Genomic DNA, 46,766 nt, shown 5'->3' on the forward strand with positions numbered 1-46,766 from the left:
ATCCGCGTTCTGCTTCACGGTCGAGGTGATCTGCTCCAGGGAGGCCGCCGTCTCCTCCAGGGAGGAGGCCTGCTCCTGGGCGCCACTACTGAGCTGTTGCGACCCCTCGGCGAGTTGCTGGGAGGCGGTGGTAACGCTGCTCGCCACACTGCCGACCTGTGCGATGATATCGTGGAGCTTGTCCATGAAGGTGTTGAACCACCGGGCCATCTCACCGATCTCGTCGTGACTCGTGACCACCAACCGCTTGGTCAGATCCCCGTCGCCCTCGGCGATGTCCTCGAGGACCGCAACCGTTTGGCTCAACGGTCTGGTAATCGAACTGATCGTTAGCCACGTCAGACCAAGGCCTACCACAATCGAGATCGTCAGCAAGATCAGGGAGAGCCTCGCGGATCTCGCTACACCGGCAAGCACCACTTCCCCGGCCTGCTTCGCTTGGACCTGCTGCTCAGAGATGATCGCCTGAATTGAACTGGAGGCTTCATCCGCGCTCTGTCGGCTCTTCGCCACCATTGCGTTTCCCAGCACCCGATTGTCATCAAGATAGGCCTTTACGGCCTCTTGCATCGCCGTCCAAATGTCGTCTGAATGCTTCTGGATCTCCGCGGCCCGCTTAGGGTCGATCGTCTGGAGAGTCTTCAGGTGCTGATCCAACGCCTGGCGAGCCTGTTTGGCCTTGTCCTCAGAGTCATTGAGCTGACTGACGGCCAAATCTGTGAGCCAATATCGGAACTCGCTAAAGGTCTTGGCCACGGCATTCCCGGTCTCCAGCCGATCCAAGACGGTCCCCTGGAAGCGCACAGCCTCACCGCCACGCACGAGGCTCACCCGCAGATACCAGAGCGAGCCACCAAGGAGCACCAGCAGCAACACGTTCGTGAAAATCAACTTGGCTCGAATCGTCTGGGAACGTCGCCATAAACTCGCCACCATGGCATGTCTCCTTTGACTTCAACTCGGACCGACGCAAGCCCCAGCGCTCTGTTGGCAGGGCAACTGGGCGCCTATGCCGGTCGCGAGATTACTTGGTATAGATCACCACGCTGATCGCCCCGCCTACTTCATCCAGCTTGCCGCCCTCTTTCTTGCCCCCGGTGATGTCCTTCTCTCCTTTGGGCTCGCCATGACAGTCCAGACAGGATGCGCCGTAGTACTCCGGGATCAACAGCCGGTACGCGGGCTTCCCCTTGTACTCGCTCATTTCAGCGTACGCCTTGCTCTTGGTCCAGTCGTTGGCCTTAAGCTTACTCTCGATGATCTGATCCTCCCAGGCGTCGGGAGCATTGGCCCGATTGCGCACATAGCTCTTGGGCGCGGTCAGCTTGAGGCTCGCGGTCTCCTCGACCTTCTTCTTGAAGGTGTCTGCGACCCGGTGGGCAAATGTCGCGGGCAGGAATCCCTTGAACCCTACGCCCTGCTTATTGATGAGGGGCTGGGCTTTGTCCATCACTTCCTTCATGGACTCCAGCATGGCCTGCGTCAGCTTACCCTCTGGCGTGCCACGATCAGTCCCCAGTTCCTTGTTGGCGGCCTTCTTGTAGTTCTCCTTGGCGAGGCCTACCACCTTTTCCGCGGTCAGCCCCTTGTCGCCCTTTGTCTCGTCGTTGATGAGCTTCTGGTTGTCCGAGATAACCGCTCGGCCGGCTCGGAACAGCGTGGCCAAATGCACTGCCAGCCGTTCCTGTTCTGGGGTTTGCGCAAGGGCGTCCGTCGCCTCAAACTGCCCAAGGCTAAGCGCAAACGCCCAACTCACGAGAGCGAACCCGAGCATCAGTTTGATCACCGTCTTGAGGTTCTTGAAACACTGCATGTTCACTTCCTCCTCTCCTGTCCCGCTCCTCCTCGTTGATCCGCCGGCAACTCTCCAGCCTCCGGCGGCATCAAGAAGAACGGACCCTAAGAGCCTGCGCCCACTGGCATGGCTAAGCTCCTGTTTTTGTGATCGACCGCACACGCGCTCCACCGGCGCCTCTACGTGGTTTTCTCCAATCGCCCGTCATCCTCTTCCTCTCCCAAGCGCGGAGGGATCTCTGTCCTCTCAGGCTGCATGGCGCAGGAGCTGTGGTTCGGAGGCCAACCGGATCAACCCCGGAACATCCAGGATCAGGGCCACCCGGCCGTCACCCATGATGGTCGCGCCCGTGACACCCTCCATCCGTTGGTAGTTAGCCTCTAAGCTCTTGATCACGGCCTGGTGTTGCCCCAGCAATTCGTCCACCAGAATGGCAACCCTCCGGCCCTCCTGTTCGACAATGACGAGCAGGCTTCTGGTCGGATCGGTCACCTTCGGGGTCACCCCAAACTGTTCGTACAAACGGACGATCGGCAAAAGCTGTCCCCGTACGCTGACAACCTCGCCGCGGCCGACCACGCTGCCAAGATCCGTCTGCTTCGGGCGGATCGATTCGGTGATCGACACAAGCGGGATAATATAGATCTCGTCGCCGACTTGGACAGAGAGGCCATCCAGGATCGCCAGAGTGAGCGGCAGGTTGATGGTAAATCGGGTCCCACGACCCACTTCGGTCGAAATCGTGACCGTCCCCCCGAGTTCCTCGATGTTCCGCGATACGACGTCCATCCCAACCCCCCGGCCAGAGACATCGGTCACCTGCTCAGCGGTCGAGAAACCAGGTCTGAGGATGAGCCGGTGGACCTGCTCGTCAGTGAGGGTCTCGGATCTACTCACCAGTCCTTGCTCCACGGCCTTGTGTATAATCTTCTCCTTGTCCAGGCCGCGCCCGTCATCGGCAATCTCAATGAAGATGCTGCCGCCCTGGTGGAAGGCGTTGAGCATGATCAGCCCCTCATCGGACTTTCCCTGAGCCAATCGCTTTTGCGGCGGCTCGATCCCGTGATCAACAGCGTTGCGGATCAGGTGGGTCAGTGGGTCGCTGATCCGCTCAATGACGGTCTTGTCCAGCTCGGTCTCTTCGCCCTTAATCTGAATCGCGACCTTTTTCCCGCATTGCGCCGCCAGGTCGCGAACGAGCCGAGGCAGACGGCTAAAGACGGTGCGGATCGGCAGCATCCGGATCGCCATCACCCGTTCTTGCAACTCTCGCGTATTCCGCTCCATCTGAGCCACCGCCCCCTCCAGGATGGGAAGCGCCTCTGTCTTGTAGTTGGCTACAAGCTGGCTGATCATGGATTGAGTAATAACCAACTCTCCTACCAGATTGATCAACCTGTCCACCTTGTCCGTGTTGACCCGGATCGTCGAGGATTCCTGCTTCTGCTTAATGAGCTTTTGCTTTTCAAGGACTCCTGTGAGTCGGTCCTGGGTCACTGACTGCTCTTGGACCAGGATCTCCCCGACCTTCTTCTGCTTCCCCAGGGCCTCCTCAAGTTGCGCCGGGGTGATCACCCGCTCTTCGAGCAGCAGTTCGCCGATCAGAGGGACCTCCATCTCTTTGACGTTCGGCATGGCGGCAGTCGCCTCGGCTGCCGAAGAGATCTCGACGACGTCGCCGGCGGCGGCACGTTCCGGCGGCGGTGAATCCAGCCGAACAGCGTCGCGTTCTTGTCCCAGGAACGTCTGGAGCGCCTTGATTATCTCCTCGTCCCACACCTCCTCCCCCTGCTCGCCTTTCGCTTGGGCGAGCAGACCCTTGATCACATCGGCGGAGCGCAACAGCAGATCGGCGCAAGGGCGTGTAAGGGGGAACTCATTCTTGCGGAGGCGATCAAGGAGATCCTCCAGGACGTGGGCGGCCTTGGCGATCCGATCGAACCCCAGCATCCCGCTGTTACCCTTGATGGTGTGCATCGCGCGGAAGCTCCTATTCAGGAGTTCCTGATCGCCGGGCGTCGTCTCGAGCCCAAGGAGACAGCCCTCAAAGTCGGCCAGCAGATCGGCCGACTCATCGAAGAAGCCCTGCAATAGCCCGTCGTCATCCATCATCATCTGTCGCCTCTAGTCTCCTCGCCCTAGCCCGCCGGCGGCGGCAGCACTTTGGCAACCACCTGGACGAGTTGCTGCGGACTGAACGGTTTGACGATCCAGCCGGTTGCCCCCGCCGCCCTCCCAGCCTGTTTTATCTCGGCACCGCACTCGGTCGTCAAGATCAGCACAGGGGTAGACCTTGTGGCAGGGCGATGCCGGATCGCCTTCACCAGACTGATGCCGTCCATGACTGGCATGTTCACGTCGGTGATGATAAGATCTACCTCTTGCCGATCAAGCATGATGAGCGCATCCGGCCCATTCGTCGCCTCGACCACATCAAAGCTCCCTGCGGTCAGGGCGGACCGGATCATCCCCCGCATCGACACCGAATCATCAACAATCAAGATCCGCTTCGCCATCCCCACCTCCTACCGCTATCCACCAGGAAAGGACGACCGTAGGATAGGCAAGTATTTCCGCCCATCGACTACCGTCAGGTTATGAACGCCCCTTCTCGATCATAGGTATCGGCAGCTTTGGTCCCGCACTGAAGGGTTATTCACTGCAATAGGAAGCAAGCTTTATGCCATGCGAACAATCGCAACTGCTCAGACAGGTAGATAGGCTGAAGGCTTTTAGGGGTAGGAGCCGAGAAGATCGCGAATAACTTGATTCGTGCCTGGCGATAATATATAGTTTTTCGTCTTGAGTCTAACCTCCTAAGCCTTTAGGAAAATCGGTCACGCGATCGAGTGAGCCTGCCGATAACAAAGATCAACAGGGGGGGGACAAATGGCAGATCCTTCGATAGAACTCGGGACAGGCGAGATTCAGGGAATACGGGAGAGACAACCGATCCTCGGACAGGGCCTAGCCTATAACGATGGGATGGGTGGGGGGGGCTTTCAAAACAATAACCATGGACAGGCCTCCTTCGACGCGGCTCAGGACAGGCACTGGATCGGCGTGGGGAAACTTACCCCCGGACTCATCCACGAGATCAACAACACCCTCTGCGCGATCGGCAACTATCTCCAGCTCCTCATGCTCGAACGGGAGCGTCGGGGCTGGGACATCTTAAAGCCGCTTCAGGCGATGAGCAACTCGCTCGAGCGTACTCAGATCCTCACCCAGCGGGTTGCGGTGTACGCCAGAGAGCCGGCGCGTCCCCAGTCTCGCCTCCAGATGCACGATCTGCTGAAGGAGGCGATTGTGCTCGCGCACTTGCATCGAGCATTTCGAGAGATCCACCTCCGCCAAGCGTTCGCCGATAACCTACCTGAGATCGAAGGCGATCCCAGGTCGCTGATGGATGCCTTCCTCGATCTGCTGGCATGTGCCGCGTCGGTCGTAGGGCGAGGGGGCACACTCGCCATCTCAACCGCATCGACCGCAGGCTGGGTTGGAGTAAGTTTTAGCGGGGCCGGCCAGTGGCCGCAATGCTCGGACGAGAGCCTGACCCTTGCCCGCCAGATTATCGAGCACCAGGGGGGCCAAGTAGTTCGTGAAGCGCAACCGGGATCGACCGAAGGGCAACTCTCGGTCTGGCTCAGGGCAGGGAGGCAGGAAGGATTGGGCGAGAGAGGGGCGTAGCGATTCACCCGATCGGTTCGTCCCCGCCTCGCGAGGTGAGTGCGACAGCCTGGACGAGGGCGTCCTGAAGCTGTGCTACCGTGTATGGCTTAGCCAGAATCAAGTCCACTCCCGTCCCCTCGAGCCGGTCACGCTCTACTGCATCACCCCAGCCGGTGACCAGGATTACGGGAAGCTGTGGCCACCGGGCTTTGACCGCCTGAGCAACCTCCCACCCCGACATCTCCGGCATTCCAAGATCGGTGAGCACCAGATCGAAGCGCTCCGTCGCGAGGTGCGTGAGGCCCTCTTCGCCGCTGGTTGCGATGGCTGCCTCGTGGCCCAGGATGTGCAGGAGATCGGAGAGGGTCTCGGCAAGGAGAGGCTCGTCGTCGATGACGAGGAGTGTGAGCGGGCGGGTGATGGGGGGTGGGGCGGTGGACGGCTGGACCACATCGGCGGCCGCCACCTCGGCTACCGGCAGGCGCATGGTGATCGTTGTCCCCTGTCCTTCTGCGCTCTGGACGGTGATCTCGCCCTCGTGGCGGCTAACGATGCCATAGACCATGCTGAGACCGAGCCCGGTCCCGCGCACCCCCTTCGTGGTAAAAAACGGCTCAAAGAGGCGGGCCTGCACGGCCGGCGACATCCCGACCCCGGTATCGGTCACGCTGAGTTCAACCCATTCGCGTACACTCCCGGTTACAGGTACCGGGATCCGGGTGCCCGGATCTGAGGTCCGCACCTCTCCGATCACGGAACCGGACACCTGCCTCGTCGTGATCGTAATCGTCCCACCCTGCGGCATGGCGTCGAGCGCGTTGAAAAAGAGGTTGGTGAGTGCCTCGCGCAACTCGGCAGCGTGGCCCAGGATCGGCGGCGTCTCAGCAAGCGCCGTCCGGACCGTGATCCGCGACCCCGCTGCTTCGGCCTGATCCTTCCAGCGGGGTCGGCTGACTGCGAGGACCTGCTCGACGATCCTGCCGAGCGATACCGGCCCGAATGCCTCCGTGTTCCTCGGGCGGGTCGCCTCGCGGATCTTGCGGATCGTCTCGGCCGCATCCTGCGCTGCCTGGTGCTGCCGTTCGAGGCACTCCAGGAGGCGAGCGCCCCCCTCCACGCCCTGTAGGGCGGCCGCGACCGGCCCCCGGTCGAGGACGAGCCGCATGAGCTGGGCCTGTCCAAGGATCCCCATCAACGCATTATTGAAGTCGTGGGCGACCCCAGCCGCCATCTGGCCCATCGCCCGGAGCCGCTCGGCCTCAAGGAGACGGGCCTGCATCCGCTCCAGTTCCTCGACCTTCGCGCCAAGCTGAGTCGCGGCCACGCGCTGGTCCTCGAAGAGGCGGGCATTAGCCACGGCCATCCCGATCGTGGCCCCGATGGTGGTCAAGAACGGAAAGTCCCCATTGGGAAAGGAGTGGGGAGCACGGGTGGCCACATCCAGGGTGCCGACCACCTTGCCTGCAGCCTTCAGGGGGATCGCAGCGAGGGTGTTGAAGCCCGCCTCGATCACCTGCTTCCGGAGAAAACGGGGGTCCTTGGATAGGTCGGCGGTGGTTAAGACCTCGCCAGAGAGGGCCACCCGTCCCGGGAACCCCTCCCCGAGCTTGAAGCGGGATATCTGCTGGAATGTCTCCGGAGCCAGCCCCCGATGTCGGACCAGGACGACCTCGCCCTGCTCTTCATCCAGCAGAAAGATCTCGCCTGCTTCGACGCCCAGACCGAGCAGCGTCGCATCCAGGGCCTGGTCCAGGATCTCATTGAGTGAAAGGGTACCGCTGACGGCCGTCCCGATCTGATTCATGGCCGTAAGCTCTCTCAGTTGCCTCTCGATCTGGCTGCTGGCCTGAGTCAAACCTTCCGCCATGGCATTAAACGCTTCACCCAGCGCCGCGATCTCGTGGGACCCACCGGCTTTCACCCTGGCGCCCAGATCACCTTGTCGGATCTGAGTAGCGGCCTTTTCCAAGGCCACGATGGGACGAGCGAGTTTTTCCCCTATCAAGACGGCGCCCATCAGAGCCACGGCGCCCATTCCCACGAGCAGGATCAGCAGATACAAGCGAAGGTCCGTGATAGCCGCCAAGACGACGCTTGTCGGCACCTTCTCGACAATAACCAGAGAGGGACCTGAGCGGCTCGAACTGAGGGTGAGGGACTGAGAGGTAACGACGTGTTCCTGTATGATTGAACCAGCTGCTGTTCTCTGTCCGCGTCCCGGTACCGGCTGAGCAGTGATGGCCTGCTCTCCCATGACCGTCGCGACAGCGTGTCGAGAGAGGATCTGTGTGGCGAGGGTAGGGAAGTCCCGTTGGATCCGTTCTCCCGTGTTCAGGTCGCGGGGACTACCCCACTGCTTCGCCGGATCGGGGTGCAGGAGGTAGAATCCCTCCTGATCGACAACATACACCTCCTTCCTGGCGGCTTTCGCTTCCTGGTACAATGCCTCGAGGAGAGGGCCTGCCATCAGATTGATGATTACGATCCCGCGCCGATGGCCCGCGTCATCGAAGAGGGGCGTGGCGTAACGGATAACGGGATGGTACGGGACTTCGATCTGACCATCCTCTCGGTTTAAGCCTAGCGGGGAGATGTAGACTTGACCTGGCCCGAGCGTCATCGCCTCGGAAAAGTAGTCGCGCTGCCGCGTCTCCTGCAAGCTTTTCCACGGGATAAGCCGGGGTGGATGGATTCCGTCGTAGTCCACCCGGACCACCTCCCGGCCATTCTCATCGAGATAGCGAATCTGGTCGTACACCTTCCGGTTACTCGAGAAGGTCAGAAAGACTTGCTCTACCACCGTCCTCGCGAGTTCAATCTCTCTCAGGTTTGTGCCGGCTTTGGCCCGTACCAACTCCCGCACCGCGGGAAGTTGGCTCAGAATGGGGAGGTCGTCTTGGGCCATGTCGAAGACGCGCTTGATCTTGTCAGCATCGTCCACAACACTCCGCTGAAGCTTCTCTACGGATTCTCGCACGAGGTGGTTCGATACTACCTGAATGGCGTAGAGACCAAAGACTGCCAGAGGGATCAGAGCGGCGAAAGCAATCAAAACGCTTAAGAGCGTGAACCGCTCGAATATGGAGCCTCTCATCGTCCCTCTCTCAACAGCCCACAAAGGTCGTCTCGATAAACGCGTGTAGAAGGATATAAAGGATATATAGGAGGGGAAGCATGGAGGCGGCGGGCGGACTCGAACCGCCGAATAAAGGTTTTGCAGACCTCTGCCTTAGCCACTTGGCTACGCCGCCATGAAAGAGGCAGTGATGACGTGATCCAGTAACTGAGTCGGCAGGAAACAATGGGTGGGCACGGCCTTGAGCGACATGCCGATTATATCATGCAACTGCTCGATAACGATTTCGTGGATTTCAAGGTTGGAGCGGGAAACGGGATTCGAACCCGCGACCCTCGCCTTGGCAAGGCGATGCTCTACCACTGAGCTATTCCCGCGCCCGAAAAAAGACTATAGCGTCGGCGGCCCTGACTGTCAAACGAAAATCACCAAACCGGCTAGACCGACAGGAGCTTCAGGACAGCCTCGGGATCGGCCTTCACCGTCACAGGCTGCTGCGACAGACGGATGGCGGCATCGGGTTCTTTCAGACCGTGCCCGGTGAGCACGCACACGATGACCGCATCCTTTGGGAAGCGGTTCGATCGGCAAAACTTGATGAGCCCGGCCACCGAGGCTGCCGAGGCCAACTCGCAGAAGACCCCTTCCGTGTGGGCTAGGAGACGGTAGGCGTCGATAATCTCGCTGTCAGAGACCATATCAATCCGCCCGCCGGACTCGGCCGCAGCAGCCACCGCCCCATGCCGGCTTGCGGGGTTACCGATCCGAATGGCTGTAGCGACGGTCTCGGGCCGCTCGACCACCGTCCCCAAGACGATCGGCGCCGCGCCTTCCGCCTGCCACCCCATCATCTTCGGCAACGAGGTGATCTGTCCGGCCTTAAAATATTCCTGGTACCCCTTCCAGTACGCGGTAATATTGCCCGCGTTGCCGACCGGAATAAAGTGATAGTCGGGGCTCCGGCCCAGCCGTTCGCAAACCTCGAAGGCGCCGCTCTTCTGGCCTTCGATCCTGTATGGGTTGACCGAGTTGACCAGCACGATGGGCTGATCTGCAGCGATCTGCCTCACGATCTGCAGGGCTTCATCGAAGTTGCCCTCGATCTGCAGCACCTGCGCGCCATGGATCATCGCCTGCGCAAGCTTGCCCAGCGCGATCTTCCCCTCCGGGATCAGCACAAAGGCGCGCAGTCCTGCCAGAGCCGCGTATGCCGAGGCGGAGGCCGAGGTGTTCCCGGTCGAGGCGCAGATCACGGCCCTCGCGCCTTCCTCCACCGCCTTGCTGATGGCGAGGGTCATCCCCCTGTCCTTGAAGGAGCCGGTTGGGTTAAGCCCCTCGTACTTCAAATACACCTCCGCCTCGATCCCAAGCATCGCTCGGAGCCGTTCGGCGCGAATGAGCGGTGTATTCCCCTCATTCAGGGTGACGATCGGCGTCCGATCGGTCACGGGGAGAAACGCTCTATATCGGTCGATGATTCCGTTCCAGTTCGTCGTCTTCATCACAGGCTCAATCGGTGGCCCCCTCGACCCTCAGGCACACGGTCTGCCCGCTCACCACATCGAGTTGGTCGATGGCCAGCAGCGACCGTTGCATATCGCCCTCCACCGCCTCATGCGTCATCATGACGATCGGCACAGCGCTCTGCTCCTGGCGTCCTTTTTGGATGACGGATACGATACTGATGTTGTTGCTGCCCAGAATCCCGGTGACCCTCGAGAGGACCCCTGGTTTGTCGACCGCCATGATCCTGAGGTAATAGCAGGAGCGGACAGCCGCCATCTCCTTAACCGCAGCCTCCGCATCGGAGATCGGCGGAGGCGGAACGCCCCTTGCGGTTGGGTCGTGCAGCAGACCTCTGGCGATTTCCGCGATGTCGCTGACGACCGCCGAGGCGGTCGGCATCTGGCCCGCCCCTCGCCCATAGAACATCAGGGAGCCCACCGCGTCGCCGACAACGTAGACAGCATTGTGGACCCCGCCGACCGAGGCCAGCAGGTCATCTTCCGGAATGAGCGCCGGATGCACTCTGGCCTCCAGCTCGCCATTCAGCTGCTTGGCAATCGCCAGCAGCTTAATCCGATATCCCAGCTCGCGGGCGTATTCGATGTCGGAGGCATCGATCTGTCTGATCCCCTCGACGTGGATTCGGTCGAAGGGGACATAGGCCCCGAATGCCAGCGTCGCCAGGATCTGGAGCTTGTGGGCGGAATCGATCCCATCCACGTCGAACGATGGATTGGCCTCAGCATAGCCATGGGCTTGCGCCTCGGCCAGCACCTCGGCGAAGGGCCGCTTGCTGTCCGTCATTGTCGTGAGGATATAATTACAGGTCCCGTTCACAATTCCGATGATTGAGCGGACCCGATCGGCCACCAGCCCCTCTTTCATCGCCCGGATCAGCGGAATGCCGCCACAGACGCTGGCCTCAAACCCGATCGATACGCGATGCGTCGCAGCGGTCCGATACAGTTCGAGCCCGTGAGTAGCCAGGAGCGCCTTATTGGCTGTGACCAGATGCTTGTTCCGGTTGAGTGCATCCCGGCAAAACCTGAGCGCAACATCACAGCCCCCGATCAGCTCGACGATGATGTCGATCGCGGGATCCTCCAACACGGCCGTCGCATCGGTGGTCAGCAGCGTCGGGTCTACCTCTACGTTTCGCCTACGATGGACATCGCTATCGGCGATCCGGCGGATCACAATCTTCCCTCCAAGCCGTTGCTGCAAGAGGGCGCTGTTCTCCTGAATCAGCTTCACAACCCCGGATCCCACTGTCCCGAACCCCAAGATGCCGATCTGTATCGATTTCATCGCGCGCCTCCCGCCTCACGCGCCCATGGATGACGCTAATCCGCTTCGCCAGGCCTTCTCGACCTCTTCAATGGAAAGATCAAGCCCACACGTTGGACCATGAAGTCTCAACCTCGTCCCCCCGACGACTCCAAGAAGCCGTACGGGAACCTGGTGTGCCTCGGCAATCTTTTCCAGCCTCGGCCAGTCAGCCTTTTTGAGGGAAACAACGATCCTGGATTGCGATTCTCCGAAGAGCAAGGCATCGGGGCGAATTGCGTCGCTGAGCCTCACATCGACGCCGATCGGCGCCCCCGCCCCACCCAGGCACGACTCCGCCAGCGCGACGGCCAGCCCCCCATCCGAACAGTCGTGGGCTGAACGAATCATCCCCTGCCGAATCGCTTCGAGGCAGGCGCGTTGAACGTTCCGCTCCCTGACCAAGTCCAACACCGGCGGCTCACCCTGCACCAGGCCGAACCGGACCGAAAGATACTCACTTGCCCCCAGCTCTTCACGCGTTTCTCCCAGGAGCGCTACCAGATCCCCTTCAGTCTTGAACTGCTGAGTTGTGGCGTAAGCGACATCATCCAGGAGACCGACCATCCCGATCATGGGCGTGGGGAATATCGCGTGTCCCGATGTCTCGTTGTACAGGCTCACATTGCCGCCGGTGACGGGAGTCTGCAAGGCTCGACAGGCCTCGCCGATCCCCTTGACCGCCTCGACAAACTGCCACATGATCTCCATACGCTCCGGACTGCCGAAGTTCAGGCAGTTGGTGATGGCGAGCGGCTCACCGCCTGCGCAGACGACGTTCCTGGCCGCCTCGGCTACGGCAATCATGGCTCCCCGATACGGATTCACGGCGCAATAGCGGCCATTGCCGTCGACGGATAGCGCGATGGCGCGTCTGCTTCCGTGTAGTCGCAGAACTACGGCGTCCGATCCGGGCCCGACAATGGTGCCCAGGAACAGCATGTGGTCATATCGCTCCCAGATCCGTTCCTTGCAGCAGAGGTTGGGTGATCGCAGCAATTCTAACAAGACGGCCGCATAGTCGTCAGGCAGCGGAATGCGATCCAGGTCGAGCCGTTGCCGCGCATCGGCCTCGGCAGGGCGGCTGCTCGGCCGGTGATAGACGGGCGCCTCTGACGCCAAGGCATTAGCCGGGATCTCTGCAACCGGTCTTCCATGATCCAGAACTCGCAGCAAGTCCCCATCAGTGACACGCCCGATCACCGCTGCGTCGAGATCCCACTTTTCGAATACCCTTCTGACCCGCTCCTCGCTGCCTTGCCGCGCCACTACGAGCATCCGTTCCTGCGACTCCGACAACATCAGCTCATACGAGGTCATCTCCGGCTCTCGCCGGGGAACATGGGCAAGGTCGATCTCGATCCCGGTGCCGCCGCGGCTCGCCATTTCGGCCGTTGAACAGGTCAATCCCGCAGCCCCCATATCCTGGACCGCTACCAGATCGTCCCCTTCCATTAGCTCAAGGCAGGCCTCGATCAGCAGCTTTTCACGAAACGGATCGCCAACCTGGACGGTCGGTCGCCTTTGCTCCGCCCCCTCGTCGAAGACATCAGAGGCCATCGTGGCGCCATGGATGCCGTCGCGTCCGGTCCTGGCTCCGACATAGATCACCGGATTGCCGATCCCACCGGCCCCGGAAAAGAAGAGCCGATCCTTCCTGGCAATCCCGACGCACATCACATTCACCAGCGGGTTGCTGCTGTAGGCTTCCGCAAAGCAGGTCTCTCCGCCTACTGTCGGTACGCCCACAGCGTTTCCATACCCTGCGATTCCGGCCACCACGCCGCCCAACAGATGGCGGTTCTTCGGGTCGGTCAGCGGACCAAAACGCAGCGCATCACATAGCGCGATCGGTCTTGCGCCCATGGTGAAAATATCTCGGATGATCCCTCCCACACCTGTGGCAGCCCCCTGATACGGCTCGATGAAAGAGGGATGGTTATGACTTTCCATCTTGAAGACAAGCGCAAGACCATCTCCAATATCGAGGGCACCCGCGTTCTCCCCTGGCCCCTGGAGGACGCGCGGACCCTCCGTTGGAAGCGTGGCCAGATGGACTCGCGAGCTTTTGTAGCTGCAGTGTTCCGACCACATCGCGCCGAACATCCCCAGCTCGACCAGGTTCGGTTCACGACCGAGGATCGCCAGAATCCTGTCATACTCCTCGGCCGTCAGGCCGTGGGACTCGACAAGATCTGGGGACACGACAGATACGGTCATGGCGGAAGCCTCAGGCGCAGACAAAGGTGTTCAGGATCGACGCAAACATCAGGCAACCATCCTCAGAACCCAGGATCGCCTCGGCGGCCCGCTCCGGATGAGGCATTAATCCCAGGACATTGCGGCGCTCATTGCAGACGCCGGCAATCTGGTCAAGCGAACCGTTCGGGTTCGCGTCTTTCGCGAGTTCTCCCTTCGCATCGCAATAGCGAAAGATGATCTGGTCGCCCTCCACCAGCCTTTTCCACCCTACCTGGTCGATGTAGTATCGCCCGTCGCCATGCGAGATCGGCATCCGCACCACCTGCCCGGGTTGCATGGCAGCCGTAAAGGGGGTCTGTCGGCTCTCCACCCTCAGGTGGACCCACCTGCACCGATAGTGCAAGCAGTCGTTAGGCAAAAGCGCGCCTGGGAGTAGACCGGCCTCGGTCAGGATCTGAAACCCGTTGCAGCTTCCCAGGACAAAGCCGCCGGCTTCCGCAAAGGCCGTCACCGCTCGCATAACGGGGGACAGTCGCGCGATCGCGCCGGAACGCAGATAGTCACCATGGGCGAATCCTCCAGGGAGAATCACACAATCGGAGCCTTTGAGATCGGCCTCTTTATGCCACAGGTAGCAGGCCTGCTCCTTCAGGACGTTCACGATGACATGGTAGAAGTCCTGCTGGCTCCAAGAGCCGGGGAAGACCACGATGCCAAACTTCACCCCGCGGCCCCCTCTATGTCGAAGCTGTAGTCTTCAATGACCGGGTTCGCGAGCAGCCGCCTGCACATCTCTTCGACCTGCGCAGCCGCCTCCTCTTTCGTGAGGCTGTTCAGCGTGAGTACCATGAACTTTCCGATCCGCACATCCGCCAGCCCCTCAAACCCCAGCGTCTCAAGGGCAGACCGTACCGTATCCCCCTGGGCGTCGAGGACGCCCGGCTTCAAGGTGACGTAGATCTTCGCGGTCAGCATATCACAACCCCGTACGAGCAAAAATGTCATCCAGATGTCGCAGATGATAGCCAAGATCAAAACAGTTTTCAACCTCGCCAGGGGAGAGATGCCGGCGAATCTCCGAATCGGCCAGCAGGAGCGGCTTGAAGGGTTCACCCGACTCCCACGCCTGCATGGCATGCCGCTGCACCAGCCGGTAGGCAGCTTCCCGAGTGAGCCCCTTGCCAACCAGCGCCAGCAATACCGCCTCTGAGAAAACCAGACCCCCTGTCAGTTCCAGGTTGTGCCGCATTCGATCCGGATAAACCCGTAGTCCCTCCAGCACTTCCCGGAAACGGACCAACAGGTAATCAAGCAGGATGGTCGCATCGGGCAAAATGACCCGCTCTACAGATGAGTGGCTGATGTCGCGCTCGTGCCATAACGGCACATTCTCCAGGCTCGACTGGCCGTAACTTCTCAGCAGCCTCGCCAACCCGGATACCTGTTCACAGGCGACCGGGTTCCGCTTGTGAGGCATGGCCGATGATCCCTTCTGCCCTTCGACAAACGGCTCCTCGACCTCACGCACCTCAGTTCGCTGCAGGTGTCGGATCTCGGTGGCGAACTTATCGAGAGAGGTCCCGATCAGGGCCAGCGTGAGCACAAATTCGGCGTGTCGATCCCTGGAGAGAATCTGGCTGGAAATCGGCGCCGGCTTTAACCCAAGCCTGGTACAGACATACGTTTCCACAAATGGTGGAAGGTGGGCGAAGGTCCCAACAGCGCCGGAGAGTTTGCCGTAGGCCACGGTCTCCCTGGCCCGACGGAGGCGATCGATATTGCGCGCCACTTCACCATACCAGAGCAGGAGCTTCAAACCAAAGGTCATCGGCTCGGCATGAATCCCATGCGTCCGCCCAACCATGATCGTTTGCTTGTGGCGTCGAGCGAGGTCAGCAAGCACCAGGGAGAGCGCATCGAGGTCTTCCAGTAGAATGTCGGCAGCCCGCTGAAGCTGCACCGCCAGGGCCGTGTCAACCACATCATAGGACGTCAGCCCGAAATGGAGGTAGCGCGCCTCCGGACCGACCCGTTCCGCCACCGCCGAGACAAAGGCGATGACATCGTGGCGAACTTCCCGTTCGATCTCCTGGATGCGGTTAAGGTCGAAGCCGGCCCGCTCCTGGATTACGGCCAGCGCCTCGCGCGGAACCACGCCCAGTTCGGCCCAGGCCTCGCACGCCAACAACTCGATCTGCAGCCATGTGGTGTAGCGACTGTGCGGTTCCCAGATGGAGGTCATTCGGGGGAGCGTATAGCGGGAGATCATCGGGATGAGTGATCAGGAGAGCAGGGCCGCCTGAGGAACAGGGCCGATAGAGGTAATGGCGAACGCCTCGTCGCGTAATACTCTTCTCATCAGCGACTCGAACTGATCGGTAGACACCGAATCGATCCCGGCAATGATTTCATCCAGGCCATAAGTGCGCTCGAAATAGATCTCTGTCTTGGCAAGACGAGTCATCCGACTACTCGTCCCTTCGAGACCAAGGAGCAGACCGCCCTTGAGCTGATCCTTGGCCCGCTGGAGATCGCTGGGATCGATCGGCTGATTCCGCAGACGGGCGCACTCAGCCCGAATCAGGTCCACGACCAGTCCTGATGACTCGGGATCAGTCCCGGCATAAATAACCAGCAGGCCACAGTCACGATAGGAGGCCTGATAGGAGTAAATCGAGTATGCCAGACCTCGTTTTTCGCGAATCTCCTGAAAGAGCCGAGAACTCATACTGCCACCCAGCATGGCATTTAACAGGTAGAGCGCATAGCGATCCCGGTGGGCAAAGGGGAGGCCATCCATGCCTAGGCACAGGTGGAGCTGGGCCGTATCACGCTCCTCCACCCTGACCGCCGCCTTGGAAGATGGTGGCGGAGGGTCTGCGTGAACGGATCGGCCTTCAAAGTTATCGAATGTCCGCATCACCAAATCCACCAGCCGCTCGTGCTCCAGGTCGCCGGCCGCCGTCACGACGGTCCGATCAGGACGGTAGAAGCGGCCCATGTGGCAGCGAACGTCGTCTTGCGTAAAGCGGCGCACCGTTTCCTTCCGCCCCAGGATCGGCCTGGCCACCGGGTGATCACTCCAGATCGCCTCGGCAAACAGGTCGTGAACCAGATCATCGGGGGTGTCCTCCACCATCTTGATCTCCTGGAGAACCACCTGTTGTTCCCGCTCAATATCTTTGGGGTCAAGGCTGGAGTGAAGGAAGGTATCAGCCAGGATATCAATGGCCAGAGGCAGGTGCTCGCCTAACACCTTGGCAAAGAAACAGGTGCTCTCGCGGCTCGTGAAGGCGTCGAGTGTGCCGCCAACGGCGTCAATCGTCCTGGCGATCTCTTGCGCGCTCCGCCGCGGTGTCCCCTTGAAGAGCATATGCTCGATGAAGTGGGAGATGCCGGCCATCTCTTCCGCCTCATCCCGAGACCCAACCCGCACCCAGACACCGATCGAGGCCGACTTGACGGCAGGCATCTGCTCGCTGAGCACAACCATCCCATTTGGTAATACCTGGCGATTGTAGGAGAGAGGGGGCATTGCTCAGGAGGACCTCTGTTCCGCTTTGGCCTGTCCCTCCGACTCCAACACCTCTTTCCGACTCAACCGGAGCTTGCCGTTCTTGTCGATGTCGATCACCTTCACCATGACCTCTTCCCCTTCCGACAAGACATCCTCGACCCGCTTCACCCGGTGTTCGGCAATTTGAGAGATATGCAGAAGGCCATCGGTGCCTGGGAGGATCTGGACAAAAGCGCCAAAGTCCATGATCTTGACGACCTTCCCTCGATAGACCTTGCCAACCTCAGGAACCTCGACGATCTTGCTGATGATCGACAACGCCTTTTGCGCTGCGGCCTCGTCAACCGAGGCGATCTCGATCCGTCCATCGTCTGAAACATCGATCTTCGCCCCAGAGTCTGCCACAATCCCGCGGATCACCTTGCCGCCTGGGCCGATGACATCACGGATCTTATCCACCGGGATCATAATCGTGATGATGCGGGGAGCATACGCCGACATATTCGGCCTTGGCGTCGCAATAGCGCGGTCCATCTGATCCAGGATATGGAGGCGGGCGCGTCGGGCCTGATCCAGTGCCTTCGGCATGAGGCTAGGTGCAATGCCATGGGTCTTGATGTCCAATTGCAGCGCGGTGATCCCTTCCCGCGTGCCGGCCACCTTAAAGTCCATGTCGCCGAGGTGATCTTCAAGCCCGATGATATCGGTGAGAATCGCTGCCTGCGCATTTTCCATGACGAGTCCCATGGCGACCCCGGCCACCGCTGACCGAATCGGAACCCCGGCATCCATCAAGCTGAGGCTTGCGCCACAGACCGTAGCCATGGATGACGACCCGTTCGACTCGAGGATATCCGAGACGATCCGAAGGGTATACGAAAACTCCTCTTTCGGCGGTAGCGCCGCGAGAAGAGCCCGCTCGGCAAGCGCCCCATGTCCGATCTCGCGCCGACCGGGACCGCGCATAAACTTGACCTCGCCGACGCTGAACGGTGGAAAATTATAATGGAGCATAAACCGTTTGGTGCCTTCCCCTTCAAGATTATCCAGGCGCTGTTCATCTTCCGAGGTGCCGAGCGTGGTGGTCACGAGGGCCTGGGTCTGACCCCTGGTGAAGAGAGCCGATCCGTGAGTCCTTGGCAGGACTCCAACCTCGGCGGTGATCGGCCGAACATCCTCGAGTGACCTTCCGTCCGACCGCTTCCCCTCTTCCAGGATCATTCGGCGCAACTCTTCGTGCTCGATCTGCTCAAATAGCCCCCTGACGGCGATCTTCCGATCGTCCGGCTCAGCGCTGAACTGGCCCATGACTTCATCAAAGAGCGCCTGCCGACGGCTGCGCTGCTCCTCCTTCTCGGCGATCCCGGTCAGGGTCCGAAGCCCCTGGCGGGCGAGAAGGCTCACGCGCTCGCACAACTCCGGATCCGGAGATGGAGCCTGGAAGGGCGTCTTTTCAACCCGAAGCTCTTTCGCCAGATCCAGTACCATGTTAATCATCGGCTGGATCCCCTTATGCCCAAACTCGATCGCCTCCACCATCACTACTTCAGGGATCTCATTGGCTCCGGCCTCAAGCATGACCACATCGCTTCTGGTCCCCGCAACAACGATATCGATGTCAGATTCTTCCATCTGGGCATAGGTTGGATTGAGGACCAACTTGCCGCCAACCCGGCCCACCCTGGCAGCCCCAATCGGTCCGAGGAACGGAATAGGCGCGATGGCAAGAGCCGCGGAGGCGCCCAGCACCGCCAAGACGTCAGGGTCGTTTTCCTGGTCAGCCGACAGGACCGTGGCGATAATCTGGACATCATTTCGATAGCCATCCGGAAAGAGGGGCCGGAGCGGACGATCGATGAGGCGGGAGGTCAGCGTCTCCTTCTCATGGGGCCGGCCCTCTCGCTTGAAGAAGCCGCCAGGGATCTTACCTGCCGCATACGCCCGCTCCTGGTAATCAACCGTGAGCGGAAAGAAATCGACTCCCTGTCGCATCTGTTTCGAAGCCACCGCCGTGACAAGAACGACCGTGTCGCCGTACCGGACTAACACTGCGCCATCGGCTTGCCTGGCCACACGCCCGGCCTCGATACTCAATGGTTTCCCTTCGATGATTTGCTCGACACGACAACTCATTTACGAATTCCCAACCTTTCGATGATCTGCTTGTACCGGTTCACATCCTTGCTCCTAAGATAATCCAAGAGCTTTCGGCGCCGCGCAACGAGGCGGAGCAGTCCTCGCCGGGAGTGAAAGTCTTTCTTATGGCTATTCAGGTGCTCGGTCAAATACCCTATTCGCCCGGTCAGGAGAGCGATCTGCACATCCGGAGAGCCGGAGTCGCTATCATGAAGACGATACTGCCCAATAATCTCTTGCTTATTTGCGGATGCCTTGACCACGGAGCCCTATCCTCCTTTCTTCTCAAATAGATACCTGTAATCGCGAGTACGATAGCATACGCCCTCAGGGGAGTAAAGTCCATTCTTCCGGAGAAAACCTGGGGCACGCAGCAAATACCGCGTCCGCCTGCCGCTTGTCGCTGTCGATCTGTTGTCGGAGCAGTGACGGGTTCTCGAAGCGTCGCTCGCCACGCAGACGTTCGAGAAAGAAGAGCGTAAGGATCTCTCCATATAACTCCTCCTCGGTCTCCAGCAGGTGGACTTCCACTCGGCGCGCCTCACCACCAAAGGTCGGGGCCCTCCCGACATTGACCAGCGCCTTGCGCAATCCCTGTTTCAACCACGTTTGGCCGGCATACACGCCATCCGGAATGAGCAGATCAGCCGTAGCGGGAAGGTTGGCTGTCGGGTACCCCAGCCCCTTGCCCCGTGCGGCGCCACGTTCGACGTGTCCACGAATCGCGTACGGACGCCCTAGATAGCGGGCAGCTTGCCGAAGATCCCCTCTTGCCAGTAAGCCGCGGATGAGCGTGGAACTCACCACCTGGCCGTCCTCGGTCATCGCAGGAACCACATCGAGTACGAACTGATGCTCCCGCCCAAGCCCCATGAGCACCTCCGGGGAGCCGGCCCTGGCGTTGCCGAAGGCGAAGTCGTATCCAATACAGACAAACCGAGCCCGAAGCCGATCGACCAGGTAGCTCTTCACGAAATCGCGCGCCGAGGTGGCAGCAAGACGAGGGGTGAAGGTGACGGCGATCATCAGGTCGACGCCAAGAGCGGCAATGATGTCCCGCTTGATCGAGAGCGGAGTGATGAGGGACGGCGCGTTTGAAGGGTTCACCACCTCTAACGGGTGCCGCGCGAAGGTGAAGACAACCGCTGTTCCCCCTTCCTGACGAGCCCACCGCACCACTCGACCAAGAATCTCGCGGTGTCCGAGATGGACCCCGTCAAATGTCCCAACCGCCACCGCAGGGGCCGGATAGTCGTCTTCCAGATCTTCAATCTGCTCGACAACAATCATTGCCCGGCAAGGACCCGTACCGGCTTTAGAACAATCCGGCGCGGGTCGATGGCAGCGAACTCCCGGCCGGCAACTGTCGCCTCAGCCAGCGAAAGGAGTTGGCGACGATACCCCAGAACTCGAACTAGATCACCCTTCTCCACCTCCAGGGGAAAGCTGAGCAGTGCGCCGGCCGACATCCCGCTTCCCTGGACAACCCCTCGAGAGGACTCAGGGTGAACCCTGACAACCGGAAGATGCCCCAGGGCCTCGCTAATGGGGATCAGTGCCTCCAGGATGCGACCCTCCGCAACGATCTGCTCGAGCTGCTGTAGCGTGAGCGCGTTCTCAACCAGAAAACGACCCGACCGGACGCGAGTCAACGCATACAGGTGTGCGCCACACCCGAGGACACGGCCGATGTCATCGCACAGGCTGCGGGCATACGTCCCCTTGGAACAACTGACCCGGAACCGGACGAAAGGCAGATCAATCTCCAGAAGCGTGAGGTCATGGATCCGCACTGCAATCGGCTGCCGTTCGACTGTTTCGCCACGCCGAGCCAGACGATAGAGGCGCTCCCCCTGATGCTTCTTGGCGGAAAAGAGCGGCGGCACCTGCTGGATCTCGCCGACAAACTGCTTCAGGACGTCCGGTAGCTTGGCAGGATCTACGGTGATATTGTCCGTCTGGGACAGCACCTTCCCATCAGCATCCAAGGTATCGGTAGTGATGCCCAGCCGCATCGTAATCAGGTACTCCTTGTCGGCCTGAGTGAGAAATTGTGCGATTCGAGTCGCGCGCCCAATACAGAGCGGCAAGACTCCGGTGGCCCTCGGATCGAGCGTACCGGTGTGGCCAACGCGGCGCATCTTGAGCAGACGCCGCACCACGTCCACCACATCATGGGAGGTCATCCCCCCAGGCTTATTGATATTCAAGACCCCGCTGAGTTCCATTGCCTCCGCCAAAGACTAATGAAGTGTTTCAGTAATGGCTCGACAGTTCCGTTCGCCCTGAGCGTGTCGAAGGGTGAATCTTGTTACGGCCTTCCGTTCATGCTTCGACTGGCTCAGCACGAACGGTCATTGTGAGTCACGACACTAGATGGGCTGATTAGCGCCCGGTCCAACTCCTGTTTTCTTGCTCGCAGCCGTTCGACGGTCTCCCAGGGCACCTCTACCCCTCCCAGCTCGGCATCCGCAACGACTCCGCCACCATGAAAATCGCTTCCACCAGTGGGCATGAGTTGATGTCGATCGGCAACGGCGAGCAGGGATGCTGTCATCTCTGGGGTATACCCTTTGTAGTAGGCCTCGATCCCTTCTAAGCCCGCCTCCATCATCATCGGCAGCAGTCGCTCCAGGTCCAGATGGTAATCGCTTGCCCCCGCGATGATCGGGTGCGCCAGTGAGGGTACACCTTGAGCCTCCCTGATCAGGCTAATCGCCTCCTGTGGGAGCAGGGTTCGACCTTCAACATAACCAGGACCCCCCCGTCTCAGAAAACGCGAGAATGCCTCGTCGACCGACGCAACGGCGCCGCGCTCTACCAGGGCCTTTGCGATATGTGGCCGCCCGACTGATCCCCCATTCGCAATAGCTATCACGCGGTCCCACTCGATCTGATACCCGAGCGCGCCTAGCCGCTCAACCATGGCGTGGGCCTGAGTCATTCTATCCGCTTGCACTCGGCCAAGGGCCTCTCGTAGGGAAGGATCGTCCGCATTGAGCAGATAGCCCAGAACATGGATCTCGTTGCCATCCAGGTTGGTACTCACCTCGATCCCCGGAATGACCTCGATCGGCAGGCCTGAGGCAGCCTCTCGCGCCTCGCCGATCCCACCTACGCTGTCGTGGTCGGTCACAGCTATCACGCGGATCCCAATGAGGGCGGCCGCCTCCACCAACTCGGCCGGTCGAAGCGCGCCATCGGAAGCTTTCGTGTGAAGGTGCAGATCGACACGACTCGCCATCGTCATTACTCCTTCGTCCCGGTAGCCTCGATCTGCCGGAACAGCTCAGCCATGTGTAGCTCCTGCTCAAGCGAATCATCAAGCAAAAAGAGAAGTTCCGGGACGTAACGCAGGGTAACCCTCCGCCCTAACTCCCCACGGAGAAAACCGGCCGCCTTCTTCAGGCCGACCAACGTCTCCTGACGCTGTTTCATGTCGCCGCCGGCCGACGCAATATAGACGCTCGCGTGCCGTAAATCCTCACTCACTTTGACATGGGTGACTGTGACAAATCCGATTCTCGGGTCCTTGACCGATCGTAAGATCAGACGACTGATCTCTTCCTGTATCAGGGTACCTACACGATCGGCGCGTCTGCCTTGCATGACCATCCTCTCCGCGACCACCAGACCAAGAACGTCAATGGGCCATCAAATCGATCTCGTAATCGAGCATCAGCGCGTCGGGGTGAGTCTCGATGAGATTTACCACTTTGGTCAGAGTCTCGTCTACCAGGCGGGAATTGTTGCTGACGCAGACAATCCCCAGCGTGGCGCGCTGCCATTCATCGAGGCGATCTACCTCAGCAACAGAGACATTGAAACGGCCTCGGATCCGATCTTTGAGGCCCTTGATAACCCGCCGCTTACCTTTGAGGGAGTTGTTGCCGGGGAGATGCAACTCGACGCGGCAGGTTCCGACGGTCATAGCCAAAATAGTTTCGAGCAACGAGTCCCGGGTTTCGCATTAGGAATAATTCGCAACCCGACACGTTGTTAGAGTTTCTGTGCTACCGATTCAAGTTCGAAGACTTCCAGGATATCGCCGACCTTGACGTCGTTGAAGTTCATCAGACCGACGCCGCACTCAAACCCGCCTTGCACCTCTCTGACATCCTCTTTGAAGCGGCGAAGCGATCCCACTCGCCCCTTGTGAACAACCTTGCCATCCCGAACAATGCGGATCTGACTGTCTCGATAGATCTTTCCCTCTACAACGAATGAACCGGCAATCGCTCCCACCTTGGGCACAGCAAAGACCTGACGAACCTCCACGCGACCAATTGACCGCTCAATATACGTGGGCTCCAGCAGCCCCTCCATCGCCTGTCGGATCTCATTGATGGCGTCGTAGATCACGGTGTAGAGCCGAATCTCAACGCCTTCCAGTTCGGCCAGCTTCTGAGTCTTTGGCTCAGGACGTACGTTGAATCCGACAATGACAGCATTAGAGGCCGAGGCCAGCATTACGTCAGTTTCGGTGATGGCGCCGACCGACGCATGAATCACCTTCAATCTGACCGCTTCGGTGCTAATCCGCTCCAGCGATTCGCGGAACGGTCCGACGGAGCCCTGGACGTCCCCCTTGATAATCATTCGAAGTTCTTTGACCTCACCATCCCGGATGCGACGGTGCAAGTCCTCCAAGGTCACGCGGTGTTTCGAACCGATCATCTCCTCGCGATGTTTCTGCTGCCGACTGATAGCGATCTGCCGTCCCTTCCGCTCGTCGGATACCACAACGAATGTATCTCCGGCCATGGGGACACCTGAAAGACCCAGCACCTCTACCGGGGTCGCGGGCCCGGCCATCTGGACCCTTTTCCCCGTCTCATTGTTCATGGCCCGTACCCGACCCGAATGTAATCCGGCCACGATCACGTCCCCCACCTTCAGGGTCCCCTGCTGAATCAACACTGTCGCGACTGGTCCACGACCTCGATCCAGTTCAGCCTCGACGATGACGCCCTTCGCTGCCCTGTGCGGGTTCGCCTTCAGTTCCTGAACCTCGGCCAGCAGCAGCAGCATCTCGAGAAGGTGATCTATGCCCACCTTCTTCTTGGCCGAAACCTCCACATAGACCGTCTGACCTCCCCACTCTTCCGGGACCAGACCATGCTCCGCCAACTGTTGCCTGGCACGATTCGGATCGGCGCCGGGCTTATCGATCTTGTTAATCGCAACCAGAATCGGGACGCCCGCGTCCTTGGCGTGGCTGATCGCCTCCAGCGTCTGGGGCATCACCCCGTCATCGGCCGCCACCACCAAGACTACGATATCGGTCGCCTGTGCTCCACGCGCCCGCATGGCGGTAAACGCCTCGTGGCCTGGCGTGTCCAGAAACGTAATCTTGCTACCCGACAGATCGACTTGATAGGCACCAATGTGCTGAGTGATTCCTCCCGCCTCCGAGGCAATGACATTGGTCTGCCGAATCGCATCCAGCAGAGATGTTTTACCGTGATCGACATGACCCATGATCGTGACCACTGGAGGCCTGGGTAGGAGCAGCGACAGGTCCTCAAGCTCCTTCGTCTCGGTCGCAGTTTCTTCCAGGGACGTCACTTCCACTGAGAACCCTAGCTGGTCGGCCGCACCTTTTACCACCTCCACATCGAGGGGCTGATTAATAGTGGTCATGATCCCCATCTTGATCAACTGCTTGATGATCTCGCTGGGGCTCATCGAGATCTTCTCCGCCAGCTCCTTCACGGTAATCGTCTCCGCAATCCGGACTATCGGGCGAGACGGAGGCGAGGGCTCACGCTCGACCTGCTCTACCTGGACCTGAGGTTCCAGCGTCGGCGGGATCACAGCCACCCTCTGTCCGGTGGGTGAGACAGACGAAGGCGGCATGAGGATCTGGGATGGCTCCCCTTTCAAACCTGCTGGCGCTACCGTGGCCTCGCGAGGAGGCTGAAGCGGCACAGAGGGCGGCTGATCGAGAACCGCTGTCCCCTTAGGCGGTTGTAGGGTAGGGGTAGATTTGGACTTGCCAGGTCCCTGCGACTCAACCGCGCCCAATCTTTTAACGGAACTCGTCCCTTCGGTTATTGGCCCACCCCCGGATGGTGCCTTTGCCTCGGCAAGCCTGGAGCGGGCGGGCTTGCCAGCCAAAACCTTGGTTGTTGTTGTCGGTGCATTTCCTGTCCTGGGGCGTCGGCTCTCCACGGGCTTAGCGTGGACCGTCGGAGCCGAAGGACCGGTCTCTATCGATTTGGGCTTGGGACGGCTTTTCTTCTGAGGCGGTGTGGCTGTCAGGAGTGCCCTCACATGGTCCTCATCCACGTTGCTGCTGTGGCTCTTCAGTTGTAAGCCCGACCGCTCAAGTCGGTCAATGAGCTCCTTGCTTGACATGCCGAGCAGTTTCGCCAGATCGTAAACCCTAATCATTCCCACTCCGGATCACCCCCAGACCTTCCGAGGCTCCGCCCTGCCCCCCAAATCGGTGGCCTGACCCGCGGCCTCTCTCGTTTCCATTTTCACCGGTATCTTTTCCAGCACTGACATCACCGCCCCTGCAAAGTGCGGATCCGTCACAGCGACGCACGCTCGAGGAGCCCCCCCGAGAGCGGCCCCCAGCTCCTCTTTACCCAGGGCCTGCATCCATCTGACGTCGACCTGTGCAGCCAAACTCCGCAACTTCGCAACCGAATTCGCTGACGCGTCTGCCGCACTCAGGATCAACCGAGCTGAATGGTGCTTCACGGCTGATTCCACTGCCTCCGTACCTGAGGCGACCTTGCGGGCTCGGCGCGCAAGCCCAAGAAGCGCAGCGACCTTGCGCGAGACACGTTCTCGGATCAGCCCTTCAAGGGCCTCCACTGTTATCGGTGCGAGCGTCACCTTCAGACAGCGCGCGAACTCATCTCTTTTTACCGCCTGATCGAGGCATGCGTGGCGCGGACAGACATACGCCCCGCGCCCGGATCCCCCGCCCAGATCCACATCCAATCTCCCGCCTGGAACAAGATGCACACGAATAAGCTCCCGCTTCGGCCGGCTGGTACGGCAGGCTACACAAGAGCGAAAGGGCGGAGAAACCACCTATCCTGCATCCCTCGAGGCGAGGGCAGCTTTCGCAACCTCGATTAATTTCTGCGCTGTCTTTGGGCCAACCCCTTCTACCTGGACCAAGGCTTCTTCTGATGCGTCGGCCAACTTCTGGTAACTGTCCAGACCAGCCTCGATCAGGCGACCGGCTAACTTTTCCCCTACGCCCGACAACTCCGCTAGCCGCAGGACAGCCGGAGGAGGACTCTCCGACACTGGCGCCGCAGCCTCGACCTCCGGCTTGATCGGCTGTTCCAACTCTTTCTGAGCCTCACCGCGGCCCTTGACATCCACCTTCCATCCTACGAGCTTGGCCGCCAGACGCGCGTTCTGTCCCCGTTTCCCAATGGCCAGAGAGAGCTGGCCATCAGCCACCAGCACATTAAGGGTATGCGTCTCCTGGACAGCTTCGACGCTCTCAATCTCAGCCGGGGCAAGCGCACTCCGAACGAAGGAGGCCGGATCGTCCTTCCAGGCGATCACGTCGATCTTTTCGCCCATCAGCTCTCTGACGATAGCCTGAACCCGACTACCACGATATCCAACGCAAGCCCCCACAGGATCCACATTGCTGTCTCGTGAGGCTACAGCCACCTTGGCGCGTTCACCCGCATCGCGGGCTACCGCCTTAATCTCAACGATCCCCTCGTAGATCTCTGGAACTTCGATCTCGAGCAGCTTAGCCAAGAGACCAGGATGCGTTCGCGAAAGAACAATCTGGGATCCCCGCGGTAATTTCTTTACATCCAGAACATACGCTCGAACCCGATCGCCGATTCTGTAATCCTCACGGGGGAGTTGCTCTCTGGGGGGGAGAATTGCCTCAGCCTTCCCGAGATTGATGATGACGTTGCCCTTCGCAACTCTCTGTACGACACCACCCACCAGTTCACCCACTCTGGCCTTAAAGGCCTGAAACACGCTCTCCCGTTCAGCTTCCTTGACCCGCTGGATGATGACCTGCTTCGCTGTTTGGGCAGCGATCCGTCCGAACTCTTTTGCCTTTACCTCGGATTTGATCTCATCGCCAGGTTGGATCCCGGGGTTCAGTTGCTGGGCCTCATCAATGGAGATCTCGACATGGGGATTAGCAACCTTCTCGACAACCTTTCGCACTGCGTACAACATAAAGGAATGGGACCGTTGGTCAAACTCCACCCGCAGATCAAGGGCGGCTCCAAGGGTCTTACGGGATGCGGAGAGGATCGCCGCGCTGACAGCCTCCATCAGAACTGCCGAGCCGATCTCTTTCTCGCGTCCAACCTGTTCTATAACCTGCAGTAAATCGATGCCCATCAGTCTCACACCGGGGTAGAGAGTTTAGGGTATAGGGAAGCGCTAAATGCCTTCTTATTTTCTGTACCCTGTACCCTGAACCCTATACCCTGCTTTTTACAGGATTGGGTCCAGTCGAGCCTTTGAAATTAGCGCATACGGGATGAGGACAACCGTACCGTCCTCTCGTTCCAGTGACACGTGTCCGTCCTCGTAACCCTTCAGGATGCCAAGAAACCGCCGTTGTCCAGCAATGGCCTGCGAGGTACTGACTCTCGCCCGTTGGCCCACGAAGCGAAGAAAATCCGACTCCAGGCGGAGTGGCCGGTTCAAACCGGGAGAGGAGACTTCAAGTGTGTAAGGATGATCGATAAAATTCTCGACGTCGAGAAGGTCGCTCAGCTCTTCACTCACCTGCTGGCAATCCCCCAAGGTCACCCCCCCAGGCTTATCGAGGTAGAGACGGAGGATCCATCCGCTGGCTTCCCGACGAAACTCAACGTCTACCAGCTCAAGCTCTAACTCCGTGAAGAGCGGAAGGGCGATCGACTTGACCCGCTCTACGATCTCCCCTGTCATATCACACCACCCCTTATAAAACAAAGAGCGGGCATTGTTGGCCCACTCCATTTAAAATAGCACATTTCGCTTAGACCGTACAAGGGAAATCAAGGGGAAGTAAAGGAAAGGCAGCCTACTCTCCTTTCGCCTTTTTCAATTCTGCGATCACTCGCTCCCTCAGATGCTGGGGAACCTCGTCGTAGTGGGAAAACTCCACGGTATAGTCGCCTCGGTCACCGGTAACGGCCTTGAGTTGTGTGGCGTACTCCAATATTTCGGCTAAGGGAACCTGGACCTTGATAGTTTGCGCTTTCCCCTTGGCCTCTACGCCCATTACACGTCCCCGCTTGCTGTTCAGGTCGCCGATCACATCCCCCACACACTCATCGGGGACTATCACCTCAACCGTCATGATCGGCTCCAGAAGAGTTGGGTTCGCTTGCAGGATGCCCTTCTTAAATGCCAATGATCCGGCAATCTTGAACGCCATTTCCGAGGAATCGACAGGATGGTACGAGCCGTCGTAAAGCGTAACCCTCACATCGACGACGGGATACCCGGCCAAGCTTCCTTCTCCCATCGCCTCTACGATCCCCTTCTCGACTGCAGGTACGTACTGCTTGGGAATCACCCCTCCCACGATCTGGTTGACGAATTCGTACCCCCCACCGCGAGGGAGCGGCTCCAGCTTAATCCAGCAATCGCCGTACTGTCCATGACCCCCGGTCTGTTTCTTATGCTTCCCCTGAACCTCAGTTCGCCCGTGAATGGTCTCCTTGTACGGCACGCGGGGCGTCTTCATCTGGACATCAAGTCCGAACTTCCGCTTGAGACGATCGACTGCGAACTCTACGTGGGCCTTGCCCATCCCGGCCAGGATGGTCTCCTTGGTCTGCGGATCGCGTCGTATCTGCAGGGATGGATCCTCCTCTCGAAGCCGATGGAGTCCCACACTCATTTTTTCTTCATCCCCTCTTGTCTTGGGCGCGATGGCATACTCGATAATGGGGTGTGGAATCCCAACCGGTTCCAGGCAGATTGGGCTTCGTTCGTCGCAGAGGGTATCACCTGTGGCTGTCTCCTTCAGTTTTACGACAGCCCCCAGATCTCCCGCCCCGATTACCGGAACCGGAACCTGATTCTTGCCCCGAAGTAACACTACTTGGCCGATCCTTTCTTTACACCCTTTGGTACTATTGTAGACGTTGGAATCTGAAGGGAGCGTGCCGGAGTACACCCGGAAAAGAGTGATCTTGCCAGCGTAGGGATCGACGAGCGTCTTAAACACCAGAGCAGACAATGGAGCGTCCTCTCTGCTCTCTCTCTCAAGCCGCTCCCCGCTCCTTAGATCGATCCCCGTGCGGGCTTCACGATCTATCGGAGATGGAAAGACCTCCGCCAGGACATCAAGTAAGGGATGCACGCCGATATTCTTGAGGGCCGAACCACAAAGGACCGGAACAAGCTTTCCCTCAATAACCGCTCGCCGCAGCCCGACCTTCAATTCCTCATTCGAGAGTATTCCGGTTTCCAGATACTTCTCCAGCAGTCTATCGTCGCTGTCCGCAACCACCTCCATCAGCGCCGCCTGCAACTGCTCTGCCTTCGGCCTCAGGTCCGGTGGAATCTCTCTCTCGGAGAACTTTCCCATCCTCTCGTCCTGATAGATCAGCGCTTTCATCCGCAACAGATCGACTACACCCACAAAGGAAGCTTGTGCTCCTATTGGAAGTTGAACGGGTGTCGCCACCGGGCAGAGGTGCTTGCGAATGTCTTCCAAGGTTCGGAAAAAGTCGGCCTGCTCCTGATCCATCTTGTTGATATAAATCATTCTGGCAAGGCCTTCTGCTTCAGCGTACGTCCACACCTTCTCTGTCTGCACCTTGACGCCAGAGACGGCGCTCACCACCACAACCGCGCCATCAAGGACTCTCATGCAGTTCCGGGTATCAGTCAGGAAGATGGACGCTCCAGGGGTATCAATCAGGTTAAGCTTATACCCTTTCCACTCACAGAAGGCGAAGGCTGAGCTGACGCTCATCTTCCGCTTGACCTCGTCCTCGTCAAAGTCGGTGACGGTCGTCCCATCTTCGACCTTCCCGAGACGAGAAGTGGCACCGGCGTCGAAAAGCATCGCCTCGGTCAGCGTCGTCTTGCCCGCGCCTCCGTGGGCCACAATCGCTATGTTGCGAATCCTGGTAATCTCTACCCCGCTCATCGCCATCACCCCATATATCGCATGGCCTGCTCAACCGCGTCGAGGTTCCTTTTCGTACCACAGCGGCCGTCCCGTTGTAAAGGGGAAACCATTTCTCCGTAAAAGCAACGATGCCCTTCCCGATTCAATCGGGAAGGGCATCTTGTGCTCAAGTTCGCTCATTATTCTCAGGGACTGACCGCCCTTTCGGCACCAGGTGAATGGGCGGGCAAGGATTCGGCCGGCTTCAGTTTCGGTGCTTTCCCCTTCTCCACACGCCTGCTACGACGTTTAGCAGGCGTTGCCGGAGGCTCGGTATCGGCACCGATCTCTACCAACTCCATGGCCGCAAGCGGGGCGCCGTCCCCCATCCTGTACTCCAGCTTTGTCATCCTCGTATAGCCCCCGTTTCGATCCTTAAAGCGGCTACCGATTGAGTCAAACAGCTTTTTTAAGACGTCCTCGTCCAGGACAACCTCGGCTGCCTGTCGGCGCGCATGTAAATCTCCGCGCTTGGCTAGCGTGACCACCTTGTCTGCCAGCTTACGCAGCTCTTTGGCCTTCGCCTCAGTTGTGACGATCTTCTCGTAATGAAAGAGCGATGTCAGCAGATTACGGAGCAGCATCTCTCGATGAGCCGTAGTTCGACCAAGCTTTCTCCCAGCTTTCCTGTGTCGCATTGCAGGCACTCCTGCCTGACCGTACGAAACCCGGCCAGGCTCAGGCCCCTATTCAGGCCTTCGAGGTCTTGTCGCCCCGTTTCCCAACGGACTCACCGACAGGGAGACCTTCCAGTTTCATTCCTAAGGTCAACCCCATGCCGACGAGGATCTCCTTGATCTCATTCAGAGACTTCCGGCCGAAATTCTTTGTCTTCAACATCTCGGCCTCACTCTTGACGACCAACTCATGGATGTATCGAATATCAGAGTGTTTCAAACAATTAGCCGACCGCACCGAAAGCTCCAACTCGTCGACGCTGCGATTCAGATTATCCAATAGCTGCTTCTTCGCCTCATCGATGACAATCCCCTCCCCCTCCGGCTCTTCCTCAAAATTTGTAAATATGCTCAGGTGATCTTTGAGGATCTTTGCAGCATACGCGATGGCATCCCGCGGCAGAACGCTCCCGTCAGTCCAGACCTCCATGGTGAGTTTGTTGTAATCGGTGATCTGGCCGACACGAGTGTCTTCAACCAGGAAGTTCACCTTCCGGATCGGGGAGAAGATAGAGTCTATGGCAATAACATCGACAGGTTGTCCCTCTCGTTTGTTGCGCTCTGCGGGAACATACCCACGCCCATGGCGAACCTCCAACTCCAACTCGAGCTTGCCATCCTGCTCCAGGGTTGCAATGTGCAGATCGGGGTTCAGGATCTCGACATCAGGATCCGAAGTGATATGCGCGGCTCGAACCTCCCCCTCCGATAACGCCTTGAGGTACAGGGTCTTGGGGTGGTCAACGTGCAGTCTGAGCCGCAGCCCCTTCAGGTTGAGGATGATATCGGTGACATCTTCTTTGACTCCAGGGATACTTGAGAATTCATGCAGAGCCCCGGTGATTCGAATTGTGGTCACCGCAGCCCCCTCAATCGCGGAGAGGAGGATGCGTCGAAGCGCATTGCCGATGGTCAAGCCAAACCCACGTTCAAAGGGCTCCGTAAAGAACTTGCCGTATGTGCTGGTCAGAGATTCCAGCTCGCACTCCAGTCGCTTTGGCTTCTGGAGGCCCTTAAACTTCTGAATCATCAAAACCTCCCACGCCCACCATTATTTGGAGTACAACGCAACAATCAGCTGTTCCTCCACGGGGATAGCGATCTCCTCCCGGGATGGGATCGATCGGACAATCCCTTTCATGTTGGTCGCATCAAGCTCTAGCCAGCTCGGCAGCGTTCGCCGCTTTGCCCCTTCAAGAGCCGCCTTAATTGCCGTCAGTTCACGGCTCTTGGGCCGTACTTCGATGGTCTCACCTGGACGAACCCGATAGGACGCAATATCTGTCTTTCGCCCATTCACGAGGATATGACCGTGGGTAATCAAGATCCTCGCCTGTGCGCGGGATGCGGCAAATCCGAGGCGATGGACAATGCTGTCCAGCCGTTGCTCCAAAATCTTGACAAGATTCTCGCCTGTGACTCCCTGCTGTCGCTCGGCCAGATGAAAGTATTTCCGAAACTGAGTTTCCAGCACCCCATAGATTCGGCGCATCTTCTGCTTTTCACGAAGCTGCTTACAGTAGTCGGAAACCTTCGTCCGTCGCTGGCCATGTACGCCGGGAACGTAGTTGCGCTTCTCAATCGCACACTTGACAGAAAAGCATCGATCCCCTTTCAGAAACAGCTTCAGCCCCTCTCGTCTGCAAAGCTTGCACACGGAATCCCGATACCTAGCCACGAACCCCTCCTCCCCAGAGGGTAGTGTCACCCCTCGTCCCGTTAATACCGGCGCGAATAACGCTTCTGGCACTCCTTTCAGGGGTGACTGGGCAATACATCGGCCAGAACGACTGTGTCATACGCGTCTCCGCTTGGACGGTCGACAGCCGTTATGGGGAATCGGCGTCACGTCCTTAATCGCCACGATCTCCATGCCTGCCGCCTGTAAGGCCCGAATGGCAGCTTCTCGACCGGCACCCGGCCCTTTAACAAGCACCTTCACTTCTTTCATGCCATGGCTCATCGCCTTCTGGGCGGCACTATCCGCCGCCCTCTGGGCAGCGAATGGGGTGCTCTTCCGCGAACCTTTGAACCCTACAGAACCGGCGCTAGCCCATGATACGACGTTGCCTGCGAGATCTGTGATGGTCACAATGGTGTTGTTGAACGTCGCCTGGACGCAGGCGATCCCGTGAGCAATATTCTTGGTCTCTTTCCTGCCCCCTGCACGCCCCACCGGACGCTTCGGTTTTACTTCTTCCGCCATTCTTCCTCCAACAAGTGAGTGGTCATGGTTCATAGCTGATAGTTCATAGTTTTCAGTTTATCGCTTAGAGTCCAAATCGTGGCCTGTACTTGAGAACTCTCTATGAACTCTGAACCCTGAACTATGAACCGGTCCGGCTACACTTTCTTACCCTTCGCGCCGACCGTCCGTCGAGGCCCCTTGCGCGTCCTGGCATTGGTACTGGTTCGCTGACCACGAACGGGAAGACCCCTGCGATGCCTTAGGCCTCGATAGGCGCCTATGTCCATGAGCCGCTTGATGTTCATGGAGATCTCACGCCTCAGATCGCCTTCAACCTTGTAGTTGCCTTCAAGGGTTCGCCGCAGCTTCGTGATCTCCTCTTCAGTGAGGTCCTTGACACGGACATCCGGGGATACTCCGGAGCCCTGCAAGATTTTCTGCGAAGCCGGACGGCCGATGCCGTAGATATACGTCAGCGCAACCTCAACACGTTTTTCCCTCGGAAGATCCACACCGGCGATACGTGCCATACAACTCCCTTTCTTAGTTCAGAGTGCATAGTTCATTGTTCATAGAACGGTGCTCAAACCCATGAATGACACCATCCCCAGCTTAAACTCTGAACTATGAACCGTAAACCATCTACCCCTGGCGCTGTTTGTGCCGAGGATTTTCGCACACAACCCGCAGCACCCTTTTTCGTCGAACGACCTTACACTTCTCGCACATCGGCTTGACTGACGCCCGAACCTTCATGGCAGCCCTCGCGTCTCGAAATCGCTAATCGCCCTTAACCCCCTACCCGTTACCTATTTATATCGATAAATGATGCGACCTCGCGTGAGGTCGTATGGAGACAGCTCCACAATCACCTTATCTCCGGGAAGAATCCGAATGAAATGCATCCGCATCTTTCCTGAGATGTGCGCCAATACCTTATGTCCCGTTTCCAGTTCTACGCGAAACATGGCATTGGGCAAAGGCTCAATCACAGTCCCCTCGACCTCAACCGCTTCTTCCTTCGGCATCAGCGGCCCGCGTTCTCAGGCGACTCGTCCGCGGTCAAGCTGGTCAGGACATCTACCCCATCCTCGGTGAGCGCGACTGTGTGCTCAAAATGTGCGGAAAGAGAACTGTCGCACGTCACCGCTGTCCAGCGATCATCAAGGATCATCACGTCTGGACCGCCGGCATTGGCCATCGGCTCAATGGCCAGAACTAACCCGGGTTTGAGCATAGGACCTTGGGCTGGTGGGCCGAAGTTCGGGATCTGAGGTTCCTCATGAAGGGATCGACCGATCCCGTGGCCGACAAACAGGCGCACCACCGAGAACCCTCCCGCCTCGACAGAAGACTGTACAGCATGAGAGATATCAGAGAGATGATTCCCAGGCCGCGCAGCTATCGTAGCCCGCGTCAGAGCCTCTCGAGTCGCGGCAATCAAACGCCTGGCCTCCTCCGACACCTTTCCCACTGGAACCGTAATCGCTGCATCACCGTAATAACCATCGACAATAACCCCAAGATCCAGACTCACGATGTCACCCTCCTCAAGGCGCCTTGCCGACGGAAACGCGTGAACCACCTGCTCGTTCACAGAGGCGCAGAGCGTATACGGGTAACCACGGTAGCCCTTGAACGCCGATTTTCCCCCTCGCCTCAGTATATAGCTCTCTGCGAGGCGGTCCAGCTCTAGGGTGGTCAGTCCAGGTTCTATCAATCTTGCCAGCCTATCGAGGGTTTCCGCCACGATCCGACTGCTCTTTCGCATCAGATCAATTTCCCATGGGGACTTCAAGATCATCATGATTGAACTAATCCATCCCCCAAGGCTTGACGAATGCGTTGAGCAATCTCCTCAATCGTCCCCCGACCGTCGACCCGCCTCAGCAGCCCTATCTTTTCGTAATATGCAATCAGAGGCTCTGTTTGCTCTCGGTAGACCCGAAGGCGATGGCGAATCGTATCCTCCTTATCGTCGTCCCTCTGGTAGAGGGCCCCCCCGCAGGTGTCACAGGCCCCAATCCTCATCGGCGGCTTCGTCTCAACGTGAAACATCGATCCACAGGCCCGACAAATCCGTCGACCGGCAAGCCTCCTCACCAGATCGTCCTCAGACACCTCTACACTGATGACCCGATCTAATGGGGCCTGTAAAAGATTGAGAACTTCTGAGAGCGCCTCGGCCTGGCGGAGCGTCCTCGGAAACCCATCAAGGATGTACCCGCCGGCGCAATCTGGTCTGCGCAATCGCTCTTCCATGATCCCAATGACCACTTCATCGGGAACAAGAGCCCCTCGCGCCATGATCGACTTGGCTGTCTGTCCCAGCTCCGAACCATCGGCCACAGCTTGCCGAAGCAGGTCTCCGGCAGAGACATGGGCGACATCGAACGTGGCCGTCAGTAGCCTGGCCTGTGTCCCCTTGCCAGCGCCCGGCGGTCCCAGCAGGACAAGCCGCATCGCCCACTACCCCAGCCTGCCTTTAATTCGACTCTTCTTTAAGAATCCCTCATAGTGACGCATGAGCAAGTGAGACTCCACTTGCTGTACGGTATCCAGGGCCACACCAACCACAATCAGGAGGGAGGTCCCTCCAAAGAAGAATGGGACGTTCATCGTCGTGATCAACAATTCCGGAAGAATTGAGATAAGCGTCAGGTAGATTGCTCCGACAAGCGTAATCCGATCCAATACCTTTTCGATAAATTCCGCCGTCCTCGCTCCCGGTCGAATGCCCGGGATAAAGCCCCCGTACTTTCTCATATTATCAGCAACGTCAGTCGGGTTAAAGACGATGGCCGTGTAAAAATACGTGAAGAAAATAATAGCGACTGCATACAGCACCGTATAGGTCACCGTTGCCGGAGAAAGCGCCCTGGCCAAAGCCTGCATCCAGGGATGATTAAAAAATTGCGCGATCGTAGCGGGAAAAACGATGATAGAGGCGGCAAAGATCACCGGAATGACTCCGGCCGTGTTGATCCGCAACGGGATATGCGTGCTCTGGCCTCCATAGATCCGACGTCCAACGACCCTTTTCGCATACTGCACCGCTATCGGTCTTTGGCCGAGCGTCATGACAATGACTCCGGCCACGACCAACACCATGAGAACCAGGACAAGCAACAACGCCAGCACCTTCAATTCGCCTGTGGTCAGAAGCCGCCACGTATTCACAATCGCCTCAGGCATTCGGACAATAATGCCGGCAAAGATCAGGAGAGAGATCCCGTTTCCGATCCCCCGCTCAGTAATCTGCTCGCCAAGCCACATGAGAAAGATCGCCCCCGTCGTCAGCGTAATCGCGGTCATCAGACGAAAGCCCACTCCCGGATTTATCACGATCTGCTCGCCAATGGGGCTGCGCATGTTCTCAAGGCCGATGGCAATTCCCATGGCCTGAATGGCCGCGAGCAGGACAGTGCCGTACCGGGTGTATTGAGAGATCTTCTTACGCCCCGCCTCACCCTCTTTGCTCAACTTCTCTAATGGGGGAAAGACCACGGCGAGGAGTTGAAGGATAATCGACGCGCTGATATATGGCATGATACCGAGCGCGAGGATACTGAGGCGACGCAGCGCGCCACCTGAGAAGAGATCAAAGAAACCAAGAAGTGTCCCGCCTGCCTGCTGAAAAAACGATGAGAGCGCGTGAGCATCAATGCCGGGTGTCGGGATATGGGACCCTAGTCGGTAGGCAATCAGCGCAAGAGCGGTGAAGATGATTCGCTTCTTGAGCTCAGGGACTCTGAAGATATTTTCAACCCCCTCCATCATGTGCTGATAACCTCGACCTTCCCGCCAGAGGCAAGGATCTTCTCAATCGATCGCTTGGAGAACTTATGGGCTGCGACACTCAGAGGCTTACTGAGTGCCCCCTCGGCAAGAACCTTCAGCCCCGCCTTCAGGTCCTTGACAAGCCGCCTCTCCTGCAGCAACCCCGGGGTCACTTTGGTTCCTGCTTCGAATCGCTCCAGATCTTTCAGATTCACGGTGGCGTAGACCTTCCTGAACCTGTTGGTAAAGCCTCGCTTTGGCACGCGGCGATGCAGCGGAAGCTGGCCACCCTCAAACCAGGGATGGATATGGGCGCCAGAGCGAGCCTTCTGGCCTTTTTCTCCGCGGCCGGATGTCTTTCCGTGCCCAGAGCCGGTACCCCGACCGACACGTTTCCTGCGCCGATTCGCGCCCGCTGGCGGCTTCAACTCGTGCAGCTTCATCCCCTCTCCCTCTGCTCACTATCAACCTGCTCGACATCGACCAGGTGGACCACCTTCCTGATCATCCCTCGAATAGTCGGGGTGTCTGCGCGAATCACAAATCCATTGATCCTGCGCAGCCCAAGCCCGGCGAGGACCCTGGCCTGACGCTCCGGATGGCCGATCTTACTTTTTCGGAGAATGATACGAAGGCCTTTATCCATAGTTATGCCCCTTGCGCGATCAGCCCTTCCTGACGTACCCCTCTGGCGCGCGCGACTTCCTCAGGTGTCCGAAGCAACTGTAAGCCCTTTAATGTTGCCTTCACAACATTGTGGGGATTATCAGAACCCAGCGATTTAGACAGCACATCCCGCACGCCTGCCGCCTCCAAGACCGCACGGGCCGCCCTTCCCGCCACGACCCCAGTTCCTTGTGATGCCGGCTTCAGGATCACCCTACTTGAGCCGAACCTTCCGACAACCTCGTGAGGAATGCTCGTTCGCACCAAGGGTATGCCAATCAAGTCCTTTTTGGCTGCTTCTATTCCTTTGCGAATCGCCTCCGGTACCTCGTGCGCTTTTCCTAATCCAATGCCGACGTGTCCGTTTTGATCGCCCACCACAACAAGGGCACTGAAATGAAATCTCCGCCCTCCCTTCACCACCTTGGCGACCCGGTTAATATGGACGATGCGCTCGGCAAGATTCAACGCGTCAGCTTTGATCTGCTTCAAATCTTCTCCCTCTCTTCTATACCGGCAACTCTTCGAGCGGAATAGCTGAAGTCATCACCGCGATGTCTGATGAGCCTCGAGAGGGCTAAAAGGTCAGGCGTGTGCTTCGACCCCACTAGAGCTTCACCCCTTTCTCTCCAAGCCCAGCGGCCAGCGCCTTAACGCGGCCATGGAACTTGAACCCACCACGGTCAAAAACCACTCGAGAAATCTGAGCTGCTAAGGCCTTACTCGCCAATAGTTCACCGACTAATCGAGCAGCAGCCGTCTTATCCCCCACCTTCCCTTTTTCTCTGATCTCCCTCGAAAGGGTGGACGCGGCAGCGAGCGTCTTTCCCTGCTCGTCGTCAACGATCTGGGCGTAAATATGACGTGTGCTCCTAAAGACACAGAGCCGCGGGCAGATTGCGCTTCCGGCAACACGCTTTCTAATTCGGCGATGACGTCGAAGCCGACGTTCTTGTTTTCCTTCGTGGCCCACCAACTCAACTCCTCCTCGAGATGTGCGACACGACCTACGCCCCAGCCTTCCCGGCTTTTCGGCGAATGCGCTCACCCGCGTACTTAACCCCCTTGCCTTTATACGGCTCAGGCGGTCTGAGACTTCGAATCTTGGCGGCGACCTCTCCGACCTGCTGTTTATCCGCGCCGGAGACCGTCAGCAGATTCTGGCTTTCTACTGAAACATGAATTCCGTCAGGCAATGGAAAAATAAGAGGATGCGAATATCCCAGCATCAGTGAGAGATTCCTCCCCTGCACCGACGCACGATAGCCCACCCCGATCATCTCCATCTTCTTTTCGAATCCCTTGGTGACTCCCTCGATCATATTAGCGATCAGAGTGCGAGTCAGCCCATGAAGTGAACGATGGAGCTTATTGTCTGAGGGCCGTATACAATGAAGCTGGCTGTCTTCCATCTTCACCGCCATCGAAGGATGGAGGCGAAGTGAAAGCTTGCCCTTAGGCCCCTCGACGGAGATACTACCTCCTGCAATCTCGACTTTGACCCGATCTGAGAACGGGATTGGCTTCTTTCCGATTCGCGACATACCTACCTGTTTCCTCTGCGGTGTAGCGCTTCAGTGACTCTCACGAACTCATCTCCACCATTGGGAACGCCGCTCACGAGTCTCGCATGGCCTTTACCAGGCGTAGCACAGTACCTCGCCACCTACCCCGCGGTCCCTGGCCGCACGTGCTGTTATGATCCCCTGTGAAGTCGAAAGGATCGCGACGCCCAGACCATTCATGACCCGAGGTAGTCGCCGAGACGTCGCATACACCCGGAGCCCTGGTCGGCTGACACGGCGGAGGCCGCTCAGGATCCGCTGATCCCCCGCACCGTACTTCAAGTAGATCCGAAGCACTCGACGGTTGTCGACTTCAAGAACCTTGAAGTTTTTGATGTACCCCTCTTCCCGTAAGATCTTTGCAATCTCCACTTTCGTCCTAGAGGCCGGGATGTGAACCGTGTCATGAGAGGCCAAGTTGGCGTTCCTGACCCTGGTCAGCATGTCAGCGATGGGATCGGTCATCATGGTCAACTTACTCCACGTTCTACGTTTCGCGTTCGATGTTCCGTATCCAGAGAGCTTGATCCTTCACTCTCCTGGTGCGCAGCATTCCTACCAACTTGCTTTAATGACGCCTGGGATTTCACCTCGAAGGGCCAGATCTCGAAAGCAGATCCGGCACATTTCGAACTTCCTGAGGTAGCCACGCGGTCTTCCACAGATGCGGCAGCGATGATAGCCGCGCACCTTAAATTTCGGCTCACGCTGGCTTTTAACAATTAGCGAAAGCTTTGCCATGTGTTGCTCCCAAGCTTTCAGCGATCAGCGATCGGCTTTCAGCAAAACACATACGCGACGTGTCTTCGCTGGTAGCTGACGACTATTCGCTGTACTAGCTCTTCTGAAAGGGGAAACCGAGATGCTCTAAGAGCGCGCGCGCCTGCTCATCCGTTCTCGCTGAAGTCTCGATGGCGATATCCATTCCCCGGACGGCATCCACCTTATCGTATTTGATCTCCGGAAAGATGAGTTGTTCTCTTACTCCAAGATTATAATTACCACGGCCATCGAACGACTTAGCCGGTATGCCCCTGAAGTCCCGGATTCGCGGTAGCGCAACATTCACGAACCGATCAAGAAACTCATACATCCGATCTCCGCGCAGGGTGACCTTGCACCCGATCGGAACCCCAGTTCTCAGCTTGAACCCGGCTTCGGATTTCCTGGCACGCGTGACAACCGGTTTCTGTCCGGTCACGGCTGAGAGCTCCTCGACTGCGGAGTCGATCACCTTCACATTCGCCACAGCCTCCCCAAGTCCCATATTGATGACGACCTTCGATGGGCGTGGCACCTGCCAGATATTTTTATACTTGAACTGTCTCATGAGGGCAGGAGCAATCACATCGCGAAAGCGTTCGCGGAGTCGTGGCAGGGCGCGACGCTCGATTTTTGACTCGCTCACATCTGCCTTCACTTTCTTTTTAGTTTTGGTCACTTCCGCCATTGACCTTCCTCTAACTCACTACTTCGCCACACTTTTTACACACCCGCACCTTTTTGCCATCGGCGAGGCGACTCACGCCGACACGCACAGGGCGGTCACACTTCTTGCACACCAGCATCAGGTTGGACGCATGAATGGGGTTCTCCCGTTCAAGGATTCCTCCCTGCTTTGAGGTCCGCCCAGGCTTGGTGTGGCGCTTCACGAAGTTCACCTTTTCCACCAGGGCCCGAAGGGTCTTCGGGATCACCTTCAGCACCTTGCCCCGTTTTCCCTTATCTTTCCCAGCCACCACGGCGACCAGATCGTTCTTTTTGATCTGAAGCCCCTGTCCTACCGCCATTACACCCTCACAGACTCAGCCCTCGCCATTTTAGACCACCTCTGGCGCCAGGGAGATAATCTTCATGAACCGCGCCTCGCGTAGCTCCCGCGCCACCGGACCAAAAATCCTAGTGCCGACCGGGTTATTCTGCTCGTTCAGGAGCACCGCAGCGTTTCGATCGAATTTAATGTACGAGCCATCCGAGCGGCGTAGCTCTTTCGTCGTCCTGACCACTACCGCCTTCACCACGGCGCCCTTCTTCACCGAACCCTCCGGAATCGCCTCTTTGACGTTCGCGACAATGATATCGCCCAGGCGAGCGTATCGCTTCCCGGATCCTCCCAATACCTTAATCAAAGAGATCCGCTTGGCGCCGGAATTGTCGGCCACCTCCATGATTGTCCGCAAGCCGATCATGATCGTCTACCTTCCTCGCGCCTATCCACTACACGACCGCCTTCCCCAGGATTTCTGTGACCCGCCAATGCTTCTCTTTACTCAAAGGCCGAGCCTCTTCAATGGCAACCCTGTCACCCATGCTGCAGCGATTGTCTTCGTCGTGGGCTTTGACCTTAGTTCGGCGGCGAATCATTTTGCCATACGCCTCATGACGAACGAGGCGCTCAACCATCACCACAACGGTCTTTTGCATCTTGTCGCTCACCACGACCCCCACTAAGGCTTTTCGACGACCCCTCTTCTTCTGCTCGGTCATGGTGTCCGCTCCACCCCGGGTGATACGTGTTTACGCACGGACTCTCTCCGCACCGTCTCTCCGGCGGCGATTTCCCGACGAAGTCGGCGGATACGGGCTGGGTTCTCAAGCTGTGCCACCGACGCCCTCAACCTCAGCTTTAAGAGTTCATCTCTCATATCGCGGAGCTTTTGCTCCAACTCCGCCGCACTCAATTCACGAAACTCCTTGGCATCCATCGTCGCCCTCAGCTCGCCACCATCGTACGAGACACAAATCGTGTGGCAATGGGCAACTTATGCGCAGCAAGACGCATTGCCTCCTTGGCCGTTGCCTCTGTAACCCCTTCCATCTCGCAAAGTACACGCCCGGGTTTCACGACCGCCACCCATCCTTCCGGCGCACCCTTCCCCTTACCCATCCGAGTCTCCGCAGGCTTTTTCGTGATCGGTTTATCCGGGAAGATGCGGATCCATACCTTGCCCCCGCGCTTGACGTGATGCGTAATCGCTCGACGGGCTGCCTCGATCTGGCGATTGGTAATCCAGGCGGCCTCCAGGGCTTTTAGACCATATTCTCCAAAAGCCAATGACGACCCCCTGACGGCGATTCCGGATCGACGCCCCCGATGTTGCTTTCTGAACTTGACTCGTTTTGGTGCCAGCATCGCGTTCTAGCTCGCCACCGGGGCAAGCCCCTTGGGCCGCCGTTGACGGTCTTGAGGTATCTCCCGTTCCGGTTTGGCCGCCGCGGTCTCAGGAGTTGCCTCCCCATGGTAGACCCAGCATTTGACCCCAATCAGCCCGTACGTGGTCTTGGCCTGAGTAAACCCATAGTCGATGTCGGCTCGCATGGTACTCAATGGCATCTGACCCTCGCGATATCGCTCTGTGCGGGCAATCTCTGCTCCAGCCAGCCGACCGGAGCATACAATCTGAACTCCCTGAGCCCCAAGCCGCATCGAGGACTGCACGGTTTTTTTCATCGCCCGCCTGAACGCTACCCGTCGCATCAATTGGGAAGCAATCTGCTCAGCGATCAATTGGGCGTCCAACTCCGCCCGTCGCACTTCGACGATGTCAAGCTGAATCGGCTTTTTGGTCATACCGGAAAGAGCAACTTTCAACTTGTCGACCTCGGAACCTTTCTTCCCGATGATAATACCTGGCCTCGCGGTATGGATCACGATACGTACCTGATCGGCCTTCCGCTCGACATCGATCCCGGACACCCCAGCGTGATAGACTCGCTCTTTGATGAAGCGCCGGAATTTCAGGTCTTCATGTAGGGCGTCTGCATACCCCTTCACGGCAAACCACCTGGACCTCCATGGTTTGATGAGGCCCAGCCGAAATCCTATCGGGTGTACCTTCTGTCCCATCACACCTCCACCTTCTCGTTTCAACCAGAACTTACAGGAGCGGGCTCATCCCGCCCTTCCGCAAGGTACGCGTCAAAGGGCAGCTTCCTTCTCTGTGAGGACAATAGTGATGTGGCTGCTCCGTTTCCTTATCGGGTTCGACCGTCCCATAGCACGAGGACGGAATCGCTTCATGGTCGGGCCCTGATCCACAAAGGCCTCCTTGACGAACAGACGATCGATATTCTTTGCGCCGTGATTATGTTGGGCATTGGCAAGCGCCGACTTCAGAATCTTCTCGACAGCCCTGGCGGCATACTTTTTCGTATACTTCATGGTATCGAGAGCCTGGTTAATGCCGCGACCACGAATAAGATCAACGACAAGTCTCACCTTACGTGCCGGAATTCCAATATAGCGACCGACTGCGCGACATTCCATGATCGATTCGACTCTCTTTATTTGAGTGCAGTGGAACGAGCGGTATGCGCTCCGTGCCCACGGAAGGTCCTGGTTGGAGAGAACTCCCCTAGCTTGTGCCCGACCATATTCTCGGAAATGTAGATCGGGATAAACTTCTTGCCGTTATGGATTGCCAGCGTATGCCCGACGAACTCAGGAAGAATAACGGATCGTCTCGACCATGACTTGATGATCTTCTTCTCTCTTCCTTCGTTCATCGCCTCAATCTTCTTGAGAAGCTTCGGTTCAACGAACGCACCCTTTTTCAGTGACCTCGGCACGCTAACCTCCACACAAGGTTTCGGGTTCTAGATTCCGCGTGTACTCACCCCGAAACGCGAAACTTATTTTCTTCGCTTTACAATGAAGCGATCTGACGGCTTTCCCTTCTTCCTGGTTTTCCGCTCGAGCTTGCCCCAGGGACTGCAGGGATGGCGGCCACCGGAAGTTTTCCCCTCGCCACCACCCAACGGGTGATCATGAGGGTTCATGGCCACACCTCGAACTGCTGGCCTGATCCCAAGCCATCGTGACCGACCGGCCTTTCCCAGCGACACGTTCTCATAATCCAGGTTTCCCACCTGACCAATGACCGCCATACAATCAAGGCTGATCCGACGTAACTCACCCGAGGGAAGCTTCACCAAGCCGAGGCCGCCCTCTTTGGCCAAAAATTGTACACCGGAGCCGGCGCTTCTGGCCAGTTGCGCTCCCTTGCCGGGCTTCAACTCAAGATTATGAAGCGTCATACCGACTGGAATAGCGCGTAATGGGAGAGCGTTTCCGACCTTGACTTCCGCATTCGGGCCTGACATCAGCCCCTCCCCGACCTGAAGGCCCAATGGCCCAACGATGTATCGCTTTTCCCCGTCCGCGTAGTGGAGGAGAGCAATCCGCGCGGACCGGTTCGGATCGTACTCAATCGATGCCACCTTGGCAGGGATTCCGGACTTGTCTCGCTTAAAATCAACAAGGCGATACTGCCGCTTGTGACCACCCCCACGGTGACGGACGGTAAGTCTGCCGACCTTGTTCCGACCCCCACTCTTCCGAAGCGGACGGAGGAGTGTCCCCTCCGGGGTGGACCTAGTCACATCAGCGTATTCCAGAACCGTCTGGAAACGCCTGCCAGAAGATGTCGGTTTGTATGCTCGGATAGGCATCTACGCTCCCTCGAAGAATTCGATAGCTTCCCCTTCTTTCAGAGTGGCTATCGCCTTCTTCCAACCGGGTGTGCAACCGACAAAGCGGCCCACTCGCTTGAGTTTACTCTTGACGGAGAGAGTCCGCACCTGAAGTACCTTTACTCGAAACAGCGATTCGACCGCACGCTTGATCTCGATCTTATTAGCATCGCGAGCCACTTCAAAAAGGTACTGGTTGGTGTGTTCCTTCAAATCCGTGCCCTTCTCGGTAAGAAGAGGGCGACGAATAATCTGATATGCCTCTCTCATGGCCTCCACGCCTCTTCTACCACACTGACCGCATCCTTGGTCATGATAAGGGTATCGTGCCTCAGGATATCGTACACGTTTAACCCCTGCGTCGGTACCAGCGTGCATTGGGGTAAATTGCGGCAGGACTTGACGGTCGCATCACCGTGCTGAGCCTGGCCTGTCACGATTAAGGCCCGCCCGGCAATCCCCAATCGATCGAGCAGCATCTTGAATGCCTTTGTGCTCGGCTCCTCCAGCGAGAGGCTATCCAACACCATAAACTGACCGGATCGAACCTTCCCGGAGAGGGCAGCCCGAAGCGCTGCCGCCCGTACCTGCCGTGGGACCACGTAGCCGTAGCTCCGAGGCTTGGGTCCGAAAACCGTCCCCCCACCACGCCACAGGGGTGAGCGTCTCGTTCCAGCACGAGCTCGACCAGTCCCCTTTTGCTTCCAAGGTTTTTTCCCGCCCCCGCGAACCTCAGACCGTGTGCGAGTTGAAGCGGTCCCCTGACGACGATTGGCAAGTTGCATTTTGACAACGTCATGCAACAGCTGCGGAACGGCAGCAGCATCAAAAACCGCCTCATCGAGGGCGACATCGACTGTTTTCACGCCGTTCGCATCCAACGCCTGGACCATAACTGACATCGTCTTAGCCTCGCTTGCAGATCGTGACCAGGCCCCCTGCCGGGCCAGGCACAGCGCCCTTCACCAGTACCAGGTTCTGCTCCTGGATGACCTTCACTACCTTCAGCCCCTTGACACTTGCGGTATCTGTACCCATCCGTCCCGGCATATGGTGTCCCTTGAAGACCCTGGACGGAAAGGACGATGCGCCGATCGAGCCTGGGGCCCGGTGAAACATGGAACCATGCGTCTCGGGACCGCCCAAGTACCCCCACCGTTTGACCCCGCCCTGAAACCCTTTCCCCTTCGTGATACCAGTCACCTGAACTTTCTCTCCCGGCTCAAAGAGACCAACGGTAAGAATCTGGCCCACAGCGTACTTCGAGCCCTCCGGAAGCTCCACGCGGAACTCCTTGAGATGCTTCTGCGGGGTCACCTTGGCTCTGTCGAAGTGGCCCTTGAGCGCCTTGGTCACCTTCTTGGCCTTACGTTCCGCCTGATAGCCGATCTGAATCGCCTCGTAGCCGTCAGTGCCGGTGGTCCTCAGCTGTGTCACCGGACACGGTCCCGCCTCGATGATGGTCACCGGGATGGCGGCCCCGCTATCGTCAAATAATTGCGTCATCCCAATCTTTTTACCAAGCAATCCGATACTCATGTCACAGAACCTTTGGCTTGCAGCAAGCAGCTTTTCGCGAGGAGCCGGAAACTGACTGCTGTTAGCGGCTAGAGCTTGATCTCGACATCGACACCGGCCGGCAGGTCAAGTCGCATCAGGGCGTCTACCGTCTGAGGTTGCGCCTCCAGGATGTCCATCAGGCGAATATGAGTCCGAATCTCGAACTGTTCGCGCGATTTCTTATCGATATGCGGTGAGCGCAGAACCGTAAATCGGCTGATCTTAGTCGGCAGCGGGATGGGCCCGGACACCCGTGCGCCCGTTCGCTGGGCCGTGTTGACGATTTCCCTGGCCGACTGATCAAGGATTCGGTGATCATACGCCTTCAGTCTAATTCGGATACGTTGATTTTCCATAGGTCCCTGATCTGCCCCCTACTCCATCACCTCGCTCACCACGCCGGCCCCCACGGTGCGGCCCCCCTCGCGGATCGCGAAACGCAGTTCCTTCTCCATGGCGATCGGCTGAATCAGTTCGACCGCGAGACTCACGTTGTC

At 58.3% G+C, this 46,766-nt stretch carries 56 protein-coding genes, 2 tRNA genes and 1 pseudogene; 1 reads left to right on the plus strand and 58 read right to left on the minus strand.

Going from position 1 to position 46,766, the window contains the following annotated elements; translation table 11 throughout:
- From PHV01_RS09425 to PHV01_RS09440, 4 genes are all read right to left on the minus strand, one after another.
- The coding region (locus PHV01_RS09425) for a HAMP domain-containing protein (RefSeq protein ID WP_337290905.1) at nucleotides 1-936 on the minus strand (936 nt) is incomplete at its 3' end.
- 88 nt (nucleotides 937-1,024) lie between these two features.
- Nucleotides 1,025-1,813 (minus strand): DUF3365 domain-containing protein, encoded by a 789-nt coding sequence (locus PHV01_RS09430; RefSeq protein ID WP_337290906.1) that lies wholly within the window; start codon nucleotides 1,811-1,813, stop codon nucleotides 1,025-1,027.
- Between the two features lie 228 nt (nucleotides 1,814-2,041).
- Nucleotides 2,042-3,910 (minus strand): chemotaxis protein CheA, encoded by a 1,869-nt coding sequence (locus PHV01_RS09435; protein WP_337290907.1) that lies wholly within the window; start codon nucleotides 3,908-3,910, stop codon nucleotides 2,042-2,044.
- Between the two features lie 23 nt (nucleotides 3,911-3,933).
- The gene (locus PHV01_RS09440; RefSeq protein WP_337290908.1) at nucleotides 3,934-4,311 is read right to left on the minus strand and encodes a response regulator; all 378 of its coding nucleotides are present in this window, start codon (nucleotides 4,309-4,311) and stop codon (nucleotides 3,934-3,936) included.
- A 373-nt stretch (nucleotides 4,312-4,684) separates the two neighbouring features.
- Here PHV01_RS09440 and PHV01_RS09445 point away from each other — a divergent pair, with 373 nt between their 5' ends.
- Complete coding sequence (locus PHV01_RS09445; RefSeq protein ID WP_337290909.1) at nucleotides 4,685-5,485, plus strand: hypothetical protein; 801 nt, start codon at nucleotides 4,685-4,687, stop codon at nucleotides 5,483-5,485.
- A 4-nt stretch (nucleotides 5,486-5,489) separates the two neighbouring features.
- Here PHV01_RS09445 and PHV01_RS09450 read toward each other — a convergent pair whose 3' ends face one another.
- The 54 genes and pseudogenes from PHV01_RS09450 to tuf form a co-directional block, all read right to left on the minus strand.
- The gene (locus tag PHV01_RS09450; protein ID WP_337290910.1) at nucleotides 5,490-8,561 is read right to left on the minus strand and encodes an ATP-binding protein; all 3,072 of its coding nucleotides are present in this window, start codon (nucleotides 8,559-8,561) and stop codon (nucleotides 5,490-5,492) included.
- 81 nt (nucleotides 8,562-8,642) lie between these two features.
- Nucleotides 8,643-8,718 (minus strand) — tRNA-Cys (locus PHV01_RS09455).
- Between the two features lie 127 nt (nucleotides 8,719-8,845).
- Nucleotides 8,846-8,920, minus strand: a tRNA-Gly gene (locus PHV01_RS09460).
- 60 nt (nucleotides 8,921-8,980) lie between these two features.
- A complete protein-coding gene (thrC, locus tag PHV01_RS09465; RefSeq protein ID WP_337290911.1) occupies nucleotides 8,981-10,045 on the minus strand; it encodes a threonine synthase in 1,065 nt (354 codons plus the stop codon).
- A gap of 7 nt (nucleotides 10,046-10,052) precedes the next feature.
- The gene (locus PHV01_RS09470; protein ID WP_337290912.1) at nucleotides 10,053-11,357 is read right to left on the minus strand and encodes a homoserine dehydrogenase; all 1,305 of its coding nucleotides are present in this window, start codon (nucleotides 11,355-11,357) and stop codon (nucleotides 10,053-10,055) included.
- Nucleotides 11,358-11,372: 15 nt separating this feature from the next.
- Nucleotides 11,373-13,595 (minus strand): phosphoribosylformylglycinamidine synthase subunit PurL, encoded by a 2,223-nt coding sequence (purL, locus tag PHV01_RS09475; protein WP_337290913.1) that lies wholly within the window; start codon nucleotides 13,593-13,595, stop codon nucleotides 11,373-11,375.
- Between the two features lie 10 nt (nucleotides 13,596-13,605).
- Nucleotides 13,606-14,301, minus strand: a complete 696-nt coding sequence (gene purQ, locus PHV01_RS09480; protein WP_337290914.1) for a phosphoribosylformylglycinamidine synthase subunit PurQ — start codon at nucleotides 14,299-14,301, stop codon at nucleotides 13,606-13,608.
- Nucleotides 14,298-14,552 (minus strand): phosphoribosylformylglycinamidine synthase subunit PurS, encoded by a 255-nt coding sequence (purS, locus tag PHV01_RS09485; protein ID WP_337290915.1) that lies wholly within the window; start codon nucleotides 14,550-14,552, stop codon nucleotides 14,298-14,300. Before purS ends, purQ begins: the two co-directional genes overlap by 4 nt.
- Nucleotide 14,553: 1 nt before the next feature.
- Nucleotides 14,554-15,846: an adenylosuccinate lyase gene (purB, locus tag PHV01_RS09490; protein ID WP_337290916.1), complete on the minus strand. Its 1,293-nt coding sequence runs from the start codon at nucleotides 15,844-15,846 to the stop codon at nucleotides 14,554-14,556.
- A 12-nt stretch (nucleotides 15,847-15,858) separates the two neighbouring features.
- Complete coding sequence (locus PHV01_RS09495) at nucleotides 15,859-17,070, minus strand: pitrilysin family protein (protein ID WP_337290917.1); 1,212 nt, start codon at nucleotides 17,068-17,070, stop codon at nucleotides 15,859-15,861.
- Between the two features lie 45 nt (nucleotides 17,071-17,115).
- Nucleotides 17,116-19,227 carry a polyribonucleotide nucleotidyltransferase gene (gene pnp, locus PHV01_RS09500; RefSeq protein ID WP_337290918.1) on the minus strand — a complete coding sequence of 704 codons (2,112 nt, stop codon included), beginning with the start codon at nucleotides 19,225-19,227 and terminating at the stop codon, nucleotides 17,116-17,118.
- Nucleotides 19,224-19,493: a 30S ribosomal protein S15 gene (rpsO, locus tag PHV01_RS09505; protein WP_337290919.1), complete on the minus strand. Its 270-nt coding sequence runs from the start codon at nucleotides 19,491-19,493 to the stop codon at nucleotides 19,224-19,226. The genes pnp and rpsO overlap by 4 nt, the downstream gene beginning before the upstream one ends.
- 64 nt (nucleotides 19,494-19,557) lie before the next feature.
- On the minus strand, nucleotides 19,558-20,520 hold the full coding sequence (locus tag PHV01_RS09510; protein ID WP_337290920.1) for a bifunctional riboflavin kinase/FAD synthetase: 963 nt from the start codon (nucleotides 20,518-20,520) through the stop codon (nucleotides 19,558-19,560).
- A complete protein-coding gene (truB, locus tag PHV01_RS09515) occupies nucleotides 20,517-21,458 on the minus strand; it encodes a tRNA pseudouridine(55) synthase TruB (protein ID WP_337290921.1) in 942 nt (313 codons plus the stop codon). Before truB ends, PHV01_RS09510 begins: the two co-directional genes overlap by 4 nt.
- Before the next feature lie 113 nt (nucleotides 21,459-21,571).
- Entirely contained in the window at nucleotides 21,572-22,474 is a 903-nt protein-coding gene (locus PHV01_RS09520; protein WP_337290922.1) for a PHP domain-containing protein, read from the minus strand.
- Nucleotides 22,475-22,479: 5 nt separating this feature from the next.
- Nucleotides 22,480-22,839, minus strand: a complete 360-nt coding sequence (gene rbfA / locus PHV01_RS09525) for a 30S ribosome-binding factor RbfA (RefSeq protein ID WP_337290923.1) — start codon at nucleotides 22,837-22,839, stop codon at nucleotides 22,480-22,482.
- 34 nt (nucleotides 22,840-22,873) lie between these two features.
- Nucleotides 22,874-23,182, minus strand: coding sequence for a DUF503 domain-containing protein (locus PHV01_RS09530; RefSeq protein ID WP_337290924.1), 309 nt, complete (start codon nucleotides 23,180-23,182; stop codon nucleotides 22,874-22,876).
- Nucleotides 23,183-23,229: 47 nt separating this feature from the next.
- The gene (gene infB, locus PHV01_RS09535; protein ID WP_337290925.1) at nucleotides 23,230-25,626 is read right to left on the minus strand and encodes a translation initiation factor IF-2; all 2,397 of its coding nucleotides are present in this window, start codon (nucleotides 25,624-25,626) and stop codon (nucleotides 23,230-23,232) included.
- A gap of 12 nt (nucleotides 25,627-25,638) precedes the next feature.
- Complete coding sequence (locus PHV01_RS09540) at nucleotides 25,639-26,280, minus strand: DUF448 domain-containing protein (RefSeq protein ID WP_337290926.1); 642 nt, start codon at nucleotides 26,278-26,280, stop codon at nucleotides 25,639-25,641.
- Nucleotides 26,281-27,582, minus strand: a complete 1,302-nt coding sequence (gene nusA, locus PHV01_RS09545) for a transcription termination factor NusA (RefSeq protein WP_337290927.1) — start codon at nucleotides 27,580-27,582, stop codon at nucleotides 26,281-26,283. It lies immediately after the preceding gene.
- A 96-nt stretch (nucleotides 27,583-27,678) separates the two neighbouring features.
- On the minus strand, nucleotides 27,679-28,140 hold the full coding sequence (gene rimP, locus PHV01_RS09550; protein ID WP_337290928.1) for a ribosome maturation factor RimP: 462 nt from the start codon (nucleotides 28,138-28,140) through the stop codon (nucleotides 27,679-27,681).
- 115 nt (nucleotides 28,141-28,255) lie between these two features.
- Complete coding sequence (gene fusA / locus PHV01_RS09555; protein WP_337290929.1) at nucleotides 28,256-30,340, minus strand: elongation factor G; 2,085 nt, start codon at nucleotides 30,338-30,340, stop codon at nucleotides 28,256-28,258.
- A gap of 167 nt (nucleotides 30,341-30,507) precedes the next feature.
- Nucleotides 30,508-30,999 carry a 50S ribosomal protein L17 gene (rplQ, locus tag PHV01_RS09560; protein ID WP_337290930.1) on the minus strand — a complete coding sequence of 164 codons (492 nt, stop codon included), beginning with the start codon at nucleotides 30,997-30,999 and terminating at the stop codon, nucleotides 30,508-30,510.
- A 52-nt stretch (nucleotides 31,000-31,051) separates the two neighbouring features.
- Nucleotides 31,052-32,068 carry a DNA-directed RNA polymerase subunit alpha gene (locus PHV01_RS09565; RefSeq protein WP_337290931.1) on the minus strand — a complete coding sequence of 339 codons (1,017 nt, stop codon included), beginning with the start codon at nucleotides 32,066-32,068 and terminating at the stop codon, nucleotides 31,052-31,054.
- Between the two features lie 21 nt (nucleotides 32,069-32,089).
- The gene (gene rpsD, locus PHV01_RS09570) at nucleotides 32,090-32,716 is read right to left on the minus strand and encodes a 30S ribosomal protein S4 (RefSeq protein WP_337290932.1); all 627 of its coding nucleotides are present in this window, start codon (nucleotides 32,714-32,716) and stop codon (nucleotides 32,090-32,092) included.
- A 117-nt stretch (nucleotides 32,717-32,833) separates the two neighbouring features.
- A complete protein-coding gene (rpsK, locus tag PHV01_RS09575) occupies nucleotides 32,834-33,244 on the minus strand; it encodes a 30S ribosomal protein S11 (protein ID WP_337290933.1) in 411 nt (136 codons plus the stop codon).
- A gap of 137 nt (nucleotides 33,245-33,381) precedes the next feature.
- Nucleotides 33,382-33,756 carry a 30S ribosomal protein S13 gene (gene rpsM, locus PHV01_RS09580; RefSeq protein WP_337290934.1) on the minus strand — a complete coding sequence of 125 codons (375 nt, stop codon included), beginning with the start codon at nucleotides 33,754-33,756 and terminating at the stop codon, nucleotides 33,382-33,384.
- 112 nt (nucleotides 33,757-33,868) lie between these two features.
- On the minus strand, nucleotides 33,869-33,982 hold the full coding sequence (gene rpmJ / locus PHV01_RS09585; protein WP_107562425.1) for a 50S ribosomal protein L36: 114 nt from the start codon (nucleotides 33,980-33,982) through the stop codon (nucleotides 33,869-33,871).
- A 53-nt stretch (nucleotides 33,983-34,035) separates the two neighbouring features.
- Nucleotides 34,036-34,254, minus strand: coding sequence for a translation initiation factor IF-1 (gene infA / locus PHV01_RS09590; RefSeq protein WP_337290935.1), 219 nt, complete (start codon nucleotides 34,252-34,254; stop codon nucleotides 34,036-34,038).
- Nucleotides 34,254-35,033 carry a type I methionyl aminopeptidase gene (map, locus tag PHV01_RS09595; protein ID WP_337290936.1) on the minus strand — a complete coding sequence of 260 codons (780 nt, stop codon included), beginning with the start codon at nucleotides 35,031-35,033 and terminating at the stop codon, nucleotides 34,254-34,256. Before map ends, infA begins: the two co-directional genes overlap by 1 nt.
- Entirely contained in the window at nucleotides 35,030-35,689 is a 660-nt protein-coding gene (locus PHV01_RS09600; RefSeq protein WP_337290937.1) for an adenylate kinase, read from the minus strand. The genes map and PHV01_RS09600 overlap by 4 nt, the downstream gene beginning before the upstream one ends.
- A gap of 6 nt (nucleotides 35,690-35,695) precedes the next feature.
- Nucleotides 35,696-37,006: a preprotein translocase subunit SecY gene (gene secY / locus PHV01_RS09605; protein WP_337290938.1), complete on the minus strand. Its 1,311-nt coding sequence runs from the start codon at nucleotides 37,004-37,006 to the stop codon at nucleotides 35,696-35,698.
- Nucleotides 37,003-37,449 carry a 50S ribosomal protein L15 gene (rplO, locus tag PHV01_RS09610; RefSeq protein ID WP_337290939.1) on the minus strand — a complete coding sequence of 149 codons (447 nt, stop codon included), beginning with the start codon at nucleotides 37,447-37,449 and terminating at the stop codon, nucleotides 37,003-37,005. Before rplO ends, secY begins: the two co-directional genes overlap by 4 nt.
- Nucleotides 37,446-37,652, minus strand: a complete 207-nt coding sequence (gene rpmD / locus PHV01_RS09615) for a 50S ribosomal protein L30 (RefSeq protein WP_337290940.1) — start codon at nucleotides 37,650-37,652, stop codon at nucleotides 37,446-37,448. The genes rplO and rpmD overlap by 4 nt, the downstream gene beginning before the upstream one ends.
- Before the next feature lie 2 nt (nucleotides 37,653-37,654).
- Nucleotides 37,655-38,164 (minus strand): 30S ribosomal protein S5, encoded by a 510-nt coding sequence (rpsE, locus tag PHV01_RS09620; RefSeq protein WP_337290941.1) that lies wholly within the window; start codon nucleotides 38,162-38,164, stop codon nucleotides 37,655-37,657.
- A gap of 115 nt (nucleotides 38,165-38,279) precedes the next feature.
- A complete protein-coding gene (gene rplR / locus PHV01_RS09625; protein ID WP_337290942.1) occupies nucleotides 38,280-38,648 on the minus strand; it encodes a 50S ribosomal protein L18 in 369 nt (122 codons plus the stop codon).
- Nucleotides 38,649-38,679: 31 nt separating this feature from the next.
- Nucleotides 38,680-39,216 (minus strand): 50S ribosomal protein L6, encoded by a 537-nt coding sequence (rplF, locus tag PHV01_RS09630; protein WP_337290943.1) that lies wholly within the window; start codon nucleotides 39,214-39,216, stop codon nucleotides 38,680-38,682.
- Between the two features lie 93 nt (nucleotides 39,217-39,309).
- A complete protein-coding gene (gene rpsH / locus PHV01_RS09635; RefSeq protein ID WP_337290944.1) occupies nucleotides 39,310-39,705 on the minus strand; it encodes a 30S ribosomal protein S8 in 396 nt (131 codons plus the stop codon).
- 87 nt (nucleotides 39,706-39,792) lie between these two features.
- Nucleotides 39,793-39,978 carry a type Z 30S ribosomal protein S14 gene (locus PHV01_RS09640; protein WP_337290945.1) on the minus strand — a complete coding sequence of 62 codons (186 nt, stop codon included), beginning with the start codon at nucleotides 39,976-39,978 and terminating at the stop codon, nucleotides 39,793-39,795.
- A 94-nt stretch (nucleotides 39,979-40,072) separates the two neighbouring features.
- Nucleotides 40,073-40,615 (minus strand): 50S ribosomal protein L5, encoded by a 543-nt coding sequence (gene rplE / locus PHV01_RS09645; RefSeq protein WP_337290959.1) that lies wholly within the window; start codon nucleotides 40,613-40,615, stop codon nucleotides 40,073-40,075.
- An 82-nt stretch (nucleotides 40,616-40,697) separates the two neighbouring features.
- Nucleotides 40,698-41,027 carry a 50S ribosomal protein L24 gene (gene rplX / locus PHV01_RS09650; RefSeq protein WP_337290946.1) on the minus strand — a complete coding sequence of 110 codons (330 nt, stop codon included), beginning with the start codon at nucleotides 41,025-41,027 and terminating at the stop codon, nucleotides 40,698-40,700.
- A 30-nt stretch (nucleotides 41,028-41,057) separates the two neighbouring features.
- Nucleotides 41,058-41,426, minus strand: coding sequence for a 50S ribosomal protein L14 (gene rplN, locus PHV01_RS09655; protein ID WP_337290947.1), 369 nt, complete (start codon nucleotides 41,424-41,426; stop codon nucleotides 41,058-41,060).
- Between the two features lie 28 nt (nucleotides 41,427-41,454).
- Nucleotides 41,455-41,724, minus strand: coding sequence for a 30S ribosomal protein S17 (rpsQ, locus tag PHV01_RS09660; RefSeq protein ID WP_337290948.1), 270 nt, complete (start codon nucleotides 41,722-41,724; stop codon nucleotides 41,455-41,457).
- On the minus strand, nucleotides 41,721-41,942 hold the full coding sequence (rpmC, locus tag PHV01_RS09665) for a 50S ribosomal protein L29 (RefSeq protein ID WP_337290949.1): 222 nt from the start codon (nucleotides 41,940-41,942) through the stop codon (nucleotides 41,721-41,723). The genes rpsQ and rpmC overlap by 4 nt, the downstream gene beginning before the upstream one ends.
- A gap of 8 nt (nucleotides 41,943-41,950) precedes the next feature.
- Nucleotides 41,951-42,370 (minus strand): 50S ribosomal protein L16, encoded by a 420-nt coding sequence (gene rplP / locus PHV01_RS09670; RefSeq protein ID WP_337290950.1) that lies wholly within the window; start codon nucleotides 42,368-42,370, stop codon nucleotides 41,951-41,953.
- A 6-nt stretch (nucleotides 42,371-42,376) separates the two neighbouring features.
- A complete protein-coding gene (gene rpsC, locus PHV01_RS09675; RefSeq protein WP_337290951.1) occupies nucleotides 42,377-43,084 on the minus strand; it encodes a 30S ribosomal protein S3 in 708 nt (235 codons plus the stop codon).
- Nucleotides 43,085-43,156: 72 nt separating this feature from the next.
- Nucleotides 43,157-43,504, minus strand: a complete 348-nt coding sequence (rplV, locus tag PHV01_RS09680) for a 50S ribosomal protein L22 (protein ID WP_337290952.1) — start codon at nucleotides 43,502-43,504, stop codon at nucleotides 43,157-43,159.
- 17 nt (nucleotides 43,505-43,521) lie between these two features.
- Nucleotides 43,522-43,806 (minus strand): 30S ribosomal protein S19, encoded by a 285-nt coding sequence (rpsS, locus tag PHV01_RS09685; RefSeq protein ID WP_337290953.1) that lies wholly within the window; start codon nucleotides 43,804-43,806, stop codon nucleotides 43,522-43,524.
- A 63-nt stretch (nucleotides 43,807-43,869) separates the two neighbouring features.
- Nucleotides 43,870-44,688, minus strand: a complete 819-nt coding sequence (gene rplB, locus PHV01_RS09690) for a 50S ribosomal protein L2 (protein WP_337290954.1) — start codon at nucleotides 44,686-44,688, stop codon at nucleotides 43,870-43,872.
- On the minus strand, nucleotides 44,689-44,979 hold the full coding sequence (locus tag PHV01_RS09695) for a 50S ribosomal protein L23 (RefSeq protein WP_337290955.1): 291 nt from the start codon (nucleotides 44,977-44,979) through the stop codon (nucleotides 44,689-44,691).
- Complete coding sequence (rplD, locus tag PHV01_RS09700; protein ID WP_337290956.1) at nucleotides 44,976-45,611, minus strand: 50S ribosomal protein L4; 636 nt, start codon at nucleotides 45,609-45,611, stop codon at nucleotides 44,976-44,978. Before rplD ends, PHV01_RS09695 begins: the two co-directional genes overlap by 4 nt.
- A gap of 4 nt (nucleotides 45,612-45,615) precedes the next feature.
- Entirely contained in the window at nucleotides 45,616-46,248 is a 633-nt protein-coding gene (gene rplC, locus PHV01_RS09705) for a 50S ribosomal protein L3 (RefSeq protein WP_337290957.1), read from the minus strand.
- A gap of 68 nt (nucleotides 46,249-46,316) precedes the next feature.
- Nucleotides 46,317-46,625, minus strand: coding sequence for a 30S ribosomal protein S10 (gene rpsJ / locus PHV01_RS09710; protein WP_337290958.1), 309 nt, complete (start codon nucleotides 46,623-46,625; stop codon nucleotides 46,317-46,319).
- Nucleotides 46,626-46,643: 18 nt separating this feature from the next.
- Nucleotides 46,644-46,766, minus strand: a pseudogene (gene tuf, locus PHV01_RS09715) (elongation factor Tu); the annotation flags it as partial.

It is taken from the genome of Candidatus Methylomirabilis sp. (assembly GCF_028716865.1).
GTDB lineage: Bacteria > Methylomirabilota > Methylomirabilia > Methylomirabilales > Methylomirabilaceae > Methylomirabilis.

What these genes read in the sequence shown, in the direction of transcription:
- PHV01_RS09430 (WP_337290906.1), bottom strand. Translation starts at nt 1,813, where the DNA reads ATGCAGTGTTTCAAGAACCTCAAGACGGTGATCAAACTGATGCTCGGG.
- PHV01_RS09435 (WP_337290907.1), bottom strand. Translation starts at nt 3,910, where the DNA reads ATGATGATGGATGACGACGGGCTATTGCAGGGCTTCTTCGATGAGTCG.
- PHV01_RS09440 (WP_337290908.1), bottom strand. Translation starts at nt 4,311, where the DNA reads ATGGCGAAGCGGATCTTGATTGTTGATGATTCGGTGTCGATGCGGGGG.
- PHV01_RS09445 (WP_337290909.1), top strand. Translation starts at nt 4,685, where the DNA reads ATGGCAGATCCTTCGATAGAACTCGGGACAGGCGAGATTCAGGGAATA.
- PHV01_RS09450 (WP_337290910.1), bottom strand. Translation starts at nt 8,561, where the DNA reads ATGAGAGGCTCCATATTCGAGCGGTTCACGCTCTTAAGCGTTTTGATT.
- thrC (WP_337290911.1), bottom strand. Translation starts at nt 10,045, where the DNA reads ATGAAGACGACGAACTGGAACGGAATCATCGACCGATATAGAGCGTTT.
- PHV01_RS09470 (WP_337290912.1), bottom strand. Translation starts at nt 11,357, where the DNA reads ATGAAATCGATACAGATCGGCATCTTGGGGTTCGGGACAGTGGGATCC.
- purL (WP_337290913.1), bottom strand. Translation starts at nt 13,595, where the DNA reads ATGACCGTATCTGTCGTGTCCCCAGATCTTGTCGAGTCCCACGGCCTG.
- purS (WP_337290915.1), bottom strand. Translation starts at nt 14,552, where the DNA reads ATGCTGACCGCGAAGATCTACGTCACCTTGAAGCCGGGCGTCCTCGAC.
- purB (WP_337290916.1), bottom strand. Translation starts at nt 15,846, where the DNA reads ATGATCTCCCGCTATACGCTCCCCCGAATGACCTCCATCTGGGAACCG.
- PHV01_RS09495 (WP_337290917.1), bottom strand. Translation starts at nt 17,070, where the DNA reads ATGGTTGTGCTCAGCGAGCAGATGCCTGCCGTCAAGTCGGCCTCGATC.
- pnp (WP_337290918.1), bottom strand. Translation starts at nt 19,227, where the DNA reads ATGAGTTGTCGTGTCGAGCAAATCATCGAAGGGAAACCATTGAGTATC.
- PHV01_RS09510 (WP_337290920.1), bottom strand. Translation starts at nt 20,520, where the DNA reads ATGATTGTTGTCGAGCAGATTGAAGATCTGGAAGACGACTATCCGGCC.
- truB (WP_337290921.1), bottom strand. Translation starts at nt 21,458, where the DNA reads ATGGAACTCAGCGGGGTCTTGAATATCAATAAGCCTGGGGGGATGACC.
- PHV01_RS09520 (WP_337290922.1), bottom strand. Translation starts at nt 22,474, where the DNA reads ATGGCGAGTCGTGTCGATCTGCACCTTCACACGAAAGCTTCCGATGGC.
- rbfA (WP_337290923.1), bottom strand. Translation starts at nt 22,839, where the DNA reads ATGCAAGGCAGACGCGCCGATCGTGTAGGTACCCTGATACAGGAAGAG.
- infB (WP_337290925.1), bottom strand. Translation starts at nt 25,626, where the DNA reads ATGATTAGGGTTTACGATCTGGCGAAACTGCTCGGCATGTCAAGCAAG.
- nusA (WP_337290927.1), bottom strand. Translation starts at nt 27,582, where the DNA reads ATGGGCATCGATTTACTGCAGGTTATAGAACAGGTTGGACGCGAGAAA.
- rimP (WP_337290928.1), bottom strand. Translation starts at nt 28,140, where the DNA reads ATGACAGGGGAGATCGTAGAGCGGGTCAAGTCGATCGCCCTTCCGCTC.
- fusA (WP_337290929.1), bottom strand. Translation starts at nt 30,340, where the DNA reads ATGAGCGGGGTAGAGATTACCAGGATTCGCAACATAGCGATTGTGGCC.
- rplQ (WP_337290930.1), bottom strand. Translation starts at nt 30,999, where the DNA reads ATGCGACACAGGAAAGCTGGGAGAAAGCTTGGTCGAACTACGGCTCAT.
- PHV01_RS09565 (WP_337290931.1), bottom strand. Translation starts at nt 32,068, where the DNA reads ATGATTCAGAAGTTTAAGGGCCTCCAGAAGCCAAAGCGACTGGAGTGC.
- rpsK (WP_337290933.1), bottom strand. Translation starts at nt 33,244, where the DNA reads ATGGCGGAAGAAGTAAAACCGAAGCGTCCGGTGGGGCGTGCAGGGGGC.
- rpsM (WP_337290934.1), bottom strand. Translation starts at nt 33,756, where the DNA reads ATGGCACGTATCGCCGGTGTGGATCTTCCGAGGGAAAAACGTGTTGAG.
- rpmJ (WP_107562425.1), bottom strand. Translation starts at nt 33,982, where the DNA reads ATGAAGGTTCGGGCGTCAGTCAAGCCGATGTGCGAGAAGTGTAAGGTC.
- infA (WP_337290935.1), bottom strand. Translation starts at nt 34,254, where the DNA reads ATGCCGAAGGAAGAAGCGGTTGAGGTCGAGGGGACTGTGATTGAGCCT.
- map (WP_337290936.1), bottom strand. Translation starts at nt 35,033, where the DNA reads ATGATGATCTTGAAGTCCCCATGGGAAATTGATCTGATGCGAAAGAGC.
- PHV01_RS09600 (WP_337290937.1), bottom strand. Translation starts at nt 35,689, where the DNA reads ATGCGGCTTGTCCTGCTGGGACCGCCGGGCGCTGGCAAGGGGACACAG.
- secY (WP_337290938.1), bottom strand. Translation starts at nt 37,006, where the DNA reads ATGATGGAGGGGGTTGAAAATATCTTCAGAGTCCCTGAGCTCAAGAAG.
- rplO (WP_337290939.1), bottom strand. Translation starts at nt 37,449, where the DNA reads ATGAAGCTGCACGAGTTGAAGCCGCCAGCGGGCGCGAATCGGCGCAGG.
- rpmD (WP_337290940.1), bottom strand. Translation starts at nt 37,652, where the DNA reads ATGGATAAAGGCCTTCGTATCATTCTCCGAAAAAGTAAGATCGGCCAT.
- rplF (WP_337290943.1), bottom strand. Translation starts at nt 39,216, where the DNA reads ATGTCGCGAATCGGAAAGAAGCCAATCCCGTTCTCAGATCGGGTCAAA.
- rpsH (WP_337290944.1), bottom strand. Translation starts at nt 39,705, where the DNA reads ATGATGACCGATCCCATCGCTGACATGCTGACCAGGGTCAGGAACGCC.
- PHV01_RS09640 (WP_337290945.1), bottom strand. Translation starts at nt 39,978, where the DNA reads ATGGCAAAGCTTTCGCTAATTGTTAAAAGCCAGCGTGAGCCGAAATTT.
- rplX (WP_337290946.1), bottom strand. Translation starts at nt 41,027, where the DNA reads ATGGCGGTAGGACAGGGGCTTCAGATCAAAAAGAACGATCTGGTCGCC.
- rplN (WP_337290947.1), bottom strand. Translation starts at nt 41,426, where the DNA reads ATGATCGGCTTGCGGACAATCATGGAGGTGGCCGACAATTCCGGCGCC.
- rpsQ (WP_337290948.1), bottom strand. Translation starts at nt 41,724, where the DNA reads ATGACCGAGCAGAAGAAGAGGGGTCGTCGAAAAGCCTTAGTGGGGGTC.
- rpmC (WP_337290949.1), bottom strand. Translation starts at nt 41,942, where the DNA reads ATGGATGCCAAGGAGTTTCGTGAATTGAGTGCGGCGGAGTTGGAGCAA.
- rplP (WP_337290950.1), bottom strand. Translation starts at nt 42,370, where the DNA reads ATGCTGGCACCAAAACGAGTCAAGTTCAGAAAGCAACATCGGGGGCGT.
- rpsC (WP_337290951.1), bottom strand. Translation starts at nt 43,084, where the DNA reads ATGGGACAGAAGGTACACCCGATAGGATTTCGGCTGGGCCTCATCAAA.
- rplV (WP_337290952.1), bottom strand. Translation starts at nt 43,504, where the DNA reads ATGGAATGTCGCGCAGTCGGTCGCTATATTGGAATTCCGGCACGTAAG.
- rplB (WP_337290954.1), bottom strand. Translation starts at nt 44,688, where the DNA reads ATGCCTATCCGAGCATACAAACCGACATCTTCTGGCAGGCGTTTCCAG.
- PHV01_RS09695 (WP_337290955.1), bottom strand. Translation starts at nt 44,979, where the DNA reads ATGAGAGAGGCATATCAGATTATTCGTCGCCCTCTTCTTACCGAGAAG.
- rplD (WP_337290956.1), bottom strand. Translation starts at nt 45,611, where the DNA reads ATGTCAGTTATGGTCCAGGCGTTGGATGCGAACGGCGTGAAAACAGTC.
- rplC (WP_337290957.1), bottom strand. Translation starts at nt 46,248, where the DNA reads ATGAGTATCGGATTGCTTGGTAAAAAGATTGGGATGACGCAATTATTT.
- rpsJ (WP_337290958.1), bottom strand. Translation starts at nt 46,625, where the DNA reads ATGGAAAATCAACGTATCCGAATTAGACTGAAGGCGTATGATCACCGA.